This window comes from Pseudomonas sp. S3_G06, assembly GCF_054667565.1.
Window position 1 is genome coordinate 113763 of record NZ_CP162738.1, and the last position, 56699, is coordinate 170461.

Consider the following 56699-nt stretch of genomic DNA (forward strand, 5'->3'; position numbering starts at 1 on the left):
ACTGAAACATCCCGTCCCGGCGCCTTCGGGTATGGACTTGCGACCCTCCTCACGGAGGGTTTTTTATGCCGCAGATTTATTTGCGCGCCTTGAGGATGACGAATTTCGGCGTCGCCGCCACTTGCTCGACACCACGAAACAGACGCGCCAGTTTGCTGTGATAGCCCAGATGCCGGTTGCCGACAATGTACAGCGCACCGCCGACCACCAGTGCCTCGCGCGCCTGTTGGAACATGCGCCAGGCGAGGAAATCGCCAACCACCTGCTGCTGATGGAACGGCGGGTTGCACAGCACCACGTCCAGCGACTGCGGCGCCTGCCCGGCCAGACCATCGCCAGCGCGCACGCTGACTTCGCGATCGGCCAATGCCGCGCGCCAGTTCTCGGCAGCCGATTGCACCGCCATGAACGATTCGTCGACCAGCGTGTAATGCGCATCCGGGTTCTGCAAGGCGCTGGCGATTGCCAGAACACCGTTGCCGCAACCGAGGTCGGCGACTCGCGCGTGGCCAAGGTTTTTCGGTAGATGCGGCAGAAACGCGCGAGTGCCGATGTCGAGGCCTTCGCGGCAGAACACATTGGCGTGGTTAAGCAATTCGATCGCCGGTTCGTCGAGGCGATAGCGAGTGGGGTAGGGCGATGTGGCGGGCGCTTTGCTTTCAGGTGTGGCGATCAGCAATCGCGCCTTTTTCACTGCCAGCGATGCCTGCACAGGACCAACGTAGCGCTCCAGCAGGTCGCCGGCAGCGCGCGGCAGATGCTTGACCATGGCGGCGGCGATCACTTGCGCGCCGGGAGCGAGTTGTCCTTGCAGGCGGATCAGCTGTTCTTCCAACAGCGCCAGGGTTTTGGGGACGCGGATCAGCACCCGGTCAAACGGCCCGACCAAGGGCTCACTGGCCGGAGTCGGACGAATCGCATCGAACGCCTGGCCATTGCGCAGCAGATTCTTTTCCAGCCCGACGAAACCCAGGAACGAATCGCCGCTACTGCTCACCTCGACCTTGTCCAACAGACTGATCGCCAAGGCGCCAAAGCTGTCATTGAGCACCAGCACGCGGGTGCTGCTCGCAGGTTGTTCGCTGGCGAGATGATTGAGCAGGTATTCGTCCGCCGCATCGAAGGCTTGCAGCGGTTCATTCTGCTGTTCAGGCTGGCGGATCAGGTCGAGCTGGGCGAAAGGCGTTTCGAGCAAGGGCATGGGGCGGGGACTCAGGATATTCGGCAGATATCCCGTTGCCGGCAGATGGTGCGACGGGATCCGACCAAGTGGACTGCGATGCAAGCAGGTTGCGTCATCACTTGGAAAGGCCTGAATGGTACGTTTTTTTGCGCCTAAATACTCGCAGGATTACCGTGCGATAACGCGCAGCTGTCAGATGATGCCGGCACGAGCGGCGGCAATCACTGCGGAAATCTTGTTGCAGACGTTGAATTTTTCGATGACGTTTTGCACATGATAGTTAACGGTGCGTTCGCTCAGGCTGAGGATTCTCGAGATATCGTGAGCGGTCTTGCCTAAGGCGGACAGTTTCATGATTTCCAGCTCCCCGGACGATAGCCTCGGCTTGCTGGGCTTGGCCGGTGTGGGAACGGTGCGGGCATACAGGTCACTGAAGTGTCGGTTGGCAAAAAACAGATAACCGTAATGCTCGTACAGCTCGAGCGGGCTGATCGGGCAGTGGGTGCGCGCCAGGCTGATGATGCTGCACAAACCACTGGTGTCGTCATGAAAGGCCTGCGACCAGCCATGCTGCAGTCCATTTTGCTTTAACGCCAGCCACAATTCTGGCGCATCGGTGAACACTCTTTCTTCCCAGACGATCGGCAATACCGAATGATTGCAATGCGCTATTACCGGATCAATATTGCGGTAGTTCTCTTTGTTGTACTGAATGTTCCATTCTTTCGGATAGTTATTGATTTGCAAGGCATTCAAATGGACATCGCGATGGGGGGAGGTCACCGCTATCGCACAATAGTTAAAGCCCAGATTCTCGGCAAATCTCAGCAGTATCGGGTATGCCACCTCAATGCCTTTGGCAAATGTCAGTTGTTTCAATTGTGATTCCTTCCACGTTTCCATGAACTTTGCCTCCATCCTGATATAGGGGCGCCAAATGGATCCAAAAAATCCGGCACGAATCGAAGTGTAGGATCTTTCCTGCAAAACGCCTTACATTCTTTCGAGATTGAAACTTTGGTGTTTTTTATAAAAGCGTTCTTAGCAATACAGGCTGTTATATTTTAACTGGCATCTTAAAGCTATTGCTCTAGATCCAGTATTGCCAGCAAATCGAATGTCTAGCGCTGATCCCGTCAATACCATTACCAATCAGGAGTGTTTGGCAGCGCGATTTTGCGGGACACTGTGGGCAATCGTTTCAAGGAGTGCCTCATGACTGCCAGTGCCGAGAAGTACACCACCCAGACCTTGCTCGATGTGCAACCGTTGACGCCGAACCTGTTCACGCTGCGCACCAGCCGTGATCCCGGCTTTCGCTTCCGTGCCGGCCAGTTCGCCCGGCTGGGCGTGACCAAGGCCGATGGCAGCACGGTCTGGCGCGCCTATTCGATGGTGTCGTCGCCGTTCGATGAGTTTCTCGAGTTCTTTTCCATCGTCGTGCCGGGCGGCGAATTCACCAGTGAGCTGAGCCGGCTACAGGTCGGCGACAGCTTGATGGTCGAGCGCCAGGCGTTCGGCTACCTGACGCTGGATCGTTTTGTCGACGGCCGAGACCTGTGGTTATTGTCGACCGGCACCGGGGTGGCGCCCTTTCTGTCGATCCTGCAGGACTTCGAGGTCTGGGAGAAATTCGAGCGGATCATTCTGGTTTACAGCGTCCGGGAGGCGCGGGAACTGGCCTATCGAGAGTTGATCGCCGGGTTGGCGCAACGTGACTATCTGAGTGAATACGCCCACAAGCTGCAATTCATCCCCACTGTGACCCGCGAAGCGCATCCAGGCGCGTTGCAGGGCCGGATTACCACGTTGATCGAAAACGGCGAACTGGAACGAGCGGCAGGGGTTGAACTCTCGCCAGAGCATTCGCGAGTGATGCTGTGTGGCAATCCGCAGATGATCGACGACACACGCGCCTTGCTGAAACAGCGCGACATGCGCCTGAGCCTGACGCGCAAGCCGGGGCAGGTTGCGGTGGAGAATTACTGGTAACGAAAACGGCACCCGCGGGTGCCGTTTCAATCTGTAGCGAATGCCTCAGGGCCGCTCGTTCTGCGCCTTGAGCAGGTCGCGGATTTCGCCCAGCAGTTGCTCTTCCTTGCTCGGGATCGGCGGCGTGGTCGGGGCTACGGCTTCTTCGCGCTTGAGGCGGTTGATGGCTTTGACGCCCATGAAGATCGCAAACGCGACAATCACGAAATCCAGCACCGTCTGCAAAAATTTGCCGTAAGCCAGCACCACGGCGGGCGCGTCGCCCTGGGCGGCTTTGAGCGTGACAGCCAGATCACTGAAGTCCACCCCACCGATCAACAGGCCAATCGGCGGCATGATCACGTCGCCGACAAACGACGAAACGATCTTGCCGAACGCCGCGCCGATGATGATACCGACGGCCATGTCGACCACATTGCCTTTGACCGCGAAGGCCTTGAACTCGCTAAGCACGCCCATAGTTATTTCCTTGTTACAGATGAGTTTGGTGTAGGCAGTGTAAATCAGCGAAACGCCTCCTGCGCGAAACACCTTCTTACAATGCCCGTTTTTATCGACACATCAATTGACGATTAGTTTGCAAAATGCCAGCAATCGCGCGCGGAATACGCTTTAACCCGCTGACGGGAAAGCCAATTTCTTCAATCATGGCGTTACGTTCTTTCTATTTATGTTCCTCGGCACGGGCCTCTAGCCTTGCTGTGGCGCACCTGGATGCGCCCAATAAAACCAGAGGAACCTGATATGACTTCCGCTCTTGGACTGGGGGCTTTTCCCCATCGCCGCACTCTCGGCGTTCTCACCGCCAGCCTGCTGACCTTCTCGGTCAACGCCGCTCCGCTGACCCGCGATAACGGCGCTGCTGTCGGTGACAATCAGAACTCGCAAACTGCCGGCGCCACCGGCCCGGTGCTGCTGCAGGATGTGCAACTGATCCAGAAGCTGCAACGCTTCGACCGTGAGCGTATTCCCGAGCGCGTGGTACATGCACGCGGCACCGGCGCTCATGGCACCTTCACCGTGACCAATGACCTCAGCGACCTGAGCAAGGCCAAGGTGTTCGCCGCAGGCCAGAGCACGCCGGTATTCGTGCGTTTCTCGGCGGTGGTGCATGGCAACCATTCCCCGGAAACCCTGCGTGACCCGCGTGGTTTCGCCACCAAGTTCTACACCGCTGACGGTAACTGGGATCTGGTCGGCAACAATTTCCCGACCTTCTTCATCCGCGATGCGATCAAATTCCCGGACATGGTCCACGCCTTCAAGCCCGATCCACGCACCAACCTCGACGACGATTCGCGCCGGTTCGACTTCTTCTCCCATGTACCGGAAGCCACCCGCACACTGACCGAGTTGTATTCCAACTACGGCACTCCGGCCAGTTATCGGGAGATGGATGGCAATGGTGTTCATGCCTATAAGCTGATCAATGCCAGGAATGAAGTTCACTATGTGAAGTTTCACTGGAAGAGTCTTCAAGGCATCAAAAACCTCACGCCAAAACAGGTCGGCGAAGTTCAAGGTCAGGATTACAGTCATATGACCAATGACTTGGTAAGTAATATCAACAAAGGCAACTTTCCGAAGTGGGACTTGTACGTGCAAGTTCTCAAGCCACAGGATTTGTCCAAGTTTGATTTCGATCCATTGGATGCAACCAAGATCTGGCCGGGTATTGCCGAGCGCAAAGTTGGACAAATGGTCTTGAACCGTAATCCGGCCAATGTCTTCCAGGAAACTGAACAAGTTGCCATGGCACCGGCCAACGTAGTTCCGGGTATCGAACCTTCGGAAGATCGTTTGTTGCAGGGCCGAGTGTTCTCTTATGCCGATACGCAGATGTATCGCCTCGGCGCCAACGCTTTGCAATTGCCGATCAACGCTCCGAAAACCGCAGTGAACAATGGCAATCAGGATGGTGCGATGAATTTTGGCGCCAGCCAGTCCGGCGTCAACTACCAGCCAAGCCGCCTGCAACCGCGTGAAGAGACGCCATCGGCGCGTTACAGCCAATCGGCGCTGGCGGGCACCACCCAGCAGGCGAAGATTCAGCGTGAGCAGAACTTCAAGCAGGCCGGTGATCTGTATCGCTCGTACAGCAAGCAGGAACGTCGCGACCTGATCGACAGCTTCGGCGGCTCGCTGGCCACCACCGATGACGAGAGCAAGCACATCATCCTGTCCTTCCTGTACAAGGCTGACCCCGAGTACGGCAGCGGTGTGACCGAAGTGGCCAAAGGCGACCTCAGCCGTGTGAAAGCACTGGCGGCCAAACTGACCGACTGATAGCGATGCGGCGCACGCGAGGGCTGTCCCGCCTCGCGTGCGCTCAAGGAGAGCCCGATGCGTATTTTTCTTTTGTGCCTGGCCGGGTGCCTGTCGTTCAGCGCGTGGGCGGCACCGGTCGAGCAAAGCCCCGAGGCAATCAAGGCGCAGTTGCAGGATTACTACTTCGACGCCGCCCGCCGTGGCGACGTGCCAATGCTCGAGACCTTCATCGAGTCCGGCTATTCCCTCGATACCCGCGACAGCAAGGGTTACACCGCGCTGATTCTGGCGGCCTATCACGGTCAGGCGCCGGCGGTTGAGCGACTGTTGGCAGCGGGCGCGGACGCCTGTGCTCAGGATCAACGCGGCAACACGGCGCTGATGGGCGCGATTTTCAAAGGCGAATTGCAGATCGCCCGGCGCCTGATGGCCACCGATTGCAGCCCCGACCAACGTAACGGCGCCGGGCAGACCGCGGCGATGTACGCCGGGCTGTTCAAGCGTCTGGATTTGCTTGATGCGTTGAAAGCCAAGGGCGCCGACCTCAACGCCGAGGATCCGCTGGGCAACAGTGCCGCGCGTCTGGCCAGCGGTGAAATCCGCACCGCTGCGCCGCGCTGATCGGCGATGGCTGCGTTATCATCGCCTCTTTTGTTCCGGGGGTTCTGATGGCCAAGGCCAAGCGCATGTACGGCTGCACCGAGTGCGGCGCAACCTTTCCCAAGTGGGCCGGGCAGTGCGGTGAGTGCGGTGCCTGGAACACCCTGACCGAAACCATGATCGAAAGCGGCGGCGCCACGGCACCCACCGGGCGCACCGGTTGGGCTGGCCAGCAGGCGCAGATCAAGACGCTCGCCGAAGTCAGCATCGAAGAGATTCCACGTTTTTCCACCGCCTCCGGTGAGCTTGATCGCGTACTCGGCGGTGGTCTGGTCGATGGCTCGGTGGTGCTGATTGGCGGTGATCCGGGGATCGGCAAGTCGACAATCCTGCTCCAGACCCTGTGCAATCTGGCCAAGAGCATGCCTGCGCTGTACGTCACTGGTGAAGAATCCCAGCAGCAAGTGGCGATGCGCGCTCGCCGTCTCGGCCTGCCGCAGGATCAACTGCGGGTGATGACCGAAACCTGCATCGAAACCATCATTGCCACTGCCCGCCAGGAAAAGCCCAAGGTGATGGTGATCGACTCGATCCAGACCATTTTCACCGAACAACTGCAATCGGCCCCGGGCGGCGTGTCGCAGGTGCGTGAAAGTGCGGCGTTGCTGGTGCGCTACGCCAAACAGAGCGGCACGGCGATCTTCCTCGTCGGCCACGTCACTAAAGAAGGTGCGCTGGCCGGTCCGCGTGTTCTGGAACACATGGTCGACACGGTGCTGTATTTCGAAGGTGAATCCGATGGTCGACTGCGTCTGCTGCGGGCGGTGAAAAACCGTTTCGGCGCGGTCAACGAGTTGGGCGTGTTCGGCATGACCGACAAGGGCCTGAAAGAAGTCTCCAACCCATCGGCGATTTTTCTCACCCGCGCTCAGGAAGAAGTCCCGGGCAGTGTGGTCATGGCGACGTGGGAAGGCACCCGACCGATGCTGGTGGAAGTGCAGGCGCTGGTCGATGACAGCCATCTGGCCAACCCGCGTCGGGTGACGCTGGGGCTGGATCAGAACCGATTGGCGATGTTGCTCGCTGTGCTGCACCGCCACGGCGGGATTCCGACCCACGATCAGGACGTGTTCCTCAACGTGGTCGGTGGCGTGAAGGTGCTGGAGACGGCGTCGGATCTGGCGTTGATGGCGGCGGTGATGTCGAGTCTGCGCAACCGGCCGCTGCCCCATGACCTGCTGGTGTTCGGCGAAGTCGGCCTGTCCGGCGAGGTACGCCCGGTGCCGAGCGGGCAGGAGCGGTTGAAGGAAGCGGCCAAGCATGGCTTCAAACGCGCGATCGTGCCCAAGGGCAACGCACCGAAGGAAGCGCCGGCGGGGTTGCAGATCATTGCCGTGACGCGCCTCGAACAAGCCCTCGACGCACTGTTTGAGTGAATGCCGAACCTCTGTGGTGAGGGGATTTATCCCCGTTGGGGCGCGTAGCGGCCCTGAAAAAACGGGTCTGCTGCGCAGCCCAACGGGGATAAATCCCCTCGCCACATAAGTCCCCTCACCACATAAATCCCCATCACCACAGGAGCATTCCAAATTGGGATTGGGGGGGCTAGATTTCGATCAGGGCACCCAGTTCGCGTTCCAGCTCGGCCTCATCCGCCAGATTCAGTTCGATCAAGCGGCGCAGGCGCTGGATCGATTCCAGGCTGATGTGCCGGCAGACAAATCCCAAATGGCCTTTTTCCTCATGGGTCAGATGCACATCCATTTCGATGTCGACGTCATCGCTCAGGTGAATATCGACGAAAAAGTCTTGCTCCTTATCTCCAAGCCACGGCTCCGGTCGCTCGATCAGCAGGCCCTTGAGCGAAAGGTCGATCAGTTTGACCGGCCAGATGTACTCGCCCTGTTTCAGCTCGGTTCGGGCATCGAACGCAATACGTTTGAAACGACGTCGATTGGCGGGGTGCTCGCTCATGGCGCAATCCTCATGAAGGTTCGCTGACTATAGACCGCGAATGCGGGCGCCAGCCAATCGCTCAAGCGTCTAGACCTATGTCGGGGTATGGCCTTTGGCGCCGTAAGCGCTAAACTCGGGGTGGCTGTCTTTCTTGTCCACCCTGGCTGGAATAATAAAATGAAAAATAATAATAGCCTGCTGCGCCACTTACCCTGGCTCGTGCTGGCAATCGTAGGAGCGTGCGCCCTTGGCGTAGTGGCATTGCGCCGCGGCGAGGCGATCAACGCCTTGTGGATTGTGGTCGCTGCCGTGGCCATCTATCTGGTTGCGTACCGTTACTACAGTCTGTTCATCGCCAACAACGTGATGCAACTGGATCCGCGTCGGGCCACCCCCGCCGTGCTCAACAACGATGGTCTGGACTATGTGCCGACCAACAAACACATTCTTTTCGGTCACCACTTCGCGGCCATCGCTGGCGCGGGGCCGCTGGTCGGTCCGGTGCTGGCGGCGCAGATGGGGTATCTGCCCGGCACACTCTGGCTGATTGCCGGTGTGGTGCTGGCGGGCGCGGTGCAGGACTTCATGGTCCTGTTCATGTCGACCCGACGCAACGGCCGTTCCCTGGGCGATATGGTGCGTGAAGAGATGGGCCGGATTCCCGGGACCATCGCACTGTTCGGCTGCTTCCTGATCATGATCATCATCCTCGCGGTGCTGGCGCTGATCGTGGTCAAGGCCCTCGCCGAGAGCCCGTGGGGCATCTTCACCGTGATGGCGACCATCCCGATCGCGATGTTCATGGGCATCTACATGCGCTACATCCGCCCCGGCCGCATCGGCGAAATCTCCGTGGTCGGTGTGTTGCTGCTGCTCGGTTCGATCTGGCTGGGCGGGCAGATTGCTGCCGATCCGGTATGGGCCAAAGCCTTTACCTTCACCGGTGTGCAGATTACCTGGATGCTGGTCGGCTATGGTTTCGTCGCTGCATCGCTGCCGGTCTGGCTGATTCTCGCGCCACGTGACTACCTGTCGACCTTCCTCAAGATCGGCACCATCGTCGCCCTGGCGATCGGCATCCTGATCACCATGCCCGAGCTGAAAATGCCGGCGCTGACCCAGTTCGTCGACGGCACCGGGCCGGTGTGGAAGGGCGGTCTGTTCCCGTTCCTGTTCATCACCATCGCCTGCGGCGCGGTATCGGGTTTCCACGCGCTGATCTCGTCGGGCACCACGCCGAAGCTGCTGGATAACGAAACCAACGCCCGCTACATCGGTTACGGCGGCATGCTGATGGAATCGTTCGTGGCGATCATGGCCATGGTTGCCGCTTCGGTGATCGAGCCGGGCGTGTACTTCGCCATGAACAGCCCGGCCGCAGTCGTCGGCAGTGACGTCGCTTCGGTGGCGCAGGTTGTCACGAGCTGGGGCTTTGCGATCACACCGGAAGCGCTGCAAGCGGTTGCCCATGACATCGGCGAAACCACCATTCTGGCTCGCGCCGGTGGCGCGCCGACCCTGGCGGTCGGTATTGCGCAGATCCTGCACAGTGTCCTGCCGGGTGAAAACACCATGGCGTTCTGGTACCACTTCGCGATCCTGTTCGAAGCGCTGTTCATCCTCACCGCTGTCGACGCCGGCACCCGTGCCGGACGCTTCATGCTGCAGGACCTGCTCGGTTCCTTCGTACCAGCGCTCAAACGCACCGAATCGTGGGGCGCCAACCTGATCGCCACCGCCGGTTGTGTGGCGATGTGGGGCTGGTTGCTGTATCAGGGCGTGATCGATCCTCTGGGCGGCATCAACACCTTGTGGCCATTGTTCGGCATCTCCAACCAGATGCTCGCCGGTATCGCGCTGATGCTCGGCACCGTGGTCCTGATCAAAATGAAGCGCCAGCGCTACATCTGGGTCACCCTGTTGCCGGCCACCTGGCTGTTGATCTGCACCACTACTGCTGGCTTCATCAAGCTGTTCGACGCCAACCCGGCGATCGGCTTCCTGTCCCTGGCCAAGAAGTACAGCGATGCGCTGGCCAACGGTCAGGTGCTGGCACCGGCGAAGAGCGTCGAGCAGATGCAGCACGTGATCTTCAACGCCTACACCAACGCCACACTCACCGCGCTGTTCCTGTTCGTGGTCTTCAGCATCCTGTTCTATGCGCTCAAGGTCGGCATTGCCGCCTGGGGCAAAAAGGAGCGTACGGATAAAGAATCGCCATTCCAGGCCCTGCCGGATGCGTAACCAGAGGATTGCAGCATGTTCAATGACCTGAGTCGCCTCGGTAAATACCTCGGTCAGGCCGCACGCCTGATGGTCGGCATGCCCGACTACGACACCTACGTCGAGCATATGCAGACCAAACACCCGGACAAACCGGTGATGAGCTACGAGATGTTCTTTCGCGAACGTCAGGAAGCCCGTTACGGTGGCAAGGGTGGGCCGAAGTGCTGTTGAGCTGACAGCCTGCGGTTGAGGTAATCCCCTGTGGGAGCGAGCCTGCTCGCGAATACGGAGTGTCAGTTGATGAATGATTTGACTGACACACCGCTTTCGCGAGCAGGCTCGCTCCCACATTTGTTTTTGTGTTCTTTTCAGGAGATCGGGTTTTGTCTTCTCCCATTCCGGTAACGGTTCTCAGCGGTTTCCTCGGCGCCGGCAAGACCACCTTGCTGCGTCATTTATTGAAAGCCGAGCACGGCCTGAAAATCGCCGTGATCGAAAACGAATTCAGCGACGCCGGCATCGACACTCAGTTGCTGGGTGACGAGCCGGTGCAAGTCATGACCCTGGCCAACGGCTGCGTCTGCTGCACCATTCACACCGATCTGACCAAGGCGCTGTACCTGCTGCTCGAACGTCTGGACAGCGGCGAGATCGCCTTCGACCGTTTGGTGATCGAGTGCACGGGTCTGGCCGATCCGGCGCCGGTGGCGCAGACCTTTTTCATCGATGAAGAGCTGCGCGAGCGTTATCTGCTCGACGGCATCATCACCCTGGTCGACGCCGCTCACGCCGACGTGCACCTGACCCAGACCATTGCCCAGGCGCAGATCGGTTTCGCCGATCGCTTGCTGGTGAGCAAGACCGATCTGGTCGATGAGGCGACGTTCACCGCGCTGAGCGAACGCCTTACGCGAATCAACCGCCGCGCGCCGATCCGCGTGGTCGAGCATGGCAACATCGATCTGGCCGAACTGCTGGATGTGCGCGGCTTCAACCTCAATGCTGATTTGGGCGGCGGTCTGAGCCTGCGTCCGGTGAGCAAGGCGCCGTCGATCGATCGCATCTCCAGTCTGGTGCTGCGCACCGATCAGGCGCTGGATATCGATCAGCTCAGCGAGTTCATGAACGAACTGCTGGAAGAGCACGGCAAGCAATTGCTGCGCTACAAAGGCGTGCTGAACATTGCCGGCGAAGATCGGCGCTTGGTATTTCAGGGTGTGCTGAAACTCTATGGTTTCGACTGGGACACCGAATGGGCCGAGGGCGAGGCGCGGGAGAGTTTGATCGTGTTTATTGCCGATGACTTGCCGGAAGAGAAGATTCGGGCGGGGTTTGCGCGAGTAGCGGCGCAACAAGCCTGATATTTCAACAGCTCAAAGGGCCTCTTCGCGAGCAGGCTCGCTCCCACAGTGGACTGCATTCCTCCTGACAGAATGCGTTCTACTGTGGGAGCGAGCCTGCTCGCGAAGGCGATCTAGCCGACAGCACAATGACCATGGTCAGAACCGAGCAGCGTCTGCTCAAGATGATCCAGATGCCGATTCATCAACATGCCGGCCTTGGAAACATCACCTCGCTCCACAACCTCAACCAACGCCAAATGCTCCTGCCATGCGCAACAGCTTCGCGTCGAGCCCTGACTCCGCGCAATCGCCAGCGACGTCAACGGCACCAGACTGCGCAGAAAATGCGCCAGCGGCACATTCCCCGCCATCCGCGCCAACTGCAGATGAAACTCCCCCGATAACCGAATCGCCGCTCCGCGCCGATCCTGCTCGAAGGCGCGCTTCTCGCGCTCTAGCAACGTGCGCAAGCATTTCAGATCGTCTGGCTGCGGACGCTGACACGCCAACCGCACCAAGGTGTTTTCAGCCAGCCGTCGCGCATGCAAGGTCTGCCGGATCAGTTCACGATCAGGCGCGGCCACTCGTGGTCGATGATTGGCGCGCAACACCACGATCCGCTCATGGGACAACTGCGTCAGCACCCGTCGTACATCGGCGCGGGCGGCGCCGAACATTGCTTGCAGACTGTCCTCGGTGAACCGGCTGTCTTCATCGATACGCTGTTCGAGGATCGCGTCGAACAGTCGCGGATACAGATCCTCCGTCGGCGTGCCCAGGCGAGAGACGGGCAGGGCGGTCGAATGCGCATGCGAGGCTGAAGCAAAACTGTTCATGGCCGTTCTCCTGGCAAATCAGGTGGGCAGGTTGTCGTCCGGGATGTTCAGCTCAACGCCCATGCGCTGGCCTTCGCGCAGAATGTGCCGACGCATTTCGGCGCTGGCCTGAGCGCTGTTCTTGCTGCGGATCGCGCGGACCACCGCTTCGTTTTCTTCCAGACGTTCGGCCAGATGTTCCGGGGAATTGCGCAACACTTCGGCGCTTTGCTTGAGGGCATTGCTGGTCTGCTGCACCACGCTCTGGAAAATCGGGTTCGAAGTCAGCGTGAACAGTTCTTCGTGGAAGGCGATGTAGGCGCTGACCCCGGCTTCGCTGTCACCGGCCTCGAGGGCTTCGCGCATGTCCATCAGGGTCAGGCGCAACTGGCCGACTTCCTTGCTGCTGATCGATTGCGCGACCAGCCCGACGATGAACGGCTCAAGGGTGTAGCGCAGTTGCAGCACGTCTTCGAGACTGGCGCCGGCGACTGCGCTGTCGTGGCTCTGGCTGTCGCTGAGTTGCGCATCGAGGACGACTACGCCTTTGCCGGGCATCGAGCGCACTAGGCCGAGGGTTTCGAGGACGATCACCGCTTCGCGCAGACTCGGCCGGCTGATGCCCAGCTGTTCGGCCAGTTCGCGCTGGCCCGGCAGCATGTCGCCGGAGCGCCACTGGCCTCGGGCCAACGCGGCGCGGAGTTTTTCCACCACTGAATTGACGACGGTTGACGTTGTAATCACGTATTGGCTCCCTGCGCCGTGCCTGCGCATTGGCAGGCACGGCACTCATTCAGAATTCTTTGGCCGCCGCCGGAGCGACGGTTTTTCGCGGTTGAAAGTTATAGCCCTGTTCGCCGTTGAGCACCTTGTTCGCGCGCTGCACGTCGATGTCCTTTTCCCAGCGGGCGATGGCCACGGTGGCGACGCAGTTGCCGATCAGATTGGTCAGCGCGCGGCCGATGCCCATGAACCAGTCCACGGCCAACACCAGCACCAGACCGACTACGGGAATCGCCGGGATCGCCGTCAGCGTCGCGGCGAGAATCACCAGCGCCGAACCGGGAATGCCGTGGGCGCCTTTGGAGGTGATCAGCGACACCAGCAGAATGGTCAGCAAGTCGGTCATCGCCAGCGGTGTGCCAGTGGCGTTGGCGATGAACACGATGGCCAGGGTCAGGTAGATCGAGAAACCGTCGAGGTTGAACGAGTACCCGGTCGGGATCACCAGACCCACCGTCGAACTGCCGATACCGAGGTGTTCGAGCTTGCGCATGATCTGCGGCAGCACGGCGTCGGAAGAGGCGGTGCCCATCACGATCAGCAGTTCTTCCCGCAGGTACTTGAGCAGCGGCCACATGCGCAGGCCGGAAACGCGCATCACCAGACCGAGGATCAGCGCGACGAAGGCGACGCAGGTCAGGTAGAACAGACCGACCAGACTGCCCAGGTGCTGCAACGAATCCAGACCGTATTTGCTGGTGGTGAAGGCGATGGCACCGAACACGCCGATCGGCGCCAGCCGGACGATCATGCCCATGATGCGGAAGATCACGTGGCTGAGTTCGTTGATCAATCGCGAAATCCCGGAAGCCGCTTCGCCGACCAGATTCAGCGCACTGCCGAACAGCACCGAAAACAGCAGCACTTGCAGAATATTGTTGTCAGCGAAGGCGCCGATCACCGAGGTCGGGATCAGGTCCATCAGAAATTGCGTGGTGGTGTGCATGTGCTGGCCGCGCTCGGCGAGGTCGCCCATGTCGGCGCTGGAGAGCTGCTCCAGATGAATGTTCGCGCCGCTGCCAATGCCGGTGCTGAAGGCGAATACCAGACCGATCACCAGAGCGATGGTGGTCAGCACTTCAAAGTAGATGACCGACTTGAGGCCGATGCGCCCGACCTTCTTCAGATCGCCCGCGCCGCTGATGCCGCTGACCACCACACAGAACACGATCAGGCCAATGAGCATCTTGATCAATTTGATGAAGCCATCGCCGAGCGGTTTCAACTGGGCGGAGTATTCAGGAAGGGTCAGCCCGCAGACGATGCCGAGCATCAGTCCGAGAACCACTTGAAGGAAGATTGAGCGCGAGCACCATCTGAGCATGGGAGGAATCCTGGGTCGGTGTCCTGGCTGCCGTACGCGTGGCGCAGCGGATTCAGGACTTAATTATTGTGGTCTTACCGGTATGTCCAGTGCAGGCGCAGTCTAGGCGCAGGTTTCCGCGGATCGCAAGGGAAAATTAGGAAATTGGCATGACCGGTCTTACCAGTTGTCTGGATGGCCCGGTCTTGAACATTTGAGAAAAATCGGCGGCTATGCCTTTTTTCTGGGCGGGGCGTGATTCACGTCTTGATGACTGGTACATGTCTATCGACGATGCTCAGGATGAAAGTGATCTTTGAACGTTCTTCGGTTTTGCCCAGATAGACGTAAGGCAGACTTCTGATTTTTATACCGCCCAAATAGGCATGATTTTTCAGTTTGAGAGAAACAGCTGTATGTACACCCGTTAAGTTGTCCAGCGTTATAGCGGTGCCGCTACGGTCGACAAGAATAAACGTGGTCAAGTTGTCAATGTCTGGCTTGACGGCCTCGACGGTGTCCAGCCAGTGATTGCTGATTACCTGATTGAAATAGTTGCCCTGGTTTTTCACGGTGAGGATGTAGCCGTCAGGGGTATGACCGAAATGCAGCTTCAACGGTTTTATCCGGCCGCTCTGCTCGTTGTTCCGGATGCCGAGCAGGTGGGAGTGATCCCGTGTTTGCGGGCGTCCGGTATAGAAACCGCCGCTGAACAGACTGATGGTAGCCATCGCCGGTTTGCCGTACAGCTGTTCAAGAAAGCCGACCCTGTGGTCGAACATTCTCAGTGTTGCGATGAAAGATTTTTCGATATTGCTCGTCATGATGAAATCCATTTAACAAGTCGGGTTTCAGACTAAGCGGTTTTCATTTATGGCGGTTTGCATGTGTGTTGCAAGAGTTTGGTTTGAACAGAGAGATGAACAATCCTGCTGGACGGGATTAGCAGATTGCAGTTTTATTCAGGTGGTATTTTGATATTGAATTCATGGAAATAAAAAACCGGCCATAGTGACCGGTTTTTTATCGCGGATTAACGAGGCATCAAGCGCCGTACACCGGCAGTTTCTTGCAGATGGCTTTGACTTTCTCGCGAACGGCGTCGATCACCGCTTCGTTGTTCAGGTCAGCCAGGATGTCGCAGATCCAGCCAGCCAGCTCTTTGCACTCGGCCTCTTTGAAGCCGCGAGTGGTCACAGCCGGAGTACCGAAGCGCAGGCCGGAGGTGACGAACGGCGAGCGTGGATCGTTAGGCACGGAGTTCTTGTTGACGGTGATGAACGCTTTGCCCAGAGCGGCGTCGGCATCTTTACCGGAGATGTCCTGCTTGATCAGCGACAGCAGGAACAGGTGGTTTTCAGTACCGCCCGAAACCACGTCGAAACCGCGCGCGATGAACACTTCGGCCATGGCCTTGGCGTTTTTCACCACTTGTTGCTGGTAAGCCTTGAACTCAGGCTGCAGCGCTTCCTTGAAGCAGATCGCCTTGGCCGCGATCACGTGCTCCAGCGGGCCACCCTGGGCGCCCGGGAATACTGCGGAGTTGAGCTTCTTCTCGATCTCGGCGTTGGCACGGGCCAGGATCAGACCGCCACGTGGACCGCGCAGGGTCTTGTGGGTGGTGGTGGTCACGACATCGGCGAACGGCACCGGGTTCGGGTACACACCAGCGGCAACCAGACCGGCGACGTGAGCCATGTCGACGAACAGGTAAGCGCCGACCTTGTCAGCGATTTCGCGGAAGCGCGGGAAGTCGAGAATCTGCGAGTAGGCCGAGAAACCGGCAACGATCATTTTCGGCTTGTGCTCGACCGCCAGACGCTCGACTTCGTCGTAGTCGATCAGACCGTTGGCGTCGATGCCGTATTGAACGGCGTTGTACAGCTTGCCCGAGGAGGAAACGCTGGCGCCGTGGGTCAGGTGACCGCCATGGGCCAGGCTCATGCCCAGAATGGTGTCGCCACCTTGCAGCAGAGCCAGGTAAACAGCAGCGTTGGCTTGGGAACCGGCGTGCGGCTGAACGTTGGCGTAATCGGCGCCGAACAGTTCCTTGGCGCGGTCGATGGCCAGTTGTTCAACCACGTCCACGTATTCGCAACCACCGTAGTAACGCTTGCCCGGATAGCCTTCGGCGTACTTGTTGGTCAGGACCGAGCCTTGAGCTTCCATCACCGCTGGGCTGGTGTAGTTTTCCGAAGCGATCAGCTCAATGTGTTCTTCCTGACGCTGAGCTTCTTGCTCCATGGCGGCAAAAAGGTCGGCGTCGTACTTGGCAATAGTCAAATCACGGCTGAACATGGCGGTCCTCAAGGATCGGGGGCAGAAAAGGGGGGCATTCTAACCCAACCGCTTTTAGAAGGGCTATGAAACACAGTCAGGTTGTGGATAAGCGGGCTTCAAGCTGCAAGCTACAAGCTACAAGTCAAAAGCGCTTCGGCTTCCACTTGCAGCTTGCAGCTAACCTCTAGCAGCTCCTCTTCATGTTCAACTGACCTGAGCCGCCCGAAGCGGCTCAGGTCAGTCGAACATGAAGAGCGCATCGTTACAGAACTGCGCTTCAAACCGTCCCGCCGGCATAGGCCGGCCGAACAGATATCCCTGCACCTCATCGCAGCCATGCTCGCGCAGGAAGTCCAGTTGCTCATGGGTTTCCACACCCTCGGCGATTACCGCCAGGTTCAGGCTGTGGGCCATGGCGATGATCGCCCGGGCGATCTGCGCGTCCTGTTCCCCGGACGGCAGGCCGTCGACGAAAGTACGGTCGATCTTCAGCACGTCGATCGGGAATTGCTTGAGGTAGTTCAGCGATGAATAACCGGTGCCGAAGTCATCGACCGCGATGCTCAGGCCGAGGTTCTTCAGCCCGGCAAGAATCTGCATTGCCTCGCTGACTTCGCGCATCAGGATACTTTCGGTCAGCTCCAGCTCCAGACACGCCGGCGGCAGGCCGGTTTCGCGCAGGATCGTCGCGATTCGCGTGCCCAACTGGCCGTCGGAGAACTGCCGCGCGGAAATGTTCACCGAGACCTTCGGCACCCGCACCCGTTGCTGGTGCCAGGTTTTCAGCTGTCGACAGGCCTCGCTGATGACCCAGTCGCCAACGTCCACCACCAGACCAAGCTCTTCCAGCACCGGAATGAAATCCCCCGGCGGCACCAGCCCGCGACGCGGATGGCGCCAGCGCAGCAGCGCTTCGGCGCCGGTCAGGCGCTTGCCGTCGCCACTGAACTGCGGCTGGTAATACAGGACGAATTCGTTCTGCTCCAGCGCATGGCGCAGATCGCTTTCCAGTTCCAGACGCTCCAGCGCGCTGGCGTTCATGTCGGCCTGATAGAACTGGAAGTTGTTCTTGCCGCGTTCCTTGGCGTGGTACATCGCCGTGTCGGCGTTTTTCATCAACTGGCTGAGTTCATTGCCGTCCTGCGGACTCAGGGCGATGCCGATACTGGCGGTGACGAAGAACTCGCGGCCCTCGAGCACGAACGGCCGCACCAGGCTGGCGAGAATCTGCTCGGCTACGTGAATCGCCCGGTTCAGCGCCAGTTCGCGGTTGGAACGATGCTGCAGCAGCAAGGTGAATTCGTCGCCGCCCATGCGCGCCACGGTGTCATCGTCATCGACGCAGGCCAGCAGGCGCGTGGCCATGTCCTTGAGCATGCGGTCACCGGCGGCGTGGCCGAGGGAGTCGTTGATCGGTTTGAAACGGTCGAGGTCGAGGAACATCAGCACCACCCACGACTTCTGCCGTTCGGCCGCTTGCAGCGCGGTGTGCAGACGATCCTGGAACAGCGTGCGGTTCGGCAGGTGGGTGAGGGCGTCGTAATAGGCGAGGCGGTGGATGCGCTGCTCGCTGGCCTTGCGCTCGCTGATGTCGCTGAAGAAACACACGTAGCTGGCCAGATCGCCCTCGTCGTCGAGCACGGCAGTAATGCCGACCCACGCCGGGTAATGCTCGCCGTTACGGCGCTTCATCCACACTTCGCCTTCCCAGGTGCTGTGCTCGTGCAACTGCTTGAGCACGTAGCGCAAGTGCGCGTCCTGCTGCTCGTCGACGGTGAGCATGTTCGGCAACTGGTCGAGCACTTCGCCGACGCTGTAGCCGCTGACCCGACTGAACGCTTCGTTGGCCTGGACGATGTAGCCGGCCGGGTCGGTGATCAGGATCGCCGAAGTCGAGTGCTCGAATACCGTGGCGGCCATGCGCAGATCTTTTTCGGCACGGCGCTGCTGGCTGATATCGCGGCCGACACCGAGCACGCCTTCGAACGCGCCGTGTTCGTCCCACACCAGCACCAGGCGCAGTTCGATCGGAATCTTGCGGCCGTCGGCGCGCAGGCAATCGAAGAGGAACAGCTGCGTTTGCACCTGACTGCGCAGCAATGCCAGTTGCTCGGGCTTGTCCAGCGCCTTGCTGACGCGGTCCATCAGCACATGAATGCCGTTCAGTTGCCCGGGATTGGCGATGATCGATTGCCAGCCGTTCTGGAAAATCCATTCGGCGTTGTAACCGAGCACGGCCTGCACCGAGGGGCTGACATAGTTCAGCGAGAGCTTGCTGTCGGTGGAGAAAATCACGTCGCTGATGCTTTCGGCGAGCATGCGGTAACGCTGCTCGCTGTCACGCAGCGATTCGCTGGCCTCGATCTGTTCGGTGATGTCCTTGGCGACGCCGATGATCCGCGTGACCTGATCGTGCTTGTCCCGTGCCAGCGCCTGTTCACGGATGTCGAAGCGCCGCCACTTGCCGTCGCGATGGCGGAAGCGCAATTGGCATTGCAACAATTGGCTGTAACCGGCGTGACGCTGCAACTGCCGCGAGCGATGGTAATAGTCGGCGTCTTCCGGATGCAGAAGGATTTCCCAGAAGTATTCGCCCATCTGATGCAGTTCAGTGCGGTTGTAGCCCAGGGTCTGGCCGAGGTGGTGGTTGCTGAAAATCATCCGCTGGCTGATCACGTCCTGCACATACAGATGATCCGGTACGGTGCGCACCACGTCCGACCAGAAACCTTCGCGCTCCAGCAGCGACAGCTCGATCAGCTTGCGGCTGGTGATGTCGTTGATGCTGAGAATCACCGCTTTATAGTCGTGCTGCTCGCTCGGCAGGCGCAGGACCATCCACAGGTGCTGGTCGCGGCCATTGCTGTTGGGCAGTTTGATTTCCAGTTCCAGCTGCTTCTGCTGCTGCAGGACGGCGTCGAGGATCTGCTGACCGATCGCGCACTGCGGATGGCGCTGGCCATCGATCAGCAGTTGCCAGGCATCGTCGCAGGAATGCACATCGAGCAGTTGCAGGGCGACCTGGTTGACTTCGGTGACGCGCATTTCCGCGAGCAACTGCTGGCGCTGCTGCGGTTGGTCGAGCCAGGCCTTGAGCTGGTCACTGGTCTGGATCTGCGCCTTGTCGAACATCTGCTTGAGGCCGGACAGGTCAAGCACGCACAAGGCCACGCCGGTGCCTTCGAAAATATCCTGATAACGCCGCCGGCCTTCATGCACCTGGCGCTGGCGCCGACGCATGTTCAGCAGCGCGATCACCGGCAACATCGAGAACGCCAGGCCGAGCAGGCATTTGCCGATGAATGCCGGCAGCAATTCTTCCAGTACGCGCTGGCGGTCGAACAGCCCGCGCAGTTGCCAGTCGCTGCTGCTCAGCGGCACGGTCAGCACGGTGTTGGCGACATCGTCAGGCGTCAGCCCGCCAGCCTTGACCGAGGGCAGCCCGGCGTCGCGGCTGATGATCTGGTGATTGAGGCGGTTTTCCACCAGCCACAGCGGGCGCAGGGCGGTGGCGTCCTGTTTGGTCAGCGAATCGAAGAAGGTTGGCGTCAGGCGCAAGGCCCAGTAACCGCGACTGCTGCCGCTGGCCTGATGCAGTAGCAGATGCACCACCGAGCCGTCATCGGCATTGCTGAAGTAATGCGCCTGGGCACGGCTGCGGCGCACCAGTTCGGTCAGGTAATCGGCGTCGGAACTGTCGGTGGCGCTGTCGCTGATGATGCGGCCGGAGGGCGAGAGCAGGGCCATGCTGCGAAGATCGGGCAGCGAGCGTTGCAGTTTGCGCAGGAGCATCTGCTGTTCGTCGGCAGTTTGCGGTTGTTCGACGATCGGTAGCAGATTGAGGGCGATTTGCGCATTCAGCGCCATGTTCAGGCTGACCTGAGCGGCGAGGTCGGCGGTGTAATCGATGGTGTACTGGCGCTGGTTCTTCTGGGTTTCACGCAATTGATCGAGCAATTGCCAGAACAGCAACGCGAGCAATAACAGCACGAGGGTGGCCAGCGCACCCTTTAATGTCCCGCGCAGGGGCGAGCCGGGCGCCGGTGGGGTGCTGCTCACAGAGGCTGGCGGAGTGACATTGGTCAAGCTGTGATCCTGCGATTTGGCTGGACTGGCGCGACGTGCACTATAAGCCGGACGCCCGAAGGGCGGCTAGCATGCCTTGACTCGTGGCGAAGTGCCAGCCCCTCGCGGCTGGACTGCCTTCCAGCATTAAGGTAGCTTTGCCGGTTAGACCGGGGGCGTTCCAGCCCCTACAATCAGACTTTTTCCAGCGCGCACGCATTGATCGCGATCAAGTGAACGACGCGCACAGTCTGGCCAGGCATCGCCTGCGCTCCAATCATTCATCTGTCACTGACCCAAGGTTCTCCATGGCTCAATACGTCTTCACCATGCATCGGCTGGGCAAAGTTGTTCCGCCGAAGCGGGAAATTCTCAAGAACATTTCTCTGTCCTTCTTCCCCGGCGCCAAGATCGGCGTGCTCGGCCTCAACGGTTCGGGTAAATCCACGCTGCTGAAAATCATGGCCGGCGTCGACACCGAGTTCGAAGGCGAAGCCCGTCCGATGCCGGACCTGAACATCGGTTACCTGCCGCAAGAGCCGCAGCTCGACCCTGCCAAGACCGTACGTGAAGTGGTCGAGGAAGCGGTCAGCGTGATCAAGGATGCGCAAGCGCGTCTGGACGAGGTCTACGCGGCCTACGCCGACCCGGATGCCGACTTCGACAAGCTTGCTGCTGAACAGGCCAAGCTCGAAGCGATCCTGCAGGCCAGCGACGGCCATAACCTTGAGCGCCAGCTGGAAGTTGCTGCCGATGCGCTGCGTCTGCCAGCCTGGGACGCGAAAGTCGAACACCTGTCCGGTGGTGAAAAGCGCCGTGTCGCCCTGTGCCGTCTGCTGCTGTCCGCGCCGGACATGCTGCTGCTCGACGAACCGACCAACCACCTGGATGCCGATTCGGTGGCGTGGCTGGAGCATTTCCTCCACGACTTCCCGGGCACCGTGGTCGCGATCACGCACGACCGCTACTTCCTCGACAACGTCGCCGGCTGGATTCTGGAACTCGACCGCGGCGCGGGCATTCCTTACGAGGGCAACTATTCGGGCTGGCTCGAAGCCAAGTCCGACCGTCTGGCCCAGGAATCCAAGCAACAGTCGGCTCATGAAAAAGCCATGAAAGAAGAACTGGAGTGGGTGCGCAAAGGCGCCAAGGCCCGCCAGTCGAAATCCAAGGCACGTCTGCAACGCTTCGAAGAAATGCAATCGCAGGAATTCCAGAAGCGCAGCGAGACCAATGAGATCTACATCCCGGCCGGTCCACGCCTGGGCGACAAGGTCATCGAATTCAAGAACGTCACCAAGGGCTACGGCGATCGCGTGCTGATCGACAACCTGTCGTTCTCCATGCCGAAGGGCGCCATCGTCGGCGTGATCGGCGGTAACGGTGCCGGTAAATCGACGCTGTTCCGCATGCTGATGGGCAAGGAAACCCCGGATTCGGGCAGCATCGAAATCGGTGAAACCGTGCAGCTGGCCTGCGTCGACCAGAGCCGCGAAGACCTCGACGGCAGCAAGACCGTGTTCCAGCAGATTTCCGACGGTTCCGACCAGATCCGCATCGGCAACTACGAGATCCCGTCGCGCACCTACGTCGGCCGCTTCAACTTCAAGGGAGGCGATCAGCAGAAGTTCGTCAAGGATCTGTCCGGCGGTGAGCGCGGTCGTCTGCACCTGGCGCTGACCCTGAAGGAGGGCGGCAACGTCCTGCTGCTCGACGAACCGTCCAACGACCTCGACGTGGAAACCCTGCGTTCGCTGGAAGAAGCCCTGCTGGACTTCCCGGGCGCCGCCATTGTGATCTCTCACGATCGGTGGTTCCTTGACCGTGTCGCCACGCACATCCTGGCGTACGAGGACGACTCGCAAGCGGTGTTCTTCGAAGGCAACTACACCGAGTACGAAGCCGACCGCAAAAAACGCCTCGGCGAAGCAGCGGCCCAGCCACACCGGGTACGTCACAAGAAACTGGCCTGATTCGGTTGGTTGCAGAAAGAGCGGAGCCTTCGGGCTCCGCTTTTATTTGCCCTGGGCTTTTCCTGATAAACCGAGTTGCGGCTTTCGCGAGCAGGCTCGCTCCCACAGGGGTAACGCAATCCAAATGTGGGAGCGAGCCTGCTCGCGAAGACGGTGTAACTATTGGTGCAAGTCTTGAATCTGTGCTCCCCGCTCAGGTGCAAAAACGCATCAAAAACCCCTCGGATTTATATCCTGTGCACCATTTAATTTCATAACTGCGACATTCTGCTCTGTTCCTGTGCGCAATTCGTTTGTTACAGTCCGGCCCAATCTCCTCCAACGACAATAAATTTGCCGAGACTTTGCCCATGATCGAATCCGTCGAATCCTTCCTTGCGCGCCTGAAAAAACGCGACCCGGATCAACCCGAATTCCACCAGGCTGTCGAAGAAGTCCTGCGCAGTCTGTGGCCGTTTCTTGAAGCCAATCCGCATTACCTGACTTCAGGCATTCTCGAGCGTATCTGCGAGCCGGAGCGTGCGCTGGTGTTTCGGGTGTCGTGGGTCGACGATCAGGGCAAGGTCCAGGTCAATCGCGGCTTCCGTATCCAGATGAACAGCGCCATCGGCCCGTACAAGGGCGGCTTGCGTTTTCATCCGTCGGTGAACCTCGGCGTGTTGAAATTCCTCGCCTTCGAGCAGACCTTCAAGAACTCGCTGACTTCCCTGCCCATGGGCGGCGGCAAGGGCGGTTCGGACTTCGATCCCAAGGGCAAGAGCGATGCTGAAGTCATGCGCTTCTGCCAGGCATTCATGAGCGAGCTGTATCGCCACATCGGTGCTGACGTCGACGTGCCGGCCGGTGACATCGGCGTCGGTGCGCGGGAAATCGGTTTCCTCTTTGGCCAGTACAAGCGCCTGAGCAACCAGTTCACCAGCGTCCTCACCGGCAAGGGCATGACCTACGGCGGCAGCCTGATTCGCCCGGAAGCCACCGGTTTCGGCTGCGTGTACTTCGCCGAAGAAATGCTCAAGCGCCGCGGGCAGAGCGTGGAAGGCAAGCGCGTGGCGATTTCCGGTTCCGGCAACGTTGCCCAGTACGCGGCGCGCAAAGTGATGGACCTGGGCGGCAAGGTGATTTCCCTGTCCGATTCCGAAGGCACGCTTTACTGCGAAGCAGGACTGAGCGAAGAACAGTGGCTGGCGCTGCTGGAGTTGAAGAACGTCAAACGTGGGCGCATCAGCGAACTGGCAAGCGCCCATGGTCTGGAATTCCGCGCCGGCCAACATCCGTGGTCGCTGCCGTGCGACATCGCGCTGCCCTGCGCGACGCAGAACGAACTCGACGCCGAAGCCGCGCGCACTCTACTGCGCAATGGCTGCGTCTGTGTAGCTGAAGGCGCGAACATGCCGACCACGTTGGCGGCTGTGGATATCTTTATCGAGGCCGGCATTCTGTTCGCACCGGGCAAGGCGTCGAATGCGGGCGGCGTGGCCGTGAGCGGTCTGGAGATGTCGCAGAACGCCATGCGCCTGCTGTGGACGGCGGGCGAGGTCGACAGCAAGCTGCACGCGATCATGCAGTCGATCCACCACGCCTGCGTGCATTACGGCGAAGACAACGGTCAGATCAATTACGTCAAAGGCGCGAACATCGCCGGTTTCGTCAAAGTCGCCGATGCGATGTTGGCGCAAGGCGTGGTTTAAGCCGGTTCGATGCGGATCACTTCGATCAGTTGATCGCCGGCAGGCCGCTGCCAGAGCACTTCATCGTTGAGCCGGGCGCCGAGCAAGGCCCGGCCCAGCGGTGAGGCCCAGTTGATCAGGCCCTGACTGGCGTCGGCCTGATCCTCGCCGACCAGTTGCACGCGGTGTTCGGTGTCGTGTTCATCGGCATAAGTCACCCAGCTACCGATCTGCACCTTGTCGGTGGAAGTCGCAGCGACTGCAACTTGGGCGCTGCTCAGGCGTTGAGTGAAATAACGCAGATCCCGTTGCAGATCGGCCAAGCGTTGCTTGTCGGCCTGCTCGCCCTTGGCCGTTTGCTCGGCGTGCAGGCTTTGCAGCTCGGTGACTTTCGCCTGCAATTGCGCCAGACCTTGCGGGGTGACGTAGTTGGGCTGCGTGCTGACCTGACGTTCGACCGGCTGATCGGCCTGCGCGGCGGCGTTGTCTTCGTTGACGAATGCGCGACTCATGAAGTCCTCCTGTTAAAGGATTTGGGCCATGATTGCCGGCATTTGGTTTCACTGGATGTCTGCAAGCGACCTATTGCGAGCGATAGGCCCGCCCGACGTCCTGGTCCTTCTGCTGCTGCCAGGCGCGTTCGCGTTCGTCCCAATGCTCGTTGCGATATTGCTCGCGATCCCTGTTTTCCAGCATCGCCTGACATTGGCGGAAGCCGTCGACCCAGCCGTCGGCGTATTGCTGGTCCTTGAGATAGCGCGGCACATTTTTGCGAAACTCACCGCTGATCGAGCCCGCCGCTTGCCGGCCGCTGACGCAACCGTCATCGAAACCGTCGGCGAAGGCCGGTGGATAACCCTTGGCGATCAAGTCTTCATGGGTGGTCTGGCAACCGCCCAGCGCCATTACAACACCCAACAACCCCACGCACCGCCACATCGCACTCTCCCGCGCCGATACTCGGCTCATAAGGAAAGTCTAGAAGGGGATTCATGAGGCGGCTGTCGAACGCCTGTGAAAAATCCATTGCACACCACAAAGCCCCTGTGGGAGCGAGCCTGCTCGCGAAGGCGTCGTGTCAGGCAACACTAATATTGACTGACCCACCGCTTTCGCGAGCAGGCTCGCTCCCACAGGGAGATTTACACAGGCTCGGGATCAGTAGTGATACCACTTCACTTCAAGCATGACTTCCGTTTCCGGGCTGGCGAGCTGGCTGAATTCACGTTGCGCGCTCAAGCGCAAACCGAGGTTGCGCGACAGCTCCCACTGCTGATTCAGGCTCAGGCTGCGGCGTACTTCGCCGTTGAAGAAGTAGTCGCCCTTGGCCTCCAGGCTCAGATTGCCCAGCGGGTTTTTCCACAGCACGCCGGTGTTGAAGCCACCGGCCGGGGAAACAAACTCGGCGAAGTCATTGTTGTGTTCCACGCGCACCGTGCCCAGCGCAAAGCCGAGCACGTCTTCGCCCAACTGCCACGTGCCGCCGCCGCCACCGTTGACATGGCTGACCAGCGTTTCGTCGTCATGCTTGCCCGGCACGCGCTCAAGGCCACCGGTGACTTGCCACGACAATGGTTGCAGCAGCTCGTTGCGCGGTGTCAGCGAACGAATGGTCGCCAGATCCAGTTGCTGTAGCTGCCAGTCATTGCCTTCGTATTGGCGCAGCTTCAGTTGCAGGATCTCAATCTGCGCGCCGAGAGGAAAGCTTTCGGCGTTGTCATTGAGGTCGTGATAAGCCATGCGCAGGCCATATTCGCCGAACGCGCGATCGCCGCGCGTACCGAGGCCTGCCTGCCAGGTGCGGGACTCGTGGCCATCTTCGGGCAGACCGGGTTGCGGAATTTCCAGCTCCGGCGCCGGGTTCTTGTTGATCGCCCGCAGCAGTTCGAAACTGCGCTGCGCTCGTTGCGGGTCGCGCTCCTGACCGTTGGCGCGGTAGCGCTCCAGACGATAGGCGGCGTCGACGATCAGCGCCTGACGTGCGCGCGGCAGGGCTTTGAACGTTGGCTCTTGCAGGACTTTTTGATCGGCGCTGACTTTCAGCACCCATTGCTGTTCATCATCACTCAACGGCTCGGCGCGGCTGAGCAGCTCACGTTCGCGGGACGGGCGATATTCGATGTGCTCGACCAACCCGGCCTCTTTCACCGCTTTGACGGTGTCGGTCGGGATCGCGGTCAGCGGGAATTGTTCGGTCAGGCGCAGGCTCGGCCGCGCCACTTGCAGCAGTTCCAGCAAGCGATACGAGCAGTTTTCATCAAAGAAGAAATAGTCGAACTGGATCTGCTTGAGCTCCCACACATGTTCGACCATGCGTGCGGTTTCTTCCTGAGTCAGGTTGAGGCGGTATTCCCACAGATCGCGGTTTTCCAGGCTGCGGTATTCCGACAGTTTTTCCTGGTACGGCACCAGCGCGAACAGCCCCGGGTAGCCGCCCATCAAGCCTTTCCAGGCATACAGAATGCTGTTGTCCGAGCCTTCGATGTAGGCGCCGAAGTTGATCGCGTAGCTGAGCAGAGAGGTCTTGTCGGCCTGCACATCCGCCTGATCGATGCGCAGCAGGGTGTGGCCGAACATCGACGACGGGCTGTTGAGATACGCCGCCGGGAAAATCATCACCGCGCTGTGCGGCGAGACGTCCTTGAACCATTGCTTGTATTCGGCGCATTCCGGCGCTGGCAGGTCAGCGAGATTGAGCTGCGCTTTCAGCCAGCGCGTGCGCGCCGGGTATACACATTGTGCGTGCTGCTCGCCGAGGCTGGCCGGGGCGAACAGCGCCTGCACGGTGGCGGCCAGTTCGCGGTCCGGATGCTCGTTGCCGTCGGGCGCGAGAAAGAACTTCTTGTCGCTGACATAGCTGCGCCAGCCGCCAAGCTTGGCGGTTTCGTAATGACCGAGGGAAATCCAGAAGCGGTCGTTGGCCAGTTGCTGCAAACGTTGAGGATCGATGTGAGGCGCGGCGGACAGCGGGGCGCAGACACAGAGCGCCAGCCAGGCAAGGCGTTTGAGCATAGGTGGCAACTTAAGTCGAAAGAAAAAAAATCCCGGATCGGGGGTAATCACTGCACCCTGTGGCGAGGGGATTTATCCCCGCTGGGCTGCGAAGCGGCCCCATAAGCTGTGTCACCAATGCGTCGGATACATCGCATGCACAGGTTTTACGACTGCTTCGCAGCCGAACGGGGATAAATCCCCTCGCTACAGACCGTATTCAAAATAAAACCCGCTTCCCGAAGGAAGCGGGCGGGGTCGAGCTTAAGCCTGAGTTGCGTACTTGGCCAGACGTGGGTCCGACTTCAGTACTGCCAGGGTGTTGGTATGCACGTCTTCAGCGGTCACGTCAGCCTTGCTGAAGATCTGCTGGAAGTGCTCGTGGGTCACTTGCGCGAAATGCGCGCGATCTTCCGGTGCTACGCCCAGTACCACGGCATAGGTGGTCAGCGCTTCGCCGTTGCCTTTGGCCATGTCTTCGGACAGCTCGTTCATCATGCCATTCATGGCGAACCAGGATTTGCCGCCATAAGTCAGGGACGCGTTGGTCGAGCAGCCGTTGGTGCCGGAAGTCATACCGAAGGTAGCGTTACCGGAAGTGCCGTTGGTGGTGGAAGCAAGGAAGTGCGCCGGAGTGCCACGCTGACCTTCGAACAGCATGTTGCCCCAACCGCAATCCGGGCCGCCCGGGGCTTGCGCCATTGCGTTGATGGATACAGCGGTGAAGAGAGTACCGAGAAGAATCCGTTTCATAGCTTTGTTCTCTTTATGTGCATACCAATGGACAGGGTTCTGGCCCTTCGCGCTCTGCCCGAGGACAAAGCCGAAAGTGTCAGTGGGCCGGTATTAGTTCCAGCCGCGCAGTTTGGAGTTTAGGCACGTTCCAGCGGTTCCGTGACTTTTTGCAAAATATTTGGAATAAACCTCTGATTTATCGGGACCCGTCGGCCGGCCGCGCGCTTGTCTATGCTTTGTCATGTGGCGCGCCTTGCCAGTGGGGCACGGGCAGCGCCAGAATGCCGCTACCTGCCCCGCCTGATTGTTAAGGAAGCCCGATGCCTGATCCTGTTGCTGCCAGCCTGCGTCTTGCGCCCGAAGCGCTGACTCGTCCGTTTTCCGCTGAACAGTTCAGCTTCAATAGCACCAATGATCTGGAGCCCTTTCGCGGTGTGCTCGGCCAGGAACGCGCGGTCGAAGCCTTGCAGTTCGGTGTGGCGATGCCACGCCCCGGTTACAACGTATTCGTCATGGGCGAGCCCGGCACTGGCCGTTTCTCGTTCGTCAAACGCTACCTGAAAGCCGAAGGCAAGCGCCTGCAGACCCCGGCGGACTGGGTCTACGTCAACAACTTCGATGAGCCGCGCGAACCGCGTGCACTGGAGCTGCCATCGGGCACGGCGGCCTCGTTCATCGGCGACATCAACGGCCTGATCGACAACCTGCTGGCGACTTTTCCAGCAGTTTTCGAACACCCGTCCTACCAGCAGAAAAAAAGCGCCATCGACCGCGCCTTCAATCAGCGCTACGACAAGGCGCTGGACATCATCGAGCGCCTGGCCCTGGAAAAAGACGTCGCCCTGTACCGCGACAGCAGCAATATCGCCTTCACCCCGATGCTCGACGGCAAGGCCCTGGATGAAGCCGAATTCGCGCAGCTGCCGGAAGCCGAGCGCGAGCGTTTTCACGATGACATTTCCGGCCTCGAAGAGCGCCTGAACGAAGAACTCGCCAGCCTGCCGCAGTGGAAGCGCGAGTCGAACAATCAACTGCGTTCGCTCAACGAAGAAACCATCACCCTGGCCTTGCAGCCGTTGCTGGCGCCGCTGTCGGAGAAGTACGCAGAGAACGCCGGGGTCTGCGGTTACCTGCAAGCGATGCAGGTCTACCTGCTGAAAACCGTGGTCGAACAACTGGTCGACGACAGCAAGACCGACGCCGTCGCGCGCAAGTTGCTGGAAGAACAATACGCACCGAGCCTGGTGGTCGGGCATCCGGCCAGCGGCGGTGCACCGGTGGTGTTCGAACCGCATCCGACCTACGAAAACCTGTTCGGCCGCATCGAGTACACGACCGATCAGGGCGCGCTCTACACCACTTACCGGCAGTTGCGTCCGGGTGCGCTGCACCGCGCCAATGGTGGTTTCCTGATTCTCGAAGCGGAAAAAATGCTCAGCGAGCCGTTCGTGTGGGATGCGCTCAAACGCGCCCTGCAATCGCGCAAACTGAAAATGGAATCGCCGCTGGGCGAGATGGGCCGCTTCGCTACCATGACCCTGAACCCGCAGCACATTCCGCTGCAGGTCAAAGTCATCATCATCGGTGCGCGGCAGCTGTATTACACGCTGCAGGATCTCGATCCGGACTTCCAGGAGATGTTCCGCGTTCTGGTCGACTTCGACGAAGACATCCCGATGGTCGACGAAAGCCTCGAGCAGTTCGCCCAGCTCCTGAAAACCCGCACTTCGGAAGAAGGCATGGCGCCGCTGACCGCCGATGCGGTGGCGCGGCTGGCGACCTACAGCGCACGGCTGGCCGAGCATCAGGGGCGCTTGTCGGCGCGCATTGGCGATCTGTTCCAACTGGTCAGCGAGGCGGATTTCATTCGCCATCTGGCCGGCGATGAAATGACCGACGCAGGCCATATCGAACGCGCCCTGAAAGCCAAGGCCACCCGCACCGGGCGGGTCTCGGCGCGGATTCTCGACGACATGCTCGCCGGGATCATCCTCATCGACACCGATGGCGCGGCAGTCGGCAAGTGTAACGGGCTGACGGTGCTGGAGGTCGGCGATTCGGCGTTCGGCGTGCCGGCGCGGATTTCCGCCACGGTCTACCCGGGCGGCAGCGGCATCGTCGACATCGAGCGTGAGGTCAACCTCGGCCAGCCGATTCACTCCAAAGGCGTGATGATTCTCACCGGTTATCTGGGCAGCCGTTACGCCCAGGAATTCCCGCTGGCGATCTCGGCGAGCATTGCGCTGGAACAGTCGTACGGTTACGTCGACGGCGACAGCGCATCGCTGGGCGAGGCGTGCACGCTGATTTCGGCGCTGTCGAAAACCCCGCTCAAGCAATGTTTTGCCATCACCGGTTCGATCAACCAGTTCGGCGAAGTGCAGGCAGTCGGCGGGGTCAACGAGAAGATCGAAGGCTTCTTCCGCCTCTGCGAAGCACGCGGTCTGACCGGCGAGCAGGGCGCGATCATTCCCCAGGCCAACGTCGCCACGCTGATGCTCGATGAGAAAGTCCTCGCCGCCGTGCGCGCCGGGCAGTTCCATGTGTATGCGGTGCGTCAGGCCGATGAGGCGCTGAGCCTGCTGGTGGGCGAGCCGGCCGGGGAGCCGAACGCCGATGGCGAATTCCCCGAAGGCAGCATCAATGCCCGAGTGGTCGAGCGCCTGCGCGATATCGCCGAGATGATCAGCGAAGAGGACCTGAAAGAGGCCGAGAAGGAACTGGCGCAGGAGGCTCTCGCCGAAGCCAAACCGGCCTGATCAGTTCACGCCAGACCCTGTGGGAGCGAGCCTGCTCGCGAAAGCGCTGTATCAGTCGACGAATGAGTCGGCTGATCCATCGTCTTCGCGAGCAGGCTCGCTCCCACAATTTCTTTTCCAGATTGATCTCTGCGGGGATCTTCGGGGAATGTGCCACTACTCTGGCGCCAATATTCACACAATGACCATTCGGCGCCTTCTGGTTCCATTTGGCTTGCGCGGGACACTTTTCTTCTATTCTCAGGTCAAGGATATCGACAGTATCACTGGATCGAGCCAGTCCTCCCGTGGGGGCTGAATACCGGCTTTACCGAGGGTCGCCGCCATGTCGCGCAACCTCTGTCTCACCCGTCAATGCCTGGGTCTGGTGACCCGGATCGAATGCGCCGTCAAGCCGCTGGCCGGCGACAACGGCATGTGGACGCTGCTCTTCGCGGCCGGCATGGCCGGCGAACAACCTTCCGCGATCAAAGCCCAGGGCCCGTTCCACGGCCCGGTCGCGGCCGAGTCGATTCTCGACACCATCGTTGAAAGCCTGACCTTGCATGGTTACGAACTGGCCGATGATCCGCAGATCTGGAGCCTGCACTTGCAAGCGCAGTTACGGCAGATCAACGGCGGCCGTGGGCGCAGTCTCAACGGTTAAGGCGCCGTCTGGTCCGCCGGCGCCTTGTCGAGCTTGACCTCAAAGCCGTATTGCACGGTGGCGAGGTCGGTGCGCTGATAGGTTTCCACGCGAGTCGGGCGTCCGTAAAAATAGTGCACGCCGAGTAGCGCCGGGCCTTCGGTGCTGGCGTCGTGGCTGACCGAAAGAATCTGCTTGAGGTAATGGCCACTGTCGTCCTTGACGAAGAAACGCCATTCGTTGGCCGGGAAGGTTTTCAGGTCGACTACCAGCGTGTTGTCCTTGATCGCCAGGCCTTTGGGCAATGACTGCGCGTCGTAGGATTGCTTCGCCACCGTGGCCAGGAACAACGGCATCGAGCCCACGGCAATCGCCGGGGTTTCCGGAAACAAGTTCAGATCATAAGTAATCGTCGCTTGCAGCGGATCGACCTGGTACGCCTCGGGCGGCAGTTCGATCGGCTCGTCGAGTTTGCCGCCGCGCTTTTCCGTGAAGAAGGTCACGGGACTGACGCCGGGGTTGAGTTCGTCGCCAAGCAATTCGTCATTGAAGGTGCGGCGGTGGGAAAACTCGATACGCGCCGCGCTCGGCTCTTCCACCGATTGATGAATGCGCACGCCGGCCTTCAATTGTTCCTCAGTCAGGTCCGCGCCTTTGAGCCAGTTGGCGGCGAGATCGTCATACACCACCACGGGCAGGTCCAGCGGCTGCACGGCTTTGGCCGTGGTGTGCGGATTGAAGGTGCGCACCGGCAGATCCAGGGATTTGCGCGTCACCGTCGCCGAGGAGAAGTCGAGCACGCTGACTTCCAGTGTCTCGATCGGGCCGTGGAAATACACCTTGTTGTAGCGACGCGGGTGGTCTTTCTCGAAGGCTTGCTGGTCGTCGCTGAGCTGTTTTTCCAGGGTGTCGCTCCAGCTCTTCTGCTTCTGTAACTGCGTGAGTTGTTTCTGGTAAAACGCGACCTGCTCTGGGCTTTCGTTGATCGAACCGGCGCGCACCAGGTATTGGCCGCTGGCGTCGCGGGCCTGGACGATCAGCGGATTGATCCGGGTTTCGGCGACTTCCGCTGCCAGCGGCAGGCTGTTGCTGACTTCGACCTCGGCATAGTTCTTTTCCAGCTTGAGCAGTTTGACGCTGAGGTTGTCGTTCGTGCGGGTCTGGCCGACGTCTTTCTGTGTCAGGTCGAAACTGTACAGGCGACGTGGCGCGATCACTTCGACCTGGCCTTGCAGGCTGACCGGTTGCGGCAGGCTTTTTTTGTCGACGTTGAGGCCATCGATGAACGGGTAGGTCACCGTCAGGTCATCGGGGTTGGTCACGTTGGAGCTGGACGGGCTGAGCTGAATGCCGGGGTCGGTTTCCGACCACTCCGGCTGCCAGGCGATCACGCGTTTGTTGCTCAGCGTCACCGAGTGCCACTCGATGCCGTGCGGGAACAGGAACCCGCCGGGAATGTTCAGGTTGAACGGGAATACCGGTTGCAGATCGGTCAGGTAATCCGAGCTGGCGTCCTTGTGCAGCACGAACAGACCGTTGATGAAGGTATCGACCAGCGCTTGCGGGGTAGGGTAGTGCTTGAGCACGGCGAGGGCGTCTGCGCCGTATTCGGTGTGCGGCGCGATGTCGTCGAGCTTGAGCCGGGCGCGTTCGAGCAACAGCAGCGAGCCGCCGAGTTCGGTGATGGCGTCCTTGAGCTTGGGATCGCTGATCGTGTCCAGTGACTGTTCGAAGGTGGCGGTCTTTTCGTCGAGGTTGGCGACTTGTTTTTCATCGCCGGGCGAGCAACCGCCGATGAGCAAGGCGAGGCAGATACCGGCAGTCGTCAAGGCTGATCGCACATCCATTTCCACGCGTCCTGTCCACTGTCATTGGGCTGTCAATGCTTTGGACACTAGCAGAAAAACTTTGTCACACACACGCAGGTGGCGGATTTTCCGGCGGTTTCTGGCTGTCACAGCGGGCTGTTATACTCGCCGCCATTTCCAGCCCCTTGTGTGAGAGTCAATGGAACGCTTTATCGAAAATGCAATGTACGCCACCCGCTGGCTGCTGGCGCCGATCTACATCGGCCTGTCCCTCGGTCTGCTGGCGCTGGCATTGAAGTTCTTCCAGGAAATCATCCATATCCTGCCCAACGTCTTCGCCATGGCTGAATCGGATCTGATTCTGGTGCTGCTGTCGCTGATCGACATGGCGCTGGTGGGCGGTCTGCTGGTGATGGTGATGATTTCCGGCTACGAGAACTTCGTCTCGCAACTGGACATCGACGAAGGCAAAGAGAAGCTCAGCTGGCTGGGCACCATGGACTCGTCGTCGCTGAAGATGAAAGTCGCGGCGTCGATCGTGGCGATTTCTTCGATCCATCTGCTGCGCATCTTCATGGATGCCAAGAACGTCGATCCCGAGCATCTGATGTGGTACGTGATCATTCACATGACTTTTGTGGTGTCCGCGTTTGCCATGGGTTACCTGGACAAGGTCACCAAGCACTGATCAGCCGATCAAGGCAAAAAAACCGCCCGTCTGTTGCGAAACAGACGGGCGGTTTCGTTTGTGGCTTGTGCTTTCAAGCGCAGCGGCCTATGCCTGTAACGGTGCGATTCGCCACGGCGTGAGGTGCTTCCATGAACCTGCAAGAGTTGAACGCGTTTGCTGTTGCCAAAAAGGTCGACGAGTTGAACCTGATCTCCATGGAAGGAGGCATTTACCTGTTGGAAGCGAGGATGCATGGGACGGCGTATCCGTTGAGCGATCTCAAGGGCAATATGCTGACGCTGCGCTCAGTGGAGCACGCGCGGGATCTGCTGCATGCCTTCCCGGTTCTGCCATTCAACCTTGTGCACACCTCAGTCCATGACGAAATGTGCGGGCTGGTCGCTGACCTCGATGAAAGCCTGAAAGTGCCGCTCGCCTGGCGCTCGGCCCTGTAGGCTCGGCCCCAAGTCCGGGGTATCTGTGCTAGTCTGCTCGCCCTTTTGGTTCCGGGCGCGCCGGGACGCGCTGTGCACGCACGGCAAGTCCTGTGGCCGTCCGCACAGCGGAGCAGTGTCATGTCCGAAGTAAATCTGTCCACCGACGAAACCCGCGTCAGCTACGGTATCGGCCGTCAACTCGGCGACCAGCTGCGCGACAACCCGCCACCGGGTGTCAGCCTGGACGCGATCCTGGCCGGTCTGACCGACGCTTTCGCCGGCAAGCCAAGCCGTGTTGGCCAGGAAGAAATGTCCGCCAGCTTCAAAGTGATCCGCGAGATCATGCAAGCCGAAGCAGCTGCCAAGGCTGAAGCTGCGGCTGGCGAAGGCCTGGCCTTCCTCGCCGAAAACGCCAAGCGTGACGGCATCACCACCCTGGCTTCCGGCCTGCAATTCGAAGTACTGACTCAGGGCGACGGCGCCAAGCCGACCCGTGAAGACCAGGTGCGTACGCATTACCACGGCACGCTGATCGACGGCACTGTGTTCGACAGCTCCTACGAGCGCGGCCAGCCTGCAGAATTCCCGGTTGGCGGCGTGATCGCTGGCTGGACCGAAGCGCTGCAACTGATGAATGCCGGCAGCAAATGGCGCCTGTACGTGCCGAGCGAACTGGCTTACGGCGCCCAAGGCGTCGGCAGCATCCCGCCGCACAGCGTTCTGGTGTTCGACGTCGAGCTGCTCGACGTTCTGTAATACCGAGCCTGCCTTGATGGCGGGCTACAAAATGTGGGAGCGAGCTCGCTCGCGAAGGCGGTTTTTCAGTCGACTCATTCGTTGACTGATTTATCGCTTTCGCGAGCAAGCTCGCTCCCACAGGTTTTTTTAATGCTGCTCATATTTCGATCTTGTTGTGCAGCTCATTGGTCGGGCGCAACGCCCGGGCATAGCAGAACAGGAACAGATTGCGCACCAGCTCCTTGAGCACCAGCGGCTCGCTGGAATTGAGGCTGCTGACGTCCAGATCGCCTTGATCCTGCAGCTCATGCAAGGCTTCTTCTTCAAGCACTGCGCAGACTTCGCCGGTTTCCCGATGGAGGATTCTGAGGTAAGGGTGTGGGCGATCCAGCCAGGCGTCGATCAAATAAGTCATGGGGTTCATCTCCTTGAAAGGTTTCAATGAGAATAATTCTTATTCATCAAATAGCAAGTGCCTATTGGCGGATCGTGGAGTTTTCCGGGTAAAGGTTGTGTCAGGTCAAAATGACTGGCTGATGGCCATGCGCGGATTCATTGAGCCGAAGCGGGGAGGGCAAAGCTCCATCCCACGGCTGGCGCAGGATGGATGACGCAAGGCTCAGACTTTTCTGACGAACTCGGATTTGAGCTTCATCGGACCGATGCCGTCGATCTTGCAGTCGATGTCGTGATCGCCATCGCACAGGCGGATGTTCTTGACCTTGGTGCCGACCTTGACCACCAGCGACGTGCCTTTGACCTTGAGGTCCTTGATCACGGTGATGGTGTCGCCGTCCTGCAGGACGTTGCCGACCGAATCTTTCTTCACGGCATCATCAGCCGCCACTTCGGCTTCGCCGCTGGCAGACCACTCGTGGGCGCACTCGGGGCAGACCAGTTGGGTGCCGTCTTCGTAGGTGTATTCGGAATTGCATTTCGGGCAGGGTGGCAACGTGCTCACTAAGGTTCCTTAGGTATCAGGAGGGCTAAAGGGCGCACATTGTATAGGGTTTTAGCTTTTCAGGCAGGCAAAAGCAAAAGATCGCAGCTTCGACAACCCCCGTAGGAGCTGCCGAAGGCTGCGATCTTTTGATCTTGTTTCAGCAATATCAGTGCGTGCGGGCGACCGCGAACTCGCTCAGTTCCACCAGCGCATCTCGGTATTCGCTAGCGGGCAGCGCCTCGAGGCACTTGATCGCGCGTGCCACGTAATCGCGGGCCAGCTGCGCGGTGTACTCCAGCGAGCCGGACGCTTCGACGGCGATGCGGATGCTTTCCAGGTCTTCGATCCCGCCTTTCTGGATCGCCTGACGCACCAGTGCCGCCTGTTCGGCCGTACCTTCGCGCATGGTGTAGATCAGCGGCAGGGTTGGCTTGCCTTCGGCCAGATCGTCGCCGACGTTCTTGCCCAGGGTTTCCGCGTCGCCTTTGTAATCGAGCAGGTCATCAACCAGCTGGAACGCCACACCCAGGTGATCGCCGAACGTGCGCAGGGCTTCGCTCTGCTCGGCGGTCGCGCCAGCCAGGGCGGCGGCGCTGTGGGTCGAGGCTTCGAAGAGCATCGCGGTCTTGCCGCGGATGACTTCCATGTAGGTTTCTTCGCTGGTGCTGGCGTCACGCACCTTGGACAGCTGCAACACTTCGCCTTCAGCGATGATCCGCGTGGCTTGAGACAAAATCTTCATCACCGGCATCGAGCCCAGTTCGACCATCATTTCGAACGAGCGCGAATACAGGAAGTCGCCGACCAGCACGCTCGGGGCGTTGCCCCACATGGCGTTGGCGGTGGAGCGGCCACGGCGCATGCCGGACATGTCGACGACGTCGTCATGCAGCAGGGTCGCGGTGTGCAGGAATTCGATGGTGGCGGCCAGCAGGCGCATGTCGTCGCCTTCGCGACCCAGGGCCTTGCCACACAGCAACACTAATAAAGGACGCAGGCGTTTGCCGCCGGCCGACGTGATGTAATCGCCGATTTTCGATACCAGCGGCACTCGAGACGTCAGCTGCTTCTTGATGATGCCGTCGACGGCGCTAAAATCGTCCGCCACCGCGCGGTAGAAAGCTTGGGGTTGCATCAGCGAGAGTCGCTCCAGAAGGGTTGCGCGGCATGCTAGGACCCCCACCCAGACCTGTCAAGGCACGATCAGGCACTGTGAAAGCTGCTGCGCTCGGCAATCCTGCGTCAAAAACAGGCTCGGAATGCTCATTTACAACCCGTAAACTCCGCTTCCTCGCCTGTTTTTTCCTTGTCTTGCCTTCGCTCGCGACGCTTTCACAGTGCCTGTCGGCCACTTGCGCGAGGCAGATTGCTTGCGTACAATCGCGCACCCTGAACTTCCTGGGCAGCACCTGCCTTACGCAATTGCACTTGGGCCGTTCCAGCCCCATGCAGCCATGCCAGCCAATACCTCTTCTTATAAAGAGCTGGGTGAGCAGGATTATCGGAGAAATACCATGTACGCAGTAATCGTTACCGGCGGTAAGCAATACAAGGTCGCTGAAGGTGAATACCTGAAGATCGAAAAACTGGAAATCGCTACTGGCGAATCCGTGACTTTTGATCGCGTTCTGCTGGTCGCCAACGGCGACGACGTGAACATCGGCGCACCAGTTGTTGCTGGCGCAACCGTCAAGGCTGAAGTGATCTCCCAAGGTCGTCACGATAAAGTCCGCATCATCAAGTTCCGTCGCCGTAAGCACCACATGAAGCGTATGGGCCACCGCCAGTGGTTCACCGAGATCAAAATCACCGGTATTCAGGCTTAATTACAGCCTAATTCCTCACTAGGAGAATTGAACTCATGGCACACAAAAAAGCTGGTGGTAGTACCCGTAACGGTCGCGACTCAGAAGCCAAACGCCTTGGCGTGAAGATGTATGGCGGCCAGGTCATCAAGGCCGGCAACATCATCGTGCGTCAGCGCGGCACCCAATTCCACGCTGGCTACGGCGTTGGCATGGGCAAGGATCACACTCTCTTCGCTAAAATCGAAGGCGTGATCAAGTTCGAAGTAAAGGGCGCCTTCGGTCGTCGTTACGTGAGCGTAATCGCGGCTTAATCGCGAGATCGCTGGAGAAGCCCTGTCTTGCGACGGGGCTTTTTCGTTTGTGGGGTGAGTCTCTTGCAAAGCTGTTTGTATGGGCTGTCGGCGTGCGATGCAGGTCGTGTCTTGGGGTCGCTGCGCTCATTTTTGCAAGAGTCTTATGTCTTGATTGTTTTTCGGCTCGTCCGTACGGCGAGAGGCGTTGGTTATGAAGTTTGTTGATGAAGTATCGATTCGCGTAAAGGCCGGTGACGGTGGCAACGGTGCCATGAGTTTCCGCCGGGAAAAATTCATTGAAAACGGCGGCCCGAACGGCGGTGATGGCGGTGACGGCGGTTCCATCTACATGATGGCCGACGAAAACCTCAACACCCTGGTCGACTACCGTTACACCCGTCACTTCGATGCCGAGCGTGGCTCCAACGGCGGCAGCACCGACTGCACCGGCAAGAAGGGCGAAGACCTGATCCTGCGCGTGCCGGTCGGCACCACCGTGATCGACTCTGCCACTCAGGAAGTCATCGGCGACCTGACCAAGGCCGGTCAGAAACTGATGGTAGTGCAGGGCGGCTGGCACGGTCTGGGCAACACCCGTTTCAAATCCAGTACCAACCGTGCACCGCGTCAGACCACGCCAGGCAAGCCGGGCGAGCAGCGCGACCTGAAACTGGAAATGAAAGTGCTGGCCGACGTCGGTCTGCTGGGCTTGCCGAACGCCGGTAAAAGTACCTTTATCCGTTCGGTCTCGGCCGCCAAGCCGAAAGTCGCCGACTACCCGTTCACCACGCTGGTGCCGAACCTGGGTGTGGTCAGCGTCGATCGTTGGAAGAGCTTCGTCATTGCCGACATTCCGGGTCTGATCGAAGGCGCTTCCGACGGTGCCGGCCTGGGCATTCGCTTCCTCAAGCACCTGGCGCGTACGCGTCTGCTGCTGCACCTCGTCGACATGGCGCCGCTGGATGATTCCAGTGCTCCGGACGCGGCTGAAGTGATCGTCAACGAGTTGATCAAGTTCAGTCCGTCGCTGGCCGAGCGTGATCGCTGGCTGGTGCTGAACAAGTGCGACCAGATCCTTGAAGAAGAGCACGATGCTCGGGTCAAGGAAATCGTCGATCGTCTGGAGTGGACCGGTCCGGTGTACGTGATCTCGGCCATCGCCAAGATCGGTACCGAGCGTCTGTGCCACGACATCATGCGTTACATGGAAGACCGTGCCGATCGCCTCGCCGCAGATCCTGCGTACAAGGAAGAGTTGGCCGATCTCGATCAGCGCATCGAAGACGAGGCCCGTGCGCAGTTGCAGGCGCTGGATGACAAGCGTGCCCTGCGTCGCAGTGGCGTGAAGTCGGTCCATGACATCGGCGACGATGACTGGGACGAAGAAGATGTGGATGACGAAGACGGTCCGGAAATCATTTACGTGCGTGACTGATCCGTTGCGATAAACTTGAACGCCGCTCAATCGAGCGGCGTTTTAGTATCCGGAAATCGATCGTTGGTCAGCAATCGCCACGATTAACGTCACGGGCAGTGCCAGGTCGCGCTGCCCTCAAGCTAAGGTTGAAGATGATGCGGAGCAAGGTGACAGGTGCGCAGCGTTGGGTCGTGAAGATCGGCAGCGCTTTGCTGACAGCTGACGGCAAAGGGCTGGATCGCGCGGCAATGAGTGTCTGGGTCGAGCAGATGGTGGCGCTGCATGAGGCGGGCGTCGAGCTGGTGCTGGTGTCCTCCGGGGCGGTGGCGGCCGGCATGAGTCGCTTGGGCTGGACCGCACGACCCAGTGCCATGCACGAGCTCCAGGCGGCCGCTGCAATCGGTCAGATGGGGCTGGTGCAGGCGTGGGAGTCGAGCTTCGCCGAGCATGGCCGGCACACTGCGCAGATTCTCCTGACCCACGACGACCTCTCCGACCGCAAGCGCTACCTCAACGCCCGCAGTACCTTGCGTGCACTGGTCGAGCTGAAGGTCATTCCGGTGATCAATGAAAACGACACTGTGGTCACCGATGAAATCCGTTTCGGCGACAACGACACGCTGGCGGCGCTGGTGGCCAATCTGGTCGAGGCCGATCTGCTGGTGATCCTTACCGATCGCGACGGCATGTTCGACGCCGATCCGCGCAACAATCCCGAAGCGCAGCTGATTTATGAAGCGCGCGCCGATGATCCGACGCTTGATGCGGTCGCCGGCGGTACCGGCGGTGCGCTGGGGCGTGGCGGCATGCAGACCAAGCTGCGCGCGGCGCGACTGGCAGCGCGTTCCGGTGCGCACACCATCATCGTCGGCGGGCGGCTTGAGCGCGTGCTTGATCGTCTCAAGGCGGGCGAGCGCATCGGCACGCTGCTATCGCCGGAGCGCGGCATGCTTGCGGCGCGCAAGCAGTGGCTGGCCGGTCATCTGCAAACCCGTGGCACTCTGGTGCTGGATGAGGGAGCGGTGTCGGCGTTGTCCAAGGGCAACAAAAGTCTGCTGCCGGTGGGGGTGAAGCTGGTTCAAGGCAGTTTCCGTCGCGGTGAGATGGTCGTCTGCATAGCGCCGGATGGTCGGGAGATCGCTCGGGGTCTGGCCAATTACAGCGCCCTGGAAGCGCAAAAAATCATCGGTCAGTCGTCGGATGCGATTGTCGGTTTGCTCGGTTACATGGCGGAGCCGGAACTGGTTCACCGTGACAACCTGATTCTGGTCTAAGGAAAATTCGATGCGTGTAGCGAAAGGATTGTTGGGCCTGCTGATGGCCATGCCATTGCTGGCCTCGGCCGAGGAAATCGGTCAGGTGTCGACGGTGTTCAAGTTTGTCGGGCCGAATGACCGGATCGTGGTCGAGGCGTTCGATGATCCGAAAGTCGAAGGCGTGACCTGCTACCTGTCACGCGCCAAGACTGGTGGAGTGAAGGGTGGTCTCGGTCTGGCCGAGGATCGTGCTGAGGCGTCGATCGCTTGTCGCCAGGTCGGGCCGATCAAGTTCAAGGGTGAGCTGAAGGATGGCGATGAGGTGTTCAAGGAGCGCACTTCGCTGGTGTTCAAGACCATGCAGGTGGTGCGTTTCCTCGACAAGAAGCGCAACACGCTGGTGTACCTGGTCTACAGCGATCGCTTGATCGAGGGCAGTCCGCAGAATGCGGTCACGGCCATCCCGATCCTGCCGTGGGTGCCGGTCCAGCAATAAGCGTCATCAATCCGAACTGTGGGAGCGAGCCTGCTCGCGAAGAGGTCATGTCGGTCGATAGAAATATCAACTGGCAGATCGCATTCGCGAGCAGGCTCGCTCCCACATTTTTTTGCCTGTAGCTTGTTAAATCACAGGCAATAAAAAACCGACCCTGAGGTCGGTTTTTTAATGACTACGTCGATTAAGCGGCTTCTTTCAGCGCTTTGACGTGGCCATTCAGACGGCTCTTATGACGAGCAGCCTTGTTCTTGTGGATGATGCCTTTATCGGCCATACGGTCGATAACTGGCACAGCCAGAACGTATGCAGCTTGAGCTTTTTCAGCGTCTTTTGCGTCGATGGCCTTAACTACATTCTTGATGTAGGTACGAACCATGGAACGCAGGCTGGCGTTGTGGCTGCGACGCTTCTCAGCCTGTTTTGCACGTTTTTTGGCGGAAGGTGAGTTGGCCACCGTCGAGCTCCTCGAAAGACTTTTTAGGAAATAGCAAACAAAATAGGCCGCGAATCATGCCGATGAAGACTTGTCTTGTCAAGGGCACTTGAATCGTTCCGCTAAGTGGTAGGTATAAAGAGGCGGGATATTTATTTCCGGCGCTTGACCTGTAAACTCGCGAGCTTTGGCTCTGTGCTGTTGCGGCGCGGAGTATCGCACAAGTAGGCGCATTGTTCGCCTGCTGTTTATCGACAGGCACAAACTCTCTCAATGAATCTGCTCAAATCGTTGGCCGCCGTCAGCTCTATCACGATGCTTTCCCGGATTCTGGGTTTTGTTCGTGACACGCTGATCGCGCGGACATTCGGCGCCGGGATGGCCACGGATGCCTTCTTTATTGCGTTCAAACTGCCCAACCTGCTGCGGCGGATCTTTGCCGAAGGGGCTTTCTCCCAGGCGTTCGTGCCGATCCTGGCCGAATATAAAAGCCAGCAGGGCGAAGAGGCGACGCGCACCTTCATTGCCTATGTATCGGGCCTGTTGACGCTGGTGTTGGCGGTTGTGACTGCACTGGGCATGATCGCCGCCCCTTGGGTGATCTGGGCCACGGCGCCCGGTTTTACCGATACCCCGGAAAAATTCCAGCTCACCTCCGATCTGTTGCGGGTGACCTTTCCTTATATATTGCTGATCTCGCTGTCGTCGCTGGCCGGCGCGATCCTCAACACTTGGAACCGCTTCTCGGTGCCGGCCTTCGTGCCGACTCTGCTCAACGTCAGCATGATCGTGTTTTCGCTGTTCCTCACGCCGTACTTCGATCCACCGGTCATGGCCCTTGGCTGGGCGGTGTTGGTCGGCGGTCTGGCGCAGTTGCTCTATCAGCTGCCGCACCTGAAAAAGATCGGCATGCTCGTGCTGCCGCGCCTGAACCTGCGCGACAGCGGCGTGTGGCGGGTGATGAAGCAGATGCTGCCGGCGATTCTCGGTGTTTCGGTCAGCCAGATTTCATTGATCATCAACACCATCTTCGCCTCGTTTCTGGTCGCAGGTTCGGTGTCGTGGATGTATTACGCCGACCGTTTGATGGAATTGCCGTCGGGTGTGCTGGGTGTGGCTCTCGGGACGATTCTGCTGCCAACACTGGCCAAGACCTACGCCAGCAAGGATCGCCACGAGTATTCGCGGATCCTCGATTGGGGGCTGCGCCTGTGCTTTGTGCTGGTGCTGCCGTGCGCATTGGCGCTGGGGATTCTTGCTGAACCGCTGACTGTTTCATTGTTTCAGTACGGCCAGTTCAGTGGCTTTGATGCCGAGATGACCCAGCGTGCGCTGATTGCCTATTCGGTCGGCCTGCTCGGGATTATCGTGATCAAAGTGCTGGCGCCGGGCTTTTATGCGCAACAGAACATTCGCACCCCGGTGAAAATCGCGATTTTCACGCTGGTCTGCACGCAGTTGTTCAACCTGGCGTTGATCGGCCCACTGGCCCATGCCGGCCTTGCCTTGGCGATCAGTGCCGGTGCTTGCCTGAACGCCGGGCTGCTGTTCTATCAACTGCGCAAGCAAAAGATGTATCAACCGCAACCGGGCTGGGGCAAATTCGGCTTCAAGCTGGTCGTTGCAGTGACCGTGATGTCGGCGGTGTTGCTGGCCGGCATGCATTTCATGCCCGCCTGGGATGAGGGGCATATGCTCGAGCGCTTCCTGCGCCTGGGCGCACTGGTGGTGGCCGGTGTGGTGGCGTATTTCGGTATGTTGCTGCTGCTGGGTTTCCGTCTGCGCGACTTCAATCGCAAGGCCTTGAGCTGAGGTTTCAGCCTTCATGAGCAGGCATGAGCCGGCGGTTTTGTCGGCTCGTTCACTTTGCGTTACGGTGTTGCCTGTCGTCGGCCGTCGGGTGTGGTTATAATCGACCACTTTATGAGCAAGAAGCGCGTTATGCAGCTGGTTCGAGGCCTCCACAACTTGCGCCCCCAGCATCGGGGCTGCGTCGCCACTATTGGCAACTTTGACGGTGTTCACCGTGGTCACCAGGCTATCCTGGCCCGGCTGCGTGAGCGTGCGCTCGAGTTGGGCGTACCCAGCTGCGTGGTGATTTTCGAGCCGCAGCCACGGGAGTTCTTTGCCCCCGACACCGCTCCGGCGCGTCTGGCGCGGTTGCGTGACAAGCTGCAGTTACTGGCCGCTGAAGGCGTCGACCGGGTGCTGTGCCTGGCGTTCAACCAGCGGCTGAGCAAGCTCAGCGCCAGTGAGTTCGTCGATACCATTCTGGTCGATGGCCTTGGCGTGCAGCATCTGGAGGTCGGTGACGATTTCCGTTTCGGTTGCGACCGCCTCGGCGATTTCGATTTTCTGATGCAGGCCGGGCAGGTTCACGGTTTCACTGTCGAAGCTGCGCAAACCGTTGAGCTGGACGGCATTCGCGTCAGCAGCACGCAGGTGCGCAACGCCTTGGCTGCGGCCGATTTTGCCTTGGCCGAACGCCTGCTCGGCCGTCCGTACCGCATCGCCGGTCGCGTATTGCATGGGCAGAAACTGGCCCGGCAACTGGGCACGCCCACTGCCAACATTCAACTCAAGCGTCGTCGCGTGCCGTTCACCGGGGTCTATCTGGTGAATGTCGACATCGACGACAAGACCTGGCCCGGTGTCGCCAATATTGGCGTGCGCCCTACGGTGCAAGGGGATGGCAAAGCCCACCTCGAGGTCCATCTGTTAGATTTTGCCGGCGATCTGTATGACCGACGTTTGACGGTGGTTTTCCACCAAAAGCTGCGTGAAGAGCAGCGCTTCGCCTCTCTGGAGGCATTGAAAACGGCGATCAATGCGGATGTCGCCACCGCCCGTGCACTAGCCGCACCTAGCGCCCATCGCTAATGAAGAGCCTTAAATGACCGACTATAAAGCCACGCTAAACCTTCCGGACACCGCCTTCCCAATGAAGGCCGGCCTGCCACAGCGCGAACCGCAGATCCTGCAGCGCTGGGACAGTATTGGCCTGTACGGAAAGTTGCGCGAGATTGGCAAGGATCGTCCGAAGTTCGTCCTGCACGACGGCCCTCCGTACGCCAACGGCACGATCCACATCGGTCACGCACTGAACAAGATTCTCAAGGACATGATCATCCGCTCGAAAACCCTGTCGGGTTTCGACGCGCCGTATGTCCCGGGCTGGGATTGCCACGGCCTGCCGATCGAGCACAAGGTTGAAGTGACCCACGGCAAGAACCTCGGCGCGGATAAGACCCGCGAGCTGTGCCGTGCCTACGCCACCGAGCAGATCGAAGGGCAGAAGTCCGAGTTCATCCGTCTCGGCGTGCTGGGCGACTTCGCCAACCCGTACAAGACCATGGACTTCAAGAACGAGGCCGGTGAAATCCGCGCCCTCGCCGAAATCGTCAAGGGTGGCTTTGTCTTCAAGGGCCTCAAGCCGGTGAACTGGTGCTTCGATTGCGGTTCGGCTCTGGCTGAAGCGGAAGTCGAGTACGAGAACAAGAAGTCCTCGACCATCGACGTTGCGTTCCCGATCGCCGACGAAGCCAAACTGGCTGCGGCCTTCGGTCTGGCCTCGCTGAGCAAACCTGCTGCGATCGTGATCTGGACCACCACCCCGTGGACCATCCCGGCCAACCAGGCGCTGAACGTGCACCCGGAATTCAACTATGCCCTGGTCGATATCGGCGACAAGCTGCTGGTGCTGGCTGAAGAGCTGGTCGAAGCCTGCCTGGCGCGCTACGGCGTGCAAGGTTCGGTCATCGCCACCACCACCGGTAAAGAGCTGGAGCTGATCAACTTCCGTCACCCGTTCTACGATCGTCTGTCGCCGGTATACCTGGCTGACTACGTTGAGCTGGGCGCTGGCACCGGCGTGGTTCACTCCGCCCCGGCCTACGGCGTGGACGACTTCGTGACCTGCAAGAAATACGGCATGGTCAACGACGACATCCTCAACCCGGTACAGAGCAACGGCGTGTACGTGCCGTCGCTGGAATTCTTTGGTGGTCAGTTCATCTGGAAGGCCAACCCTGCCATCGTGGAAAAACTGACCGAAGTCGGTGCGCTGATGCACACCACCGTCATCGAACACAGCTACATGCACTGCTGGCGCCACAAGACCCCGCTGATCTACCGCGCTACTGCGCAGTGGTTCATCGGCATGGACAAGGAGCCAACCAGCGGCGACACCCTGCGCGTGCGCTCGCTCAAAGCCATCGAAGACACCAAGTTCGTTCCGGCCTGGGGCCAGGCGCGCCTGCACTCGATGATCGCCAACCGTCCGGACTGGTGCATCTCGCGTCAGCGCAACTGGGGCGTGCCGATCCCGTTCTTCCTCAACAAGGAAAGCGGCGAGCTGCACCCGCGTACCGTCGAGCTGATGGAAGAAGTCGCCAAACGCGTTGAAGTCGAAGGCATCGAAGCCTGGTTCAAACTCGACGCTGCCGAGTTGCTCGGTGATGAAGCGCCGCAGTACGACAAGATCAGCGACACCCTCGACGTCTGGTTCGACTCCGGCACCACGCACTGGCACGTCCTGCGCGGTTCGCACCCGATGGGCCACGAGAGCGGCCCGCGTGCCGACCTGTACCTGGAAGGTTCCGACCAGCACCGTGGCTGGTTCCACTCGTCCCTGCTGACCGGCTGCGCCATCGACAACCACGCGCCATATCGCGAGCTGCTGACGCACGGCTTCACCGTCGATGAGTCCGGGCGCAAGATGTCCAAATCGCTGGGCAACGTGATCGCGCCGCAGAAGGTGAACGACACCCTGGGCGCCGACATCATGCGTCTGTGGGTCGCTTCGACCGACTACTCCGGCGAAATGGCGGTGTCCGAGCAGATTCTGCAGCGCAGCGCCGATGCCTACCGTCGTATCCGTAACACCGCGCGCTTCCTGCTTTCCAACCTGACCGGTTTCAACCCGGCTACCGACCTGCTGCCGGCCGAAGACATGCTGGCGCTGGATCGCTGGGCGGTGGATCGCACGCTGCTGCTGCAACGCGAGTTGCAAGAGCACTACGGCGAATACCGTTTCTGGAACGTGTACTCGAAGATCCACAACTTCTGCGTGCAGGAGCTGGGTGGTTTCTACCTCGACATCATCAAGGACCGCCAGTACACCACCGGCGCCGACAGCAAGGCCCGGCGCTCGTGCCAGACCGCGCTGTTCCACATCTCCGAAGCGCTGGTGCGCTGGATCGCGCCGATCCTCGCCTTCACTGCTGACGAACTGTGGCAATACCTGCCGGGCGAGCGTAACGAGTCGGTCATGCTCAACACCTGGTACGAAGGCCTGACCGAGCTGCCGGAAGGCTTCGAGCTGGGTCGCGCCTACTGGGATCGCATCATGGAAGTGAAGGTTGCGGTCAACAAAGAGATGGAAATCCAGCGTGCGGCGAAAGCCGTCGGTGGCAACCTGCAGGCCGAAGTGACGCTGTTTGCCGAAGAGGCGCTGAGCGCCGATCTGGCCAAGCTGAGCAATGAGCTGCGCTTCGTCCTGATCACCTCGACTGCCAGCGTTGCACCATTCGTGCAGGCTCCGGCCGATGCAGTGGCCACCGAAGTCAGCGGTCTGAAACTGAAGATCGTCAAATCGGCGTTCCCGAAATGCGCGCGTTGCTGGCATTGCCGCGAAGACGTCGGCGTGAACCCGGAGCATCCGGAAATCTGCGGGCGTTGCGTCGACAACATCAGCGGCGCGGGCGAGGTTCGTCACTATGCCTGATGCCGTTGGCCGTTTCGGACGGCTGAGCTGGCTGTGGTTGAGCTTGCTGGTTCTGGTCATTGACCAGGCCAGCAAGTTCTACTTCGAAGCCAAGCTTGAAATGTTCCAGCAGATCGTGATCATTCCCGACCTGTTCAGCTGGACCCTGGCCTACAACACTGGCGCTGCCTTCAGCTTCCTCGCCGACAGCTCCGGCTGGCAGCGCTGGCTGTTTGCCCTGATCGCGATTGTGGTCAGTGCCGTGCTGGTGGTCTGGCTCAAGCGTCTGGGCCGCAACGACACCTGGCTGGCCGTCGCCCTGGCGTTGGTGCTGGGTGGCGCGCTGGGCAACCTGTATGACCGCATTGCCCTGGGCCATGTGATCGACTTCATTCTGGTGCACTGGCAGAACCGCTGGTATTTCCCGGCGTTCAACATTGCCGACAGCGCGATCACCGTTGGCGCGATCATGCTGGCACTGGACATGTTCAAATCGAAGAAAACCGAAGAGGCTGCTCATGACTGAACCGCTATCGACTGAGCAACGCATCGGCCAAAACACCGAAGTCACCCTGCACTTTGCCTTGCGCCTGGAAAACGGTGACACCGTCGACAGTACCTTCGAAAAGGCCCCGGCGACGTTCAAGGTCGGCGATGGCAACCTGCTGCCGGGCTTCGAAGCCGCATTGTTCGGCTTCAAGGCCGGCGACAAGCGCACCCTGACCGTCGAGCCGGAAAACGCTTTCGGTCAGCCGAACCCGCAGAACGTGCAGACCATCCCGCGTTCGCAATTCACCGACATGGAGTTGTCGCCGGGTCTGCTGGTGATCTTCAACGATGCGGCCAATACTGAGTTGCCGGGTGTGGTGAAGGAATTCGATGACACGCAAGTGACCGTCGACTTCAACCACCCGCTGGCGGGCAAGACGCTGACCTTTGACGTGGAAATCATTTCCGTCAAAGCGATCTAAAAATGCAGGAGTGAGCCTCTGTGGCGAGGGGATTCATCCCCGCTGGGGTGCGAAGCGCCCCCAGACCAGTCAACGGATTCTGAGATAAGTCCGTTGACGGTCTACGACTGCTAAGCAGCCGAGCGGGGATGAATCCCCTCGCCACAACAAGCAGGTCTCCACAGTCTGTTTTCCATTGTTTTCGCGCGCAAGACACGAGGCACAGCATGCAAATCAAACTCGCCAACCCCCGTGGCTTCTGCGCCGGTGTGGACCGGGCGATCGAAATCGTCAACCGCGCCCTGGAAGTCTTCGGGCCGCCGATCTATGTGCGTCACGAAGTGGTGCACAACAAGTTCGTCGTCGAAGACCTGCGCAGCCGTGGCGCGATTTTCGTCGAAGAGCTCGATCAGGTACCCGATGACGTGATCGTCATTTTCAGCGCCCACGGTGTTTCCCAAGCCGTGCGCAACGAAGCCGCCGGTCGTGGCCTGAAAGTCTTCGATGCAACCTGCCCGCTGGTGACCAAGGTGCACATCGAAGTCGCCAAATACAGCCGCGACGGTCGCGAGTGCATCCTGATCGGCCACGCCGGTCACCCGGAAGTCGAAGGCACCATGGGCCAGTACGACGCCAGCAATGGCGGCGCGATCTACCTCGTTGAAGACGAAAAGGACGTGGCCGCACTGCAGGTGCGCGATCCGGAAAGACTCGCCTTCGTCACCCAGACAACCTTGTCGATGGACGATACCAGCCGTGTGATCGATGCCCTGCGAACGCGCTTCCCGGCCATCGGTGGTCCGCGCAAGGACGACATCTGCTACGCCACACAAAACCGCCAGGACGCCGTCAAGCAACTGGCCGACGAGTGCGACGTGGTACTGGTGGTCGGCAGCCCGAACAGCTCCAACTCCAACCGTCTGCGTGAACTGGCTGAACGCATGGCGACTCCGGCGTACCTGATCGACGGTGCCGAGGACCTGCAACAGAGCTGGTTCGACGGCGTCGAGCGCATTGGCATTACCGCTGGCGCCTCGGCACCGGAAGTGCTGGTGCGTGGCGTCATTCAGCAATTGCAGGCCTGGGGCGCGACCGGTGCCGATGAGCTGGCTGGCCGTGAGGAAAACATCACGTTCTCGATGCCGAAAGAGCTGCGCGTCCGTTCGATCTGACCTTTCTGCTTTTGTCGCATAGCGCCTGTTCGGTCTCCTGACTGCCCAGGCGCACGCGACCGGTTGCTGCCAGCACGATCTGCCGCTGGCTGACCGGTTCGCGCGGCGAGCAGATGTGTATTGTCCCCGCCTGAAATCGCCGTCCCGGCATCAGCGGCTGTCCCAGATGACTGAACCGCACATAGCGGCTCACCCACCAGTTGCCGACAATTGGCACCTTCGCCTCACTGGCGCGTTCAACCAGCAGCGGATTGCTGCCGTCCTCCGGCCCCCTGCCGCTTCGATCCAGAATGATCCGCCAACCCTGACTCCAGTCACCGTCGATGCCATGGATCACCACGCTCTGATTGTGCGTGATCGCCAGTGTGCGAGCGTGGCGGATGCCTTCGAGCAGCGACTGCGCCGCGTGGTCGCGTTGAGTCGCCTGTTTGAGCGCGGCGAACGCCGGGCTGACCAGCAGCAGAACAATTGCGCCAATCGCCAGTCCCATAAGCAGTTCAATCAGACTGAAACCGTGTTGCGGCATGAAAAATCCCTCCGTGGCATGGTATGAGCAGCGCAATCCGTGCGCCGCGCAGGGCAAATCAGTCGGCGGGTGCCGAGCGAATGTTCTAGCGTGTAAAAGCAGGTATAGCCGACAGCAACGGAGGGCATCGATGGATCTTCGTACAAAAGGTTTCACGCTGGTCGAGTTGCTGGTCGCCATCGCGGTATTCCTGATATTGATCACGCTGGCGGTGCCGGCCTTTACCCGTACGATCCAGAGCAGCAAGGCGGATACCGAAGTCGGCGACTTGCAGCGGGCGATCAATTTCGCTCGCCTCGAAGCGATCAATCGCGGCGTGACCACGCGTCTGCGTCCGACCGCTGGCGGCAGTGTCTGGACCGGTGAGCTGGCGGTCTACGACAGCACTGGCAATCCGGCCAATGTGTTGCGGGTTGTTCCAGCGATGAGCAGTGGCGCGACTCTGACGCTACCCTCAGGAGTGACCGCACTGGATTTCAACAATCTTGGTGGTCTGGCGGCACCGTCGACGGCGGTAGTCATCGGTTACACGCTGGGCACGCAAAGCAGGACGCTGAACGTGTGTTTGAACGGACGCATTCAACTGGGTGGAAATTGCGGATGAGGGCAGGGAGCAAAAACGCACAGGAGGGCATGACGCTGATCGAAGTGCTGGTCGCGCTGCTGATTCTTACGGTCGGGCTGTTGGGCGCAGCGGCGGTGCAGCTCAATGCGCTGAAGTACACCGACAGTTCGCGGATGACCAGTCAGGCCAGCTTCATCGCCTATGACATGATGGATCGCATCCGCGCCAATTCCGGCGCCAACTACACCGTTACGCCACCGACCTCGGGCAATCTCAGTAATGCGCGGGACCAGGACCTCTACGACTTCACCACCAACATCGCCAACTTCGGCGGCCCGACCGCGACGGGCAGCATCACCCTCAACCAGCGGGTCTATACCATCACCATTACCTGGAGCGACGCGCGCGCGGCGAACGCTGCCAGTGCCCAGCGCAGTTTCGTGTTGACCAGCCGGGCGGCGGTCGATCCGGTGGCCACGCCATGAAGCACACCAGCCGTGGTTTCGGCCTGATCGAGTTGCTGATAGCTCTGGCTTTGGGGTTGATCGTCGTACCCGGTGTGGTGCAGATTTTCATCGCCGCAAAAAACACCTACGTCAGCCAGAACAGCGCCGCAGCGATGCAGGAAGATGCGCGCTTCGTCCTCAGCAAAATGATTCAGGAAATCCGCATGGTCGGCATGTTCGGCTGCCTCGGCACCATCGTCGACTCCAGTTCGGCAGGGGATTTCAACGCCGCGCAGCTCATCCCGATCAACTGGGATAACGCCAGTCTCAAGCTGACCCTGGTCACCGCCGATGTCGGCAGCGGCGGGGGCACACCGACCTGGACGGTAGTTTCCGATTGTCGCAACAGCGCGGTCGCCTACAGCGGATTGCGCAGCCCGACCACGGGGCAGATCGCGTTCCCGATCCGCCGTCTGGTCTACAGCTTCAGTAACAACCAGATTCTCATGGGCACCGGCAGCGGCAATCCGGCGCAGCAAGTGCTGGTGAACAATGTCAGTGCCTTCAACGTCACCTTTGGTCTGGCCAGCTCGGCGACCGACGTGGCGGCCTCGACCTACAGCAGCAACCCCGGCGATCCCGCGCGCATTCGCAGTGTGCGCCTGAGCCTGACCCTCACCGACCCGAACAATCGGGTGCGCAATCAAACCTTCAACGTGGTTGCGGCATTGCGCAACCGCTTGCCATGAGGGGGCGGCGATGAGGATTTCCTTGCAACAACATAAGGCCCAGCGCGGCATGGTCTTGTTGGTCAGTCTGGTGTTTCTGCTGTTGCTGACATTGATCGGTTTGTCCTCGATGCAGAGCGCCAACCTGCAAGAGAAAATGGCCGGCAGCGTAAGCCTGCGCAATCAATCATTTCAGGCGGCCGAAGCGGCATTGCGTGTGGGCGAAAGCGCAGTACAACTGGACAGTTATTCGTTGGCGGTGTGCAGCGGCACGAGTCAATGCCTGCCGCCAGCGGAGTCGTCAGTGGTCAGCTCGGCAGGTTTCAATTCGACCTCCGGAGTGACCTGGATCGCTGCCGGTAATGGCTTTTATGGCGTGCAGAACATCGGCACGACCCTGACGGCGGTGAACGTGCCGAGTAACACCTCGGCAACCCTGTATCGAGTCACTGCGGTTGGCATCGCCGGCAATTCGCGTAGCGTGGTGGAGAGTGTCTATGCGAAGTATTGAGCGCGGCCTGTCGCTGCTGGTCGGCATGCTCCTGAGCCTTTATCTGGCGGCACCGGCCTGGGCTTTCACGCCGTCCGATTCGCCATTGCTGAGCGCGGCTGCGGTGGCGCCCAACGTGATGCTGCTGATCGATGATTCGGGGAGTATGAACAGCATCATTTACGCCGCCGAATTCAACCCTAACGTCAACCGCACTCCCGCCCGCCAGTGCAATGCCTTCCTCGGATTGTGCTCTGCACTCAATGCGCCGCAGATTACCGGCGACACGGTGTTTCTATCGAGCCTGCCAACCTCCGGCTGCTCGGGAGGCGCGTATGCGTTCTACAACAACAGCGTGGCGCCGTTGTGCCTCAAGCTCCCCGACCCCGTAGGCAACGAGAACACTCGGTATTCCGCCGATTACATTTCCTACATAGTCAGCCTCGCCAACAGCAACGGCACCCGCGACTTCACCACGGGGGCGATTCCCAACGATTACCGGATGAACGTGGCGCGCAACGTTTCCACCGCACTGGTGAGCAGCAACCGCACCTTGCGCATGGGCCTGTCGACATTCAATCCGGCGACCAGCAGCAACCCGGGCAACGGCGGTTTCATCGCTCGCTCGATCACCGATTTGTCACCCGTCGCGGGCAGCGTCACCCAGGCCCAGGCAGACACCAACTACAACGCGCTGATCTCATCGATCAACGGCTTGAACGCCGTGGCCAACACGCCATTGGCCGAGAGCTATTACGAAGTCACGCGCTACATGCGTGGCTTGGCGCCTTACTACAACGGCACGCCGGCGACCTATACCAGTCCGATTCAATACCGCTGCCAGAAAAACTACGGCGTGGTGATTACCGATGGCTTGCCGACCTATGACCGTACCTTCCCGACCAACGATCCGCTGGGGGGCAGTCGGTTGCCGAACTGGGATGGCGTGAATAATGACGGCGACAACATCAACGGTGACGGCGAAGGCGACACGCTGTATCTGGATGACATAGCCAAATTCGCCTTCGACATCGACATGCGCTCGACCGGTACCGACGCCGCCGGCAAGAGCTGGAACGCGGTGGATTTTCCCAGGCAGAACATGAACACCTACACCGTGGGTTTCGCTGCGGATAACGATATGTTGTCCGACGCCGCCAGTTATGGGCAGGGCAGGTATTACCAGGCGACCGACAGCTCCGGGCTCAATGCGGCGTTATCGTCGGCACTGAGCGATATCACTTCCAAGGCCGGCTCCGGTGGTGCCGGTGTTGCCAGCAGCAGTACGTTGACCAGTGGCAGCAGTTTTTACCAGACAACCTACGATCCCAAGGATTGGCGCGGCACGATCAGGTCGTTTGGATTCACCTCGACCGGAACAGTGAATACCTCGGCTGTGCAATGGACGACCGACACCACCATCGTGCCCTCTGCCACCGCGCCGACTTTCCAGTCATGGAACACCGCGAGCAACACGCCAATTGCCCTGGCACTTCTCAACTTTTCCCCGGCGCAGCAGACTACGCTGAATCAGGGGTTGCCCGCCGGAATCAACGGCAATGATCTGGTGGAGTGGAGCAAGGGGACCAACAAGGCCGGGCTCAAGGTGCGCACTGCGCTGCTCGGCGACATCATCAATTCGCCGCTGGTGCTCGCGTCGCCTTCGGACAAGACCGCATCCGACCTGACGGGGGACAGCAGTTACACCAACTACCTGACGACCAAGGCTGCGAACATGAATACCAGCCTGGTGGTGAACGCCAACGACGGTTTCGTCAACGTGATCAACTCGGCGAACGGCACCCGCCGTTATGCGTATATGCCCTCCAGCGTTCTGCCTTCCTTGCGTCTGATCGCGGACACCAATTACGTCAACGGCGTCAGCCACAAGTTTCTCGTGGACGGTCAGGTCGGTGTGTTCGATGCACAGGCCGGCACTACCTGGAAAACCCTGGCCATTGGCGGAACGGGGGCCGGTGGCAAAACCTTCTACGGGCTGCAACTGTTCGATGCCTCGGCAGGCAACGTGATCAAGGCACTGTGGGAAGTCAGTGCGCCGGCCACGGCCAATGCGTCGAATGCTTTCAATGATCTGGGTTACGCCTACGCGCGTCCGGAAGTGGCACGCTTGGCCAATGGTCGCTGGGCGACATTCATCGCCAATGGTTACGGCAGCAATTCGGGGGTTGCAGCGTTGTATGTGCTGGATGCGCTGGATGGTTCGCTGATCAGGAAAGTCGTCATCGACGGCACGGAAACCGGCAACGGTCTGTCTTCGGTAAAACTCAGGGTCAATTCCTCGAACGTGGTGCAGGCTGCGTATGGTGGAGACCTGAAGGGACGCATGTGGAAGTTCGACTTGAGCGCGACGGCGCCGGAAAGCTGGGGCGTGGCGTTTGCCGGCAAGCCTTTGTTCACCGCCCCAGGCGGAGCAACGCAGCCGATCACCGCGCAACCGCTGCTGGCGGACAACCCACAGGGCGGCAAGCAGGTGTTCTTTGGCACCGGCAAGTTCAACGAGACTGCCGACAAGAGCAACAAGGATCTGCAGGCGTTCTATTCAATCTGGGACGCAGAGGGTGGGGCCGGACAAATCACCGTCAGCAGTTTGCAGGCACAGGCGATCACCGGTTCGTTCTCCGGCAGTTCCGGGCAGTTCCTGACCACCAGCCAGAATGAAACGACGTATCCGGGAGAAAAAGGCTGGTATTTGCCGCTGGTGTACAACAACGTGCTGACCGGCGAGCGAGTGATCAACCAGGCCAGCATTGTGCTGGGGCGAGTCGTTTTTACCACCGCCAGCGTCGATACCACCGACCCTTGTTCGAGCTTTGGTACGGGCAGGTTGGTCGAACTCGATGCGTTCAACGGTAAGATGCTCAACTACGCCGTGATTGACACCACTGGCGACCGTTTGGTCGACAGCAATGACATGATATCCAGTGGCGTGATTTTTACCGGCGGCATTCCGACCCTGAACTTCATCTCCGCTAACGGCGAGCGCAAGGGCACGACTGATACCAGCGGCGCGGTCACGGTCATTGTGGAAAAAGGTGGCGGCGGCAGCCGTCGTATCATGTGGCGACAAATCCAGTAAGCGAGAATTTGAGGCATGCGCAGATCCAGCCGAGGCTTTACCCTGATCGAGATCATGATCGTCATCGCGATTATCGGGATCATCCTCACCATCAGCATCCCCAGCTACAACGAATACGTGAAGAAGGGCCGTCGCGCCGAAGTGGTCTCGCTGCTCTCGGAGCAGGCGCAGACCCTCGAACGCTTCTACACCCGCAACAATGTCTACACCGGCGTCACCGGACTGAGCACGGGCAATGATTTCTACACCATCACCCCGACGCTGACCGACCAGACCTTTGTGCTGACCGCGATTCGTAAAACCGGTTCGGCCATGGCGACCGACAAGTGCGGGGATTTCACCCTGACCAACACCGGCGTGCGAAGCATGAACAATGCGACCAGCGGAGTGACCGCCAAGGATTGCTGGGGCCGCTGACGCACTCTCTTTCGGGCGCCTTTTGCGCCCACTGTCTTTTTTACGGTTGGATCGAACATGACCAGGCAACAGCAAGTGGTGATTGTCGGTGGCGGGGTGATTGGCCTGCTCACTGCCTACAATCTTGCCTCCGAAGTGCGCAGCGTAGTGCTGCTGGATCGCTCGAATGTCGGCCAGGAATCGTCCTGGGCTGGCGGCGGCATCGTCTCGCCGTTGTACCCGTGGCGCTACAGTCCGGCAGTCACCGCGCTGGCGCATTGGTCGCAGGATTTTTATCCACAGCTCGGCGAGCGCTTGTTTGCCGCCACGGGGGTTGATCCTGAGGTGCACACCACTGGTCTGTATTGGCTGGATCTGGATGATGAAGCCGCAGCCCTGGCCTGGGCCGAGCGGGAAAATCGGCCGCTGCGGGCTGTGGATATCTCGGCGGCACATGACGCGGTGCCGGTGCTCGGCAGCGGTTTCAGCCGAGCGATCTACATGGCCGATGTCGCCAACGTGCGCAATCCACGGCTGGTCAAATCGCTGAAAGCCGCGCTGCTGGCGCTGCCGAATGTGACGATTCATGAGCAATGCGAAGTCAGTGGCTTCGTCCGCGAGGGCGAGCGCGTGGTCGGCGTGGAGACTTCGACGGGGTTGATCAATGGCGACCAGATTGTGCTGACGGCGGGAGCGTGGAGCGGTGATCTGCTCAAGACGCTGAACCTGACGCTGCCGGTCGAACCGGTCAAAGGCCAG

At 59.9% G+C, this 56699-nt stretch carries 53 protein-coding genes (2 of these 53 cut by a window edge); 33 read left to right on the forward strand and 20 right to left on the reverse strand.

The window, feature by feature from the left end; all coding sequences use genetic code 11:
- Positions 1–5 carry the 3' portion of a DUF2474 domain-containing protein gene (locus tag AB4N47_RS00520; protein ID WP_341639234.1) on the forward strand. The gene continues 163 nt to the left of window position 1, outside the view, so 5 of the gene's 168 nt are visible here — the last part of the coding sequence; its start codon lies beyond the left edge, outside the window; its stop codon occupies positions 3–5.
- Between the two features lie 71 nt (positions 6–76).
- Here AB4N47_RS00520 and AB4N47_RS00525 read toward each other — a convergent pair whose 3' ends face one another.
- A complete protein-coding gene (locus tag AB4N47_RS00525) occupies positions 77–1201 on the reverse strand; it encodes a class I SAM-dependent methyltransferase (RefSeq protein ID WP_341639233.1) in 1125 nt (374 codons plus the stop codon).
- Positions 1202–1375: 174 nt separating this feature from the next.
- Positions 1376–2086, reverse strand: a complete 711-nt coding sequence (locus AB4N47_RS00530; protein ID WP_341639232.1) for an autoinducer binding domain-containing protein — start codon at positions 2084–2086, stop codon at positions 1376–1378.
- Positions 2087–2398: 312 nt separating this feature from the next.
- Between AB4N47_RS00530 and AB4N47_RS00535 the strand changes: the two genes are divergently transcribed.
- Entirely contained in the window at positions 2399–3175 is a 777-nt protein-coding gene (locus tag AB4N47_RS00535; RefSeq protein ID WP_341639231.1) for a ferredoxin--NADP reductase, read from the forward strand.
- A 45-nt stretch (positions 3176–3220) separates the two neighbouring features.
- Here AB4N47_RS00535 and mscL read toward each other — a convergent pair whose 3' ends face one another.
- Positions 3221–3634, reverse strand: coding sequence for a large-conductance mechanosensitive channel protein MscL (gene mscL / locus AB4N47_RS00540; RefSeq protein ID WP_341639230.1), 414 nt, complete (start codon positions 3632–3634; stop codon positions 3221–3223).
- 285 nt (positions 3635–3919) lie between these two features.
- Between mscL and katB the strand changes: the two genes are divergently transcribed.
- From katB to radA, 3 genes are read left to right on the forward strand one after another with little or no spacing between them, the layout of a single operon-like run.
- A complete protein-coding gene (gene katB, locus AB4N47_RS00545) occupies positions 3920–5461 on the forward strand; it encodes a catalase KatB (protein WP_341639229.1) in 1542 nt (513 codons plus the stop codon).
- A gap of 57 nt (positions 5462–5518) precedes the next feature.
- On the forward strand, positions 5519–6064 hold the full coding sequence (locus tag AB4N47_RS00550; RefSeq protein ID WP_341639228.1) for an ankyrin repeat domain-containing protein: 546 nt from the start codon (positions 5519–5521) through the stop codon (positions 6062–6064).
- A gap of 47 nt (positions 6065–6111) precedes the next feature.
- Positions 6112–7479, forward strand: coding sequence for a DNA repair protein RadA (radA, locus tag AB4N47_RS00555; protein WP_003228407.1), 1368 nt, complete (start codon positions 6112–6114; stop codon positions 7477–7479).
- Positions 7480–7648: 169 nt separating this feature from the next.
- Here the strand turns inward: radA and AB4N47_RS00560 are convergent, their stop codons facing one another.
- Positions 7649–8017, reverse strand: coding sequence for a PilZ domain-containing protein (locus AB4N47_RS00560; RefSeq protein ID WP_341639227.1), 369 nt, complete (start codon positions 8015–8017; stop codon positions 7649–7651).
- A gap of 159 nt (positions 8018–8176) precedes the next feature.
- On the opposite strand from AB4N47_RS00560, the gene AB4N47_RS00565 reads away from it, so the two are divergent.
- The 3 genes from AB4N47_RS00565 (at position 8177) to yjiA (ending at position 11586) form a co-directional block, all read left to right on the forward strand.
- Positions 8177–10243 (forward strand): carbon starvation CstA family protein, encoded by a 2067-nt coding sequence (locus AB4N47_RS00565; RefSeq protein WP_016773099.1) that lies wholly within the window; start codon positions 8177–8179, stop codon positions 10241–10243.
- 15 nt (positions 10244–10258) lie between these two features.
- Complete coding sequence (locus AB4N47_RS00570; RefSeq protein WP_003228401.1) at positions 10259–10456, forward strand: YbdD/YjiX family protein; 198 nt, start codon at positions 10259–10261, stop codon at positions 10454–10456.
- A 152-nt stretch (positions 10457–10608) separates the two neighbouring features.
- Complete coding sequence (gene yjiA / locus AB4N47_RS00575) at positions 10609–11586, forward strand: GTPase (protein ID WP_341639226.1); 978 nt, start codon at positions 10609–10611, stop codon at positions 11584–11586.
- Between the two features lie 113 nt (positions 11587–11699).
- On the opposite strand, the gene AB4N47_RS00580 is transcribed toward yjiA, so the two are convergent.
- From AB4N47_RS00580 to morA, 6 genes are all read right to left on the reverse strand, one after another.
- Positions 11700–12404 (reverse strand): GntR family transcriptional regulator, encoded by a 705-nt coding sequence (locus tag AB4N47_RS00580; protein WP_341639225.1) that lies wholly within the window; start codon positions 12402–12404, stop codon positions 11700–11702.
- Positions 12405–12422: 18 nt separating this feature from the next.
- Positions 12423–13127, reverse strand: coding sequence for a FadR/GntR family transcriptional regulator (locus AB4N47_RS00585; protein WP_016773102.1), 705 nt, complete (start codon positions 13125–13127; stop codon positions 12423–12425).
- Between the two features lie 49 nt (positions 13128–13176).
- Positions 13177–14490 (reverse strand): C4-dicarboxylate transporter DctA, encoded by a 1314-nt coding sequence (locus AB4N47_RS00590; RefSeq protein ID WP_056790521.1) that lies wholly within the window; start codon positions 14488–14490, stop codon positions 13177–13179.
- A 239-nt stretch (positions 14491–14729) separates the two neighbouring features.
- A complete protein-coding gene (locus tag AB4N47_RS00595; protein WP_341639224.1) occupies positions 14730–15293 on the reverse strand; it encodes a hypothetical protein in 564 nt (187 codons plus the stop codon).
- A 220-nt stretch (positions 15294–15513) separates the two neighbouring features.
- On the reverse strand, positions 15514–16767 hold the full coding sequence (gene glyA, locus AB4N47_RS00600) for a serine hydroxymethyltransferase (RefSeq protein WP_016773106.1): 1254 nt from the start codon (positions 16765–16767) through the stop codon (positions 15514–15516).
- Positions 16768–16986: 219 nt separating this feature from the next.
- The gene (gene morA / locus AB4N47_RS00605; RefSeq protein WP_110603143.1) at positions 16987–20835 is read right to left on the reverse strand and encodes a cyclic di-GMP receptor MorA; all 3849 of its coding nucleotides are present in this window, start codon (positions 20833–20835) and stop codon (positions 16987–16989) included.
- A gap of 287 nt (positions 20836–21122) precedes the next feature.
- Here morA and ettA point away from each other — a divergent pair, with 287 nt between their 5' ends.
- Together ettA and gdhA are read left to right on the forward strand one after the other, a co-directional pair.
- Positions 21123–22787: an energy-dependent translational throttle protein EttA gene (gene ettA, locus AB4N47_RS00610; RefSeq protein ID WP_016773108.1), complete on the forward strand. Its 1665-nt coding sequence runs from the start codon at positions 21123–21125 to the stop codon at positions 22785–22787.
- Between the two features lie 350 nt (positions 22788–23137).
- Positions 23138–24475: an NADP-specific glutamate dehydrogenase gene (gene gdhA / locus AB4N47_RS00615; protein WP_339101022.1), complete on the forward strand. Its 1338-nt coding sequence runs from the start codon at positions 23138–23140 to the stop codon at positions 24473–24475.
- On the opposite strand, the gene AB4N47_RS00620 is transcribed toward gdhA, so the two are convergent.
- The 4 genes from AB4N47_RS00620 to AB4N47_RS00635 form a co-directional block, all read right to left on the reverse strand.
- The gene (locus tag AB4N47_RS00620) at positions 24472–24966 is read right to left on the reverse strand and encodes a GreA/GreB family elongation factor (protein ID WP_324175794.1); all 495 of its coding nucleotides are present in this window, start codon (positions 24964–24966) and stop codon (positions 24472–24474) included. The two genes, gdhA and AB4N47_RS00620, sit on opposite strands and share 4 nt — an antisense overlap.
- Before the next feature lie 70 nt (positions 24967–25036).
- Entirely contained in the window at positions 25037–25393 is a 357-nt protein-coding gene (locus AB4N47_RS00625) for a hypothetical protein (RefSeq protein ID WP_341639294.1), read from the reverse strand.
- A 219-nt stretch (positions 25394–25612) separates the two neighbouring features.
- Positions 25613–27466, reverse strand: a complete 1854-nt coding sequence (locus tag AB4N47_RS00630; protein ID WP_125918161.1) for an Lnb N-terminal periplasmic domain-containing protein — start codon at positions 27464–27466, stop codon at positions 25613–25615.
- A gap of 243 nt (positions 27467–27709) precedes the next feature.
- Positions 27710–28198 carry a DUF3015 domain-containing protein gene (locus AB4N47_RS00635; RefSeq protein WP_016773112.1) on the reverse strand — a complete coding sequence of 163 codons (489 nt, stop codon included), beginning with the start codon at positions 28196–28198 and terminating at the stop codon, positions 27710–27712.
- 302 nt (positions 28199–28500) lie between these two features.
- Here AB4N47_RS00635 and AB4N47_RS00640 point away from each other — a divergent pair, with 302 nt between their 5' ends.
- Positions 28501–30939 carry a Lon protease family protein gene (locus AB4N47_RS00640; protein ID WP_341639223.1) on the forward strand — a complete coding sequence of 813 codons (2439 nt, stop codon included), beginning with the start codon at positions 28501–28503 and terminating at the stop codon, positions 30937–30939.
- Between the two features lie 325 nt (positions 30940–31264).
- Positions 31265–31585, forward strand: a complete 321-nt coding sequence (locus AB4N47_RS00645; protein WP_016773114.1) for a PA4575 family protein — start codon at positions 31265–31267, stop codon at positions 31583–31585.
- Here the strand turns inward: AB4N47_RS00645 and AB4N47_RS00650 are convergent.
- The gene (locus AB4N47_RS00650) at positions 31582–33411 is read right to left on the reverse strand and encodes a hypothetical protein (RefSeq protein WP_341639222.1); all 1830 of its coding nucleotides are present in this window, start codon (positions 33409–33411) and stop codon (positions 31582–31584) included. The two genes, AB4N47_RS00645 and AB4N47_RS00650, sit on opposite strands and share 4 nt — an antisense overlap.
- Before the next feature lie 160 nt (positions 33412–33571).
- On the opposite strand from AB4N47_RS00650, the gene AB4N47_RS00655 reads away from it, so the two are divergent.
- The 3 genes from AB4N47_RS00655 to AB4N47_RS00665 all read left to right on the forward strand — a co-directional run bounded on the left by AB4N47_RS00655 (position 33572) and on the right by AB4N47_RS00665 (position 35235).
- On the forward strand, positions 33572–34060 hold the full coding sequence (locus tag AB4N47_RS00655; protein ID WP_016773116.1) for a TIGR00645 family protein: 489 nt from the start codon (positions 33572–33574) through the stop codon (positions 34058–34060).
- A gap of 131 nt (positions 34061–34191) precedes the next feature.
- Complete coding sequence (locus AB4N47_RS00660; RefSeq protein ID WP_110603155.1) at positions 34192–34497, forward strand: DUF6482 family protein; 306 nt, start codon at positions 34192–34194, stop codon at positions 34495–34497.
- Between the two features lie 120 nt (positions 34498–34617).
- A complete protein-coding gene (locus AB4N47_RS00665) occupies positions 34618–35235 on the forward strand; it encodes an FKBP-type peptidyl-prolyl cis-trans isomerase (RefSeq protein ID WP_016773117.1) in 618 nt (205 codons plus the stop codon).
- A gap of 139 nt (positions 35236–35374) precedes the next feature.
- On the opposite strand, the gene AB4N47_RS00670 is transcribed toward AB4N47_RS00665, so the two are convergent.
- The 3 genes from AB4N47_RS00670 to AB4N47_RS00680 all read right to left on the reverse strand — a co-directional run bounded on the left by AB4N47_RS00670 (position 35375) and on the right by AB4N47_RS00680 (position 37295).
- Positions 35375–35632 carry a PA4570 family protein gene (locus AB4N47_RS00670; protein ID WP_016773118.1) on the reverse strand — a complete coding sequence of 86 codons (258 nt, stop codon included), beginning with the start codon at positions 35630–35632 and terminating at the stop codon, positions 35375–35377.
- A gap of 204 nt (positions 35633–35836) precedes the next feature.
- Positions 35837–36178 (reverse strand): zinc ribbon domain-containing protein YjdM, encoded by a 342-nt coding sequence (locus AB4N47_RS00675; RefSeq protein ID WP_016773119.1) that lies wholly within the window; start codon positions 36176–36178, stop codon positions 35837–35839.
- A gap of 148 nt (positions 36179–36326) precedes the next feature.
- Positions 36327–37295, reverse strand: a complete 969-nt coding sequence (locus AB4N47_RS00680; RefSeq protein ID WP_016773120.1) for a polyprenyl synthetase family protein — start codon at positions 37293–37295, stop codon at positions 36327–36329.
- Positions 37296–37674: 379 nt separating this feature from the next.
- On the opposite strand from AB4N47_RS00680, the gene rplU reads away from it, so the two are divergent.
- From rplU to AB4N47_RS00705, 5 genes are all read left to right on the forward strand, one after another.
- Positions 37675–37986, forward strand: a complete 312-nt coding sequence (gene rplU / locus AB4N47_RS00685) for a 50S ribosomal protein L21 (protein ID WP_007924746.1) — start codon at positions 37675–37677, stop codon at positions 37984–37986.
- Between the two features lie 35 nt (positions 37987–38021).
- Positions 38022–38279: a 50S ribosomal protein L27 gene (rpmA, locus tag AB4N47_RS00690; protein WP_016773121.1), complete on the forward strand. Its 258-nt coding sequence runs from the start codon at positions 38022–38024 to the stop codon at positions 38277–38279.
- A 193-nt stretch (positions 38280–38472) separates the two neighbouring features.
- Positions 38473–39696: an Obg family GTPase CgtA gene (gene cgtA / locus AB4N47_RS00695; protein WP_016773122.1), complete on the forward strand. Its 1224-nt coding sequence runs from the start codon at positions 38473–38475 to the stop codon at positions 39694–39696.
- A 137-nt stretch (positions 39697–39833) separates the two neighbouring features.
- Positions 39834–40952 carry a glutamate 5-kinase gene (gene proB, locus AB4N47_RS00700; RefSeq protein WP_341639221.1) on the forward strand — a complete coding sequence of 373 codons (1119 nt, stop codon included), beginning with the start codon at positions 39834–39836 and terminating at the stop codon, positions 40950–40952.
- Positions 40953–40962: 10 nt separating this feature from the next.
- Entirely contained in the window at positions 40963–41430 is a 468-nt protein-coding gene (locus AB4N47_RS00705; protein WP_039761698.1) for a CreA family protein, read from the forward strand.
- A 184-nt stretch (positions 41431–41614) separates the two neighbouring features.
- Here AB4N47_RS00705 and rpsT read toward each other — a convergent pair whose 3' ends face one another.
- On the reverse strand, positions 41615–41887 hold the full coding sequence (gene rpsT, locus AB4N47_RS00710) for a 30S ribosomal protein S20 (RefSeq protein ID WP_003228351.1): 273 nt from the start codon (positions 41885–41887) through the stop codon (positions 41615–41617).
- A 252-nt stretch (positions 41888–42139) separates the two neighbouring features.
- Between rpsT and murJ the strand changes: the two genes are divergently transcribed.
- The 6 genes from murJ (at position 42140) to ispH (ending at position 49692) form a co-directional block, all read left to right on the forward strand.
- A complete protein-coding gene (gene murJ, locus AB4N47_RS00715; protein ID WP_016773124.1) occupies positions 42140–43678 on the forward strand; it encodes a murein biosynthesis integral membrane protein MurJ in 1539 nt (512 codons plus the stop codon).
- 129 nt (positions 43679–43807) lie between these two features.
- Entirely contained in the window at positions 43808–44746 is a 939-nt protein-coding gene (gene ribF, locus AB4N47_RS00720; RefSeq protein WP_341639220.1) for a bifunctional riboflavin kinase/FAD synthetase, read from the forward strand.
- 13 nt (positions 44747–44759) lie between these two features.
- Positions 44760–47591 (forward strand): isoleucine--tRNA ligase, encoded by a 2832-nt coding sequence (ileS, locus tag AB4N47_RS00725; RefSeq protein ID WP_133339081.1) that lies wholly within the window; start codon positions 44760–44762, stop codon positions 47589–47591.
- The gene (gene lspA, locus AB4N47_RS00730) at positions 47584–48096 is read left to right on the forward strand and encodes a signal peptidase II (RefSeq protein WP_122506674.1); all 513 of its coding nucleotides are present in this window, start codon (positions 47584–47586) and stop codon (positions 48094–48096) included. Before ileS ends, lspA begins: the two co-directional genes overlap by 8 nt.
- On the forward strand, positions 48089–48541 hold the full coding sequence (fkpB, locus tag AB4N47_RS00735) for an FKBP-type peptidyl-prolyl cis-trans isomerase (protein ID WP_206421544.1): 453 nt from the start codon (positions 48089–48091) through the stop codon (positions 48539–48541). The genes lspA and fkpB overlap by 8 nt, the downstream gene beginning before the upstream one ends.
- A gap of 206 nt (positions 48542–48747) precedes the next feature.
- On the forward strand, positions 48748–49692 hold the full coding sequence (gene ispH, locus AB4N47_RS00740) for a 4-hydroxy-3-methylbut-2-enyl diphosphate reductase (protein ID WP_016773129.1): 945 nt from the start codon (positions 48748–48750) through the stop codon (positions 49690–49692).
- On the opposite strand, the gene AB4N47_RS00745 is transcribed toward ispH, so the two are convergent.
- Positions 49649–50218: a GspH/FimT family pseudopilin gene (locus AB4N47_RS00745; protein WP_341639219.1), complete on the reverse strand. Its 570-nt coding sequence runs from the start codon at positions 50216–50218 to the stop codon at positions 49649–49651. The two genes, ispH and AB4N47_RS00745, sit on opposite strands and share 44 nt — an antisense overlap.
- A gap of 130 nt (positions 50219–50348) precedes the next feature.
- Here AB4N47_RS00745 and AB4N47_RS00750 point away from each other — a divergent pair, with 130 nt between their 5' ends.
- The 7 genes in view from AB4N47_RS00750 to thiO are tightly spaced (at most 57 nt apart) and all read left to right on the forward strand, a layout consistent with a single transcriptional unit that may run on beyond the window.
- Complete coding sequence (locus AB4N47_RS00750) at positions 50349–50822, forward strand: GspH/FimT family pseudopilin (protein WP_041477800.1); 474 nt, start codon at positions 50349–50351, stop codon at positions 50820–50822.
- Positions 50819–51268 carry a type IV pilus modification protein PilV gene (gene pilV, locus AB4N47_RS00755; RefSeq protein WP_016773132.1) on the forward strand — a complete coding sequence of 150 codons (450 nt, stop codon included), beginning with the start codon at positions 50819–50821 and terminating at the stop codon, positions 51266–51268. Before AB4N47_RS00750 ends, pilV begins: the two co-directional genes overlap by 4 nt.
- On the forward strand, positions 51265–51978 hold the full coding sequence (locus tag AB4N47_RS00760) for a PilW family protein (protein WP_341639218.1): 714 nt from the start codon (positions 51265–51267) through the stop codon (positions 51976–51978). The genes pilV and AB4N47_RS00760 overlap by 4 nt, the downstream gene beginning before the upstream one ends.
- 10 nt (positions 51979–51988) lie before the next feature.
- Positions 51989–52468 carry a pilus assembly PilX family protein gene (locus tag AB4N47_RS00765; protein ID WP_341639217.1) on the forward strand — a complete coding sequence of 160 codons (480 nt, stop codon included), beginning with the start codon at positions 51989–51991 and terminating at the stop codon, positions 52466–52468.
- Positions 52455–55544 carry a pilus assembly protein gene (locus tag AB4N47_RS00770; RefSeq protein WP_341639216.1) on the forward strand — a complete coding sequence of 1030 codons (3090 nt, stop codon included), beginning with the start codon at positions 52455–52457 and terminating at the stop codon, positions 55542–55544. Before AB4N47_RS00765 ends, AB4N47_RS00770 begins: the two co-directional genes overlap by 14 nt.
- A 15-nt stretch (positions 55545–55559) precedes the next feature.
- Complete coding sequence (locus AB4N47_RS00775; protein ID WP_341639215.1) at positions 55560–55961, forward strand: type IV pilin protein; 402 nt, start codon at positions 55560–55562, stop codon at positions 55959–55961.
- 57 nt (positions 55962–56018) lie between these two features.
- Positions 56019–56699, forward strand: partial view of a glycine oxidase ThiO gene (thiO, locus tag AB4N47_RS00780; RefSeq protein ID WP_341639214.1) — the 5' portion only. It continues 420 nt past the right edge of the window; the window shows 681 of its 1101 coding nt (coding positions 1–681); it begins with the start codon at positions 56019–56021; the stop codon falls past the right edge of the window.

Excerpts from the sequence above, each read along its gene's own strand:
- fkpB (WP_206421544.1), top strand. The coding sequence starts at position 48,089 with ATGACTGAACCGCTATCGACTGAGCAACGCATCGGCCAAAACACCGAA.
- AB4N47_RS00635 (WP_016773112.1), bottom strand. The coding sequence starts at position 28,198 with ATGAAACGGATTCTTCTCGGTACTCTCTTCACCGCTGTATCCATCAAC.
- AB4N47_RS00550 (WP_341639228.1), top strand. The coding sequence starts at position 5,519 with ATGCGTATTTTTCTTTTGTGCCTGGCCGGGTGCCTGTCGTTCAGCGCG.
- katB (WP_341639229.1), top strand. The coding sequence starts at position 3,920 with ATGACTTCCGCTCTTGGACTGGGGGCTTTTCCCCATCGCCGCACTCTC.
- AB4N47_RS00750 (WP_041477800.1), top strand. The coding sequence starts at position 50,349 with ATGGATCTTCGTACAAAAGGTTTCACGCTGGTCGAGTTGCTGGTCGCC.
- AB4N47_RS00630 (WP_125918161.1), bottom strand. The coding sequence starts at position 27,466 with ATGCTCAAACGCCTTGCCTGGCTGGCGCTCTGTGTCTGCGCCCCGCTG.
- ettA (WP_016773108.1), top strand. The coding sequence starts at position 21,123 with ATGGCTCAATACGTCTTCACCATGCATCGGCTGGGCAAAGTTGTTCCG.
- AB4N47_RS00765 (WP_341639217.1), top strand. The coding sequence starts at position 51,989 with ATGAGGATTTCCTTGCAACAACATAAGGCCCAGCGCGGCATGGTCTTG.
- AB4N47_RS00620 (WP_324175794.1), bottom strand. The coding sequence starts at position 24,966 with ATGAGTCGCGCATTCGTCAACGAAGACAACGCCGCCGCGCAGGCCGAT.
- AB4N47_RS00530 (WP_341639232.1), bottom strand. The coding sequence starts at position 2,086 with ATGGAAACGTGGAAGGAATCACAATTGAAACAACTGACATTTGCCAAA.
- ileS (WP_133339081.1), top strand. The coding sequence starts at position 44,760 with ATGACCGACTATAAAGCCACGCTAAACCTTCCGGACACCGCCTTCCCA.
- rplU (WP_007924746.1), top strand. The coding sequence starts at position 37,675 with ATGTACGCAGTAATCGTTACCGGCGGTAAGCAATACAAGGTCGCTGAA.
- AB4N47_RS00665 (WP_016773117.1), top strand. The coding sequence starts at position 34,618 with ATGTCCGAAGTAAATCTGTCCACCGACGAAACCCGCGTCAGCTACGGT.
- lspA (WP_122506674.1), top strand. The coding sequence starts at position 47,584 with ATGCCTGATGCCGTTGGCCGTTTCGGACGGCTGAGCTGGCTGTGGTTG.
- AB4N47_RS00770 (WP_341639216.1), top strand. The coding sequence starts at position 52,455 with ATGCGAAGTATTGAGCGCGGCCTGTCGCTGCTGGTCGGCATGCTCCTG.
- AB4N47_RS00535 (WP_341639231.1), top strand. The coding sequence starts at position 2,399 with ATGACTGCCAGTGCCGAGAAGTACACCACCCAGACCTTGCTCGATGTG.
- AB4N47_RS00650 (WP_341639222.1), bottom strand. The coding sequence starts at position 33,411 with ATGGATGTGCGATCAGCCTTGACGACTGCCGGTATCTGCCTCGCCTTG.
- pilV (WP_016773132.1), top strand. The coding sequence starts at position 50,819 with ATGAGGGCAGGGAGCAAAAACGCACAGGAGGGCATGACGCTGATCGAA.
- mscL (WP_341639230.1), bottom strand. The coding sequence starts at position 3,634 with ATGGGCGTGCTTAGCGAGTTCAAGGCCTTCGCGGTCAAAGGCAATGTG.
- AB4N47_RS00760 (WP_341639218.1), top strand. The coding sequence starts at position 51,265 with ATGAAGCACACCAGCCGTGGTTTCGGCCTGATCGAGTTGCTGATAGCT.
- AB4N47_RS00645 (WP_016773114.1), top strand. The coding sequence starts at position 31,265 with ATGTCGCGCAACCTCTGTCTCACCCGTCAATGCCTGGGTCTGGTGACC.
- AB4N47_RS00595 (WP_341639224.1), bottom strand. The coding sequence starts at position 15,293 with ATGACGAGCAATATCGAAAAATCTTTCATCGCAACACTGAGAATGTTC.
- AB4N47_RS00560 (WP_341639227.1), bottom strand. The coding sequence starts at position 8,017 with ATGAGCGAGCACCCCGCCAATCGACGTCGTTTCAAACGTATTGCGTTC.
- AB4N47_RS00745 (WP_341639219.1), bottom strand. The coding sequence starts at position 50,218 with ATGCCGCAACACGGTTTCAGTCTGATTGAACTGCTTATGGGACTGGCG.
- murJ (WP_016773124.1), top strand. The coding sequence starts at position 42,140 with ATGAATCTGCTCAAATCGTTGGCCGCCGTCAGCTCTATCACGATGCTT.
- ribF (WP_341639220.1), top strand. The coding sequence starts at position 43,808 with ATGCAGCTGGTTCGAGGCCTCCACAACTTGCGCCCCCAGCATCGGGGC.
- ispH (WP_016773129.1), top strand. The coding sequence starts at position 48,748 with ATGCAAATCAAACTCGCCAACCCCCGTGGCTTCTGCGCCGGTGTGGAC.
- AB4N47_RS00655 (WP_016773116.1), top strand. The coding sequence starts at position 33,572 with ATGGAACGCTTTATCGAAAATGCAATGTACGCCACCCGCTGGCTGCTG.
- AB4N47_RS00525 (WP_341639233.1), bottom strand. The coding sequence starts at position 1,201 with ATGCCCTTGCTCGAAACGCCTTTCGCCCAGCTCGACCTGATCCGCCAG.
- cgtA (WP_016773122.1), top strand. The coding sequence starts at position 38,473 with ATGAAGTTTGTTGATGAAGTATCGATTCGCGTAAAGGCCGGTGACGGT.
- AB4N47_RS00775 (WP_341639215.1), top strand. The coding sequence starts at position 55,560 with ATGCGCAGATCCAGCCGAGGCTTTACCCTGATCGAGATCATGATCGTC.
- AB4N47_RS00640 (WP_341639223.1), top strand. The coding sequence starts at position 28,501 with ATGCCTGATCCTGTTGCTGCCAGCCTGCGTCTTGCGCCCGAAGCGCTG.
- AB4N47_RS00660 (WP_110603155.1), top strand. The coding sequence starts at position 34,192 with ATGAACCTGCAAGAGTTGAACGCGTTTGCTGTTGCCAAAAAGGTCGAC.
- AB4N47_RS00705 (WP_039761698.1), top strand. The coding sequence starts at position 40,963 with ATGCGTGTAGCGAAAGGATTGTTGGGCCTGCTGATGGCCATGCCATTG.
- gdhA (WP_339101022.1), top strand. The coding sequence starts at position 23,138 with ATGATCGAATCCGTCGAATCCTTCCTTGCGCGCCTGAAAAAACGCGAC.
- rpmA (WP_016773121.1), top strand. The coding sequence starts at position 38,022 with ATGGCACACAAAAAAGCTGGTGGTAGTACCCGTAACGGTCGCGACTCA.
- AB4N47_RS00565 (WP_016773099.1), top strand. The coding sequence starts at position 8,177 with ATGAAAAATAATAATAGCCTGCTGCGCCACTTACCCTGGCTCGTGCTG.
- glyA (WP_016773106.1), bottom strand. The coding sequence starts at position 16,767 with ATGTTCAGCCGTGATTTGACTATTGCCAAGTACGACGCCGACCTTTTT.
- AB4N47_RS00680 (WP_016773120.1), bottom strand. The coding sequence starts at position 37,295 with ATGCAACCCCAAGCTTTCTACCGCGCGGTGGCGGACGATTTTAGCGCC.
- AB4N47_RS00580 (WP_341639225.1), bottom strand. The coding sequence starts at position 12,404 with ATGAACAGTTTTGCTTCAGCCTCGCATGCGCATTCGACCGCCCTGCCC.
- proB (WP_341639221.1), top strand. The coding sequence starts at position 39,834 with ATGCGGAGCAAGGTGACAGGTGCGCAGCGTTGGGTCGTGAAGATCGGC.
- AB4N47_RS00625 (WP_341639294.1), bottom strand. The coding sequence starts at position 25,393 with ATGTGGCGGTGCGTGGGGTTGTTGGGTGTTGTAATGGCGCTGGGCGGT.
- AB4N47_RS00670 (WP_016773118.1), bottom strand. The coding sequence starts at position 35,632 with ATGACTTATTTGATCGACGCCTGGCTGGATCGCCCACACCCTTACCTC.
- radA (WP_003228407.1), top strand. The coding sequence starts at position 6,112 with ATGGCCAAGGCCAAGCGCATGTACGGCTGCACCGAGTGCGGCGCAACC.
- AB4N47_RS00570 (WP_003228401.1), top strand. The coding sequence starts at position 10,259 with ATGTTCAATGACCTGAGTCGCCTCGGTAAATACCTCGGTCAGGCCGCA.
- AB4N47_RS00590 (WP_056790521.1), bottom strand. The coding sequence starts at position 14,490 with ATGCTCAGATGGTGCTCGCGCTCAATCTTCCTTCAAGTGGTTCTCGGA.